The sequence below is a fragment of the Belnapia mucosa genome, from assembly GCF_016775475.1.
GTDB classification, from domain to species: domain Bacteria; phylum Pseudomonadota; class Alphaproteobacteria; order Acetobacterales; family Acetobacteraceae; genus Belnapia; species Belnapia mucosa.
Genome location: NZ_JAEUXJ010000001.1, coordinates 54,700 through 110,522, shown reverse-complemented (window position 1 = coordinate 110,522; position 55,823 = coordinate 54,700). Strand labels below are relative to the sequence as shown.

Here is a 55,823-nt window from a genome sequence, read left to right as displayed (position 1 = left end):
GCGCCCAGGAAGGCCGTGCGGAACGCCGCCTCCAGCCCGTCATGCAGCGCCAGCCGCGCCGCGGCCGGCAGCTCGGCCAGCAGCCCCGGCCCCTGCCGCACCAGCCGGGCGAACAGCCCAGCCACCTCGGCATCGCCCGCCGCCAGCGTCCCGAACAGCAGCGCGCCCAGCACCGCCGTCGCGGTCGCGGCGCCCAGCGTCCGGGCATATTGGACCGAGGCCGCGGCGGCGCCGAGCCGGGCCGGCCCGCCCGCCACCTGCACCATGATCTGCGTCACCGGATAGGAACAGCCGAAGCCAACCGATGCGAGGCCGAAGACCGCGGCCATCACCCCATCCCCCATATGCGCGCCGAGCAGCGCGATGGCCGACAGCGCCAGGGCGGCAATCGCCAGGCCCCAGCGGGCAAGCGGCATGGCGACGCCGGTGCGGGTCATCATCGCCCCCGCGAAGAGCCCGCCGATTGCCCCGCCGGCCGAAAGCGGCAGCATCAGCAGGCCGGACCCGGCCGGGGTGGCGCCGCGCACGCTCTGGAGGAAGACCGGCAGGAAGGTCAGCACCGAGACCAGCGCGCCATGGGCGCAGGCGGTCAGCAGGTTGCAGCGCAGGATGGTCGGCTCGGCCAGCAGGGCGAGCGGCAGCAGCGGGTCGCGCGCCCGCCTTTCCTGCCGCAGCAGCAGGCGCAGCGCCACCGCCGCGACCAGGGCCAGCCCCAGCGCCGCCGGGAGGGCCGCAACCGTCAGGCGCTGGGCGTAGGACAGCGCCAGCAGCGCCGGCCCGACAAAGGCGCCGAACAGCAGCAGGCCCGGCAGGTCGAAGCGGAAGCCGCCCGCCCGGCTGCCGGGCAAGGACGGGATGCGCAGCGCCAGCGGGAAGGCCAGGGCCGCCCAGGGCAGCAACGCGCCGAAGACGGCACGCCAGCCAAAATGTTCGGTCAGCCAGCCGCCGGCCAGCGGGCCGAGGCAGGAGGCGGTGGTGAAGCAGGCGACGATCCAGGCCTGGAAGCGGCCTCGCTCGCGGGGCGGCACCGCCTCCCCGATCAGGGCCATGGACAGGGTGGCGAGGCCGCCGCCGGCGAAGCCCTGCACCAGCCGCCCCAGGATCAGCACCCCGAAGCTCGGCGCCGTGGCGGAGATGGCGGCCCCGCAGGCCGCGAGGCCGAGCGCCGCCAGCAGCAGCCGCTGCCGCCCGAAGGCATCGCCCAGCCGGCCGAAGACCGGTGCGGCGATGGTGGCGGCGACCAGATAGGCGACGACCACCCAGGACAGGTTCTCAACCGCGCCCAGCGCCCCGGCGATGGCCGGCAGCGCCGTCGCGGTGATGGTCTGGTCGATGGCCGAGAGGATGATGGCCGGGGCGATGCCGGGGAAGCTGCGGAAGAAGGCCGCGCGCATCTCGGCCGGGGTCATCCGCGGTTCGGCCATGGGCTAGACCACGCTGTTCCGGCCCATCTCCAGGAATTTCTCCCGCCGCCGGGCGCGCAGCGTGGCGCCGTCCAGGGCCAGCAGCGGCTCCAGGCTGTCCCATACCCGGTCGCCGACCGCGGCGAGCGACGCCTGCGGGTCGCGATGCGCACCCCCCATCGGCTCCGGCACCACGGCATCGACCAGGTTGAGGCGGCGGAGATCCTCGGCCGTCAGCTTCAGCGCCTCGGCCGCGGTCGCGGCCTGGGCGGCGTCGCGCCAGAGGATGCTGGCGCAGCCCTCCGGGCTGATGACCGAATAGACCGAGTGCTCCAGCATCAGGATGCGGTCGGCGGCGGCGAGGGCGATGGCGCCGCCCGAGCCGCCCTCGCCGATGATGGTGGCGACGAAGGGGACGGGCGCCTCCAGGCAGGCCTCGATGGACCGCGCGATGGCCTCGGCCTGGCCGCGCGCCTCGGCCTCGATCCCCGGAAAGGCGCCGGCGGTATCGACGAAGGAGAGGATGGGCAGGCCGAAGCGGCTGGCGAGCTCGATGATCCGCCGCGCCTTGCGGTAGCCCTCCGGCCGGGCCATGCCGAAATTATGCAGCACCCGGCTTTCGGTATCGCTGCCCTTCTCGGTGCCCAGCACGGCGACAGCGCGGCCGCGGAAGCGGCCGAGGCCGCCGACCACCGCCGCATCATCGGCGAAGGCGCGGTCGCCGGCCAGCGGGGTCCATTCCTCGATATGGGCGCGGATATAGTCCAGGCATTTCGGCCGGTCGGGGTGGCGGGCGACCAGGGTCTTCTGCCAGGGCGAGAGCTTGGCATAGGTAGTCTTCAGCAGGGCCTGGGCCTTGTCGCGCATCCGCGCGACCTCCTCGGCCACGTCGATCCCACCGGCATCCGAGGTGCGCCGCAGCTCCTCGATCTTGCCTTCCAGCTCGGCGATGGGTTTCTCGAAATCCAGGAAGTGGCGCATGGCGCGCGGGGTTAGCGGAAAAGCTGCGCCGGCGGAAGCGGGGGCGGTGGCGGGCGGATGTTAGGGATGAATTCAACCCGGCCGGTCCATCCTGGCCCGCGAAGCCCCTCCCGCAACCCTCCGAGGATGCCGATGCCGCTGTTCCGACACCGCCACGATGACCGGGCCGACAAGGTCGAATGGCTGGAGACGCTGAGCCGCCATGCCGGCGTCGGCCTCTGGGATGCCGTCCTGCATGAGGGGGATGCGATGCATCCCAAGGCCCGCTGGACCTGGTCGGAGGAGTTCCGCCGGCTCTGCGGCTTCCAGACCGCCGCGGAATTCCCCGATGTGGTGCAGTCCTGGTCCGACCGGCTGCACCCGGAGGATGTGGCACCCACCTTCGCCGCCTTCACCACCTCGCTCCAGACCGGCCGCGGCTACGACACCACCTACCGGCTGCGCTGCAAGGATGGCCGCTATCGCTGGTTCCGGGCGACCGGCGGGGTGATCATGGACGCCAGGGGCAAGCCGCGGCGCGCCTGTGGCTCCCTGGTCGATATTCATGCCCAGGTCGAGGCGGAGGCGACCCACCGCGCCGCCATCCAGTCCATGGCCGAACGCTTCGAGCGGGAGATGCTGGAGGTGGTGACGGCGCTGGCCGGCGCGGCCGAGGCGCTGCGGACCGATGCGGCGGCGCTGCATGCGGCGGCCGAGCGCACCTCCGGCCAGTCGGCGGCGGCCGGAGCCGCCTCGGCCGAGACCACGGGCAATGTCGAGGCGGTCGCCGCCTCCACCGAGCAGGTCACCGCCTCGATCCAGGAGATCGGGCAGCAGGTGGTGCGCTCCACCCAGGCCACCGGCACCGCGACCGAGCAGGCGCGGAGCGCGACCGAGGTCGTCCGCAGCCTGATCGAGGATGTGCAGCGGATCGGCGATGTGGTGAAGCTCATCAGCGACATCGCCGGCCAGACCAACCTGCTGGCGCTGAACGCGACCATCGAGGCGGCGCGGGCCGGCGAGGCCGGCAAGGGCTTCGCCGTGGTGGCGAGCGAGGTGAAGACCCTGGCGGCGCAGACCGCCAAGGCGACCGGGGACATCACCCTCCGCATCGATGCCGTGCAGAGCGCGACCGACAGCGTGGCGGCGGCGATCGGCGGCGTGGCGGAGACGATCCAGCGGCTGAACGAGACGGCGGCCGCCATTGCCGCGGCGGTGGAGCAGCAGGGCGCCTCCACCCAGGAGATCGCCCGCAGCGTGCAGCAGGCGGCCGGGGGCACCCAGGCGGTCGCCGCCAATATCGTCCAGATGTCCGAGGCGGCGCGGGAGACCGGCGAGGGCTCCGGCCGCATCGCCCGGGCGGCGGACGGTCTCTCCACCCGGGTCGCCGAGCTGCGGCGGCATATGGGCAGCTTCCTGGAGGGGATGCGGGCCGCCTAATCCTCCTCGGCCAGCGGATGATGCGCCTCGACCAGGGCGCGCAGCCTCTCCTCCATGACCTTGGTGTAGATCTGGGTAGTGGCGATATCGGCATGGCCGAGCAGGAGCTGCAGGCTGCGCAGATCGGCGCCGCGCGCCAGCAGGTGGCTGGCGAAGGAATGGCGCAGCACGTGTGGGCTGACCCGCTCCGGCGGCAGTCCGGCGGCATCCGCCGCCTCCTTCAGCAGCAGGCCGAGGCCCTGGCGGGTCATATGGCCGGCGGCGCCGCGCGAGGGAAACAGCCAGCGCAGCCGCCGCGCCTCCGCCTGGCGGTCCTCGCCTGCCTCCGCCCTCTCCCGCATCGCCGCGGCGGCGGCGCGGGCGCCGGCCGAGATCGGCACCAGCCGCTCCCGCCCGCCCTTGCCGCGCACGGCAATCATCGGCTGGTCGGGGCGGAGCGCGGCGGCCGGCAGCGCCACCAGCTCGCTCGCCCGCAGCCCGGCGCCGTAGAGCAGCTCGATCGCCGCGACCGCCAGCGGGCCGCGGCCCTTGGGCAGGCGGGCGGCGCCTTCCAGCAGGCCAGCGACCTCCTCCTCGGCCAGCGGCTTCGGCAGCGGCGGGGTCGGGCGCGGCCCTTCCAGCAGCTCGGTCGGGTCGTCGGGCCGCAACCCCTCCCGCGCCAGGAAGCGGAAGAATTGCCGCAAGGCCGAAAGCCGCCGCGCCATGGTGCGGGGCTTCAGCCCGAGATCGGCCAGCGAGCGGAGATAGTCGCTCAACGCATCCGCCCCCGCCGCCTCGGGCGGCAGGCCGCGGCGGGCGCAGAAAGCGGCGAAATCCTCGAGATCCGTGCCGTAGGCCGCGAGGGTATTGCGGGCGGCCCCGCGCTCGGCCGCCAGCATCTCGAGGAAGGCCTCGCGCAGGGCGGCGGCCAAGCGCCGAATCCTAGCGAGTCTGGAAGCGGTCGTTCGGCAGGGTGCGCTCCACCGCGGTCGGGCTGACCGAGGGCGGGAAGGCGCCGATCGCAAGCAGCCCCGCCACGACCAGGGCAAGCAGGATCGCGGCCAGCAGCAGGATGGGGCGGCGGAACATAGGGAAAGCTCCTCAGGACTACGCGGCTTCCGCAACGAAGCCAGCCCCATCGCATCGGGGCCGCGGTGTGCTAGCCTCCCTCCATCGTGTCGCGCAACATCGCCAACGCCTTCGCATCAACGACGGAGGTCCCCGCCCTTCCCGCCTGGCCCGGCAGCAGCCCGCCCGCGGCGCATCGGCGCGCCATCGTCCTGGTCGGCATGCCCGGCGCGGGGAAGACCTCGATCGGCCGCCGCTTGGCCATGCGGCTGGGCCTGCCCTTCCTCGATGCCGATGCCGAGATCGAGGCGGCGGCGGGCCTGCCCATCACGGATATCTTCGCCCGCTATGGCGAGGCGCATTTCCGCGATGGCGAACGGCGGGTGATCGCCCGGCTGCTGGCCGGCCCGCCCATCGTGCTGGCGACCGGCGGCGGCGCCTTCGCCGATGCCCGGACCCGCGCCGCCATCCGTGCCTCCGGCGCCGTCTCCATCTGGCTGCATTGCCGGATGCCGACCCTGCTGCGCCGGGTCGCGGGGCGGGAACACCGGCCGATGTTCCTCAACGCCGATCCGGCCGAGGTGCTGGAGCGGCTGATGGCGGCGCGCCACCCCCTCTATGCCGAGGCCGATATCGTGATCGCCTGTTCCGACGAGAGTCCCGAGACCACCACCCGCCGGGTGCAGGAGGCGCTGGAGTCCTGGCAGCCCCCGGCCCGGCTGCCGGTGACGCTCGGCGAGCGCAGCTACGAGATCGTGGTGGGCGACGGGCTGCTGGCCCGGGCTGGGGCGCTGCTGGCGCCCGTGCTGCCGGCGCGGCACGCGGTGGTGGTGACGGATGAGACGGTCGGGCCGCTGCACCTGCCGACGCTGCGGGCGGGGTTGGAGGAGGCAGGCTTCGCCTTGCTGGCCGAGATCACCGTCCCGCCCGGCGAGGCGAGCAAGGACTTCTCCCGCTTGCAGCTGGTGCTGGAGCGGATGCTGGCCGCCGGCGCCGACCGGCGGACGGCGGTGATCGCCCTCGGCGGCGGCGTGGTGGGCGACCTGGCCGGCTTCGCCGCCGCCATCGCGCTGCGCGGCCTGCCCTTCGTGCAGGTGCCGACGACGCTGCTGGCCCAGGTGGACAGTTCGGTCGGCGGCAAGACCGGCGTCAATCTCGCCCTCGGCAAGAACCTGGTCGGCGCCTTCCACCAGCCGCGCATCGTGCTGGCCGATACCGCGACGCTCGCCACCCTGCCCGCGCGGGAGTTGCGCGCCGGCTATGCCGAGGTGGCGAAGCACGGGCTGCTCTCCGGCGAACGGCTCTGGCACTGGTGCGAGACCCAGGGCGAGGCGCTGGTGCGCGGCGAGAGCGAGGCGCTGGTGACCGCGGTGCTGGAGAGTTGCCGGCTGAAATCCGCCGTCGTCGCCGGCGATGAGCGGGAGGAAAGCGCCGAGGGCGGCCGGGCCCTACTCAATCTGGGCCATACCTTCGGCCATGCGCTGGAAGCCGAATGCGGCTATGGCGGCACCCTGCTGCATGGGGAGGCGGTGGCGGTCGGGCTTGGCCTCGCCGCCAGCCTCTCGGCTCGGCTCGGCCATTGCAGCCAGGAATTGCCGGGGCGGGTCATCGCCCATCTCCAGGCCTGCGGCCTGCCGGCGCGGATTGGCGACCTGCCGCGCGGCTTCTCGGTCGCGGCGTTGCTGGGGCGGATGCGCAAGGACAAGAAGGTGCGGGACGGGGCGCTGCGCTTCGTGTTGCTGCGCGGCCCGGGCGAGGCCTTCACTGCGGGCGATGTCCCGGCCGAAACTGTGGAGCGGCTGCTCAGGGATGAGGGCTGCGCGGCATAGAGCGTGATCGCCGAAGGCTGGAACAGCCGGAGGCGTGAATCATGCGACCCAACAACAGGCCGGACGATAACCCGCGGTCAATGATCGCGGGTCATCGGCCGGCGCCATCGGCCGCCAGCCGCAGCGCCATCCGCCGCCCGCCTTCCGGCGCCGCCTCGCTCACCAGCTCGGCGGCGATCTGCCGCGCCAGGGCGCGGATGACGGTGGAGCCGAGCCCTTCAGCCTGCGCCTCGGCGCCCGGCGGCTCGGTCACCTCGGCGAGGATCGCCTCGCCCTCCCGCCGGGCCGAGAGCAGGACCGGGCCGGCCTGGTGGAGCGCCTGGGTCACCAGCTCCGACAGGATCAGGGCCAGCGGGATGGCGCGCTCGGCATCGAGCTGCAGATCCTCCGGCGCGGCGATGCGGATATCGGCGCCCGGATGCTGCACCGTGGCACCGGCCGCCAGCTCCCGCAGCATGTCGGACAGGCGGATGGAGCGGTGGTCCGGGCTGCGTTGCAGGGCGCGATGCGCCTCGGCCACGGCCTGGACGCGGGCCGTCGCGGCATCCAGCGCCTCGCGCGCCGCCGGCTCGGCGACCCGCCCGGCCTGGAGGCGCAGCAGGGCGGCGACGAGCTGGAGGCTGTTCTTCATCCGGTGCTCGGCCTCGCGCGAGATCGTCTCGCGCGCCACCAGTGCCTCGCGGAGTTGGGCCTCGGCGCGGTGCCGCTCCTCGATATCGGTGCAGGTGCCGACCCAGTGGCGGATCGCGCCGGCGGGGTTGCGGACCGGGGCGGCGCGGATGCGGTGCCAGCGGTAGCAGCCCTCGCGGTCGCGGATGCGGGCATCGGCGTCATACTCGCCGCCCTCGGCGAGGGCCCGGGCCCAGGCAGCGGCCAGGGCCGGCCGGTCGTCCGGGTGCAAGGCCGAGGCCCAGCCGCCGCCGCGGAGCTGTTCCAGGCCGAGGCCCGTCGCCTCCTCCCAGCGGGAATTGAGGTAGCTCGGCACGCCATTCGGATCGGTCTGCCAGACCAGATGCGGCATGGCCTCGGCCAGGGTGCGGAAGCGGGCCTCGCTGTCGCGCAGCGCCCGTTCGGTGCGCTTGCGGGAATCGATATCGGTATTGACGCCGAGCCATTCGAGGATGCGCCCCTCGGCATCGCGCACCGGCGCGGCGCGGGCGGCGGTCCAGCGCCAGCGGCCATTCGGGGCACATAGCCGGTATTCGGCCTCGTAGATGCCGCCGGTGGCCAGCGCCCGGGTCCAGCGCTCGCGGGTCGCCTCGCGCTCCTCCGGGTGCACGGCATCGAGCCAGCCCCAGCCGGCGGAGCCGGCGGGAGTCTGGCCGGTCAGGGCGGCCCAGCCGCCCATGCCGATCACCGCGCCATCGGTCGTGGCGGTCCAGACGGCCAGCGCGCCGGCCTCGACCAGGGCGCGATAGCGGGCATCGAGTCCGAGGCCAGCCGGCCCGCAATTGCGCAGCCCCGCGGTCCGGCGCAGCCGCGCCTCCCGTCGGGTCGCGTCGCGGAGTTGCACCAGCACGCCGAGGATGGAGCCGTCGCGGCCACGCAACGGCGAGGCTTCGGCATCCCAGAGCCGGCTGCGGCCGAGCGGGATTGGCAGCGCCTCCGCATGGCGGCTGCGGCCGGTGGAGCGCACCTGGTCGAGCGGCAGCAGGAAGCCGGTTTCAGCAATATCCGGCAGGACTTCCGCCAGGCTGCGGCCGCACAGCATCTCCGCCGCCTGCCCGGCGGCGAGGGCGAAGGCGGGATTCACATAAAGCAGCCGATGCGCCGGCCCACTGAGCACCGCCACCGCGGCCGGAGATTCCTCGGCGAAGGCGCGAATGGGCTCCATATCCGGCGCCGGTTTGCGGCCTTCCTCGGGCACGATGCGTTCCTCGGCTTGGGGCCCAGCGTCCCGAGCACCCTAGCGGAACTCGCGACCGGGCGGGGGTTGTCGCCCGATCAAAGCAGCGGGAGGCAGTGCTTCCCGCGGGAACTGCTCGATCGCTAGACCGAAAAGTATTTCGCCCGCGGGTGATGCAGCACGATCGCACTTGTCGATTGCTCGGGATGCAACTGCCATTCGTCGCTGATGGAGACGCCGATGCGCTCGGCACCGAGCAGACGCAGCAACGGCACCTGATCCTCCAGCCGCGGACAGGCGGGATAACCGAAGCTGTAGCGGCCGCCGCGATAGCCTTGCTGCAGCATCTTGTCCATGTCGCGGTCGTCGTCGCCGGCGAAGCCCCATTCGGCGCGGATGCGCTTATGTACGTATTCGGCCATTGCCTCCGCCATCTCGACGCTGAGGCCGTGCAGGTAGAGATAGTCCTGGTAGCGGTTGTCCTCGAACCAGATGCGCGCCACATCACTCGCCTTCTGGCCGACGGTGACGACCTGCAGGCCGATGACGTCGCGCCGCTCCGGCCCATCGGCGATGTCGCGGACGAAATCGGCGATGCACTCGCCATCCTGCTTCGGCTGGCGCGGCAGGGTGAAGCGGCAGGCCTCCGTCACGCCATCCTCTTCGAAGAGAATGAGGTCATTGCCCGCGCCGGCGCATTTCCAATAGCCATAGATCGCCTGGGGCCGGAGGATGTCCTCGGCCTCGGTCAGCGCCAGCATGCGCTTCAGCACCGGCCGCAGCTCCTGCTTCGCCCAGCCGAGGAAGTCGTCCAGGCTGCGGCCCTGCTTCCGGAAGCCCCACTGGAATTGGTAGAGGCTGCGCTCGTTGATGAAGGGAATGATGGCCTTCGGCGCTGCCTCGATGACGCGGGCGCCCCAGAAGGGCGGCGCCGGCACCGGTTCCTCCGCGGTCAGGCGGCGGCGTCGGGCCTCGGCATAGGCGACATCGACAGGGGCGAAGCCGCGCGGATCGGCGGTGCCGAGGGTGCGGCTTTCGTTGCGCGACTTGCCCTTGCGCTTGGACTGGATGGCGGCGAGGTAGTCGTCGAAGCCATTGCCCGTCACCTTGTCCATCAGGTGCAGGCCGTCGAAGGCATCCCGCGCATAGGCGACGCGCCCGGTCGGCTCGCCATTGGCATAGGCGCGGACGCAGTCATCCTCGACATAGTTGCGGGTCAGCGCGGCGCCGCCGAGCAGCACCGGCACGTCGAGGCCGATGCGGCTCATCTCCTCCAGGTTCTCGCGCATCACCACGGTCGACTTCACCAGCAGGCCGGACATGCCGATGGCATGCGCCTTGTGCTCGCGGACGGCGGCGACCATGTCGGCCAGCGGCACCTTGATGCCGAGATTGACGACGCGGTAGCCGTTGTTGGTCAGGATGATATCGACCAGGTTCTTGCCGATGTCATGCACATCGCCCTTCACCGTGGCGAGGACGATGGTGCCCTTCTCCTGGCCCTCGACCTTCTCCATGAAGGGTTCGAGATAGGCGACGGCGGCCTTCATCGTCTCCGCGCTCTGGAGGACGAAGGGCAGCTGCATCTTGCCGGCACCGAACAGCTCGCCCACCACCTTCATGCCGTCGAGCAGCACGTCGTTGATGATGGCGAGCGGCGCGATGCCCTGGTCGAGCGCGTCCTGCAGCTCCTCGTTCAGCCCCTTGCGGTCGCCATCGACGATGCGGTCCTTGAGCCGGCCCTCGACCGTCTCGGCGCGGACCTTCTTCACGTTGTCCGCCGCCTTCCGGCCGGAGAAGATCTCGAGCAGCTTCTGCAGCGGGTCGTAGCCCTCGCGGCGGCGGTCGAAGATCAGGTCCTCGGCGACCTCCACCTCCTCCGGCGGGATCAGGTGCAGCGGCTTGATCTTCGAGACATGGACGATCGCCCCGGTCATGCCGGCCTTCACCGCATGGTCGAGGAAGACGCTGTTCAGCACATGCCGCGCCGCCGGGTTCAGGCCGAAGGAGATGTTCGACAAGCCGAGGATGATCTGGATGTCGGGGAATTCCTCCCGGATCATCTTGATGCCCTCCAGCGTCCACTGGCCGAGCTTGCGGTCGTCCTCGTTGCCGGTGGCGATGGTGAAGGTCAGCGGGTCGATCAGCAGGTCGGACTGCGGCAGGCCATAGGTGTTGCAGGCGAAATCGACCAGGCGGCGGGCGATGCGGAGCTTGTCCTCCGCCGTCTTCGCCATGCCGACCTCGTCGATGGTCAGCGCGATGACGGCGGCGCCGAATTTCTTCGCCAGCACCAGGCGGTCATGCGCTGCACCCTCGCCATCCTCGAAATTGATCGAGTTGATGATCGGCTTGCCGCCATGCCGCTTCAGCGCGGCCTCGATCACCGGCGTCTCGGTGCTGTCGATCACCAGCGGGGCGTTGACCGAGGAGGTGAAGCGGGTGACGACCTCGTTCATCTCCGCCATCTCGTCGCGGCCGACGAAGGCGGTGCAGATATCGAGGCTGTTGGACCCCTCGCCCACCTGCTCGCGGCCCATGGCGACGCAGCCATCCCAGTCATGCGCCGCCTGCCGCTCGCGCCAGGCCTTGGAGCCATTGGCGTTGCAGCGCTCGCCGATGGAGAAATAGGCATTCTCCTGCCGCAACGAGACGGCGCCGTAGAGCGAGGCGACGGAGGGGATCCAATGATACTTGCGGGCGACCGGCGCCGGGCGCCAGGCATCGTGCTTCCGCAGCATGGCATCAAGCGCGGCGATATGCGGGGTCGAGGTGCCGCAGCAGCCGCCGATGAGGTTGACGCCGTCCTCGCGGACGAAGCGCTCCATCCAGCTCGCCATCTCCTCGGCGCCGAGGGGGTAGTGGGTCTTGCCGTCCACAAGCTCCGGCAGGCCGGCATTGGGCTGCACGCTGATGAGGCCGGGCCAGTTCTGCGACAGCCAGCGGACGTGTTCCGCCATCTCCTGCGGGCCGGTCGCGCAGTTCAGCCCCATCAGCGGCACGTCGAGCGCATGGGTCACGGTCGCCGCCGCGGCGATATCGGGGCCGACCAGCAGCGTGCCCGTCGTCTCCACCGTCACCTGGACGAAGATCGGGATGTCGCTGCCGGCCCGCTTCAGCGCCGCCTTGGCCGCATTCACCGCGGCCTTGATGAAGAGCGTATCCTGGTTGGTCTCGGTCAGGATGGCATCGACGCCGCCGGCGATCAGCCCGCGGCACTGTTCCTCCAGCGCCGCCTGGAGATCGTCATAGGCGATATGGCCGAGGCTCGGCAGCTTCGTCCCCGGGCCGATATCGCCGATCACCCAGCGATCACGGCCATCGGCGAAGCTCTCGGCCGCCTCGCGCGCCAGCTCACCGGCCAGCTTGTTGACCTCGAAGGCACGCTCCGTCAGCTCGAATTCGCCGAGCGTCACGGGCGAGCCACCGAAGCTGTTGGTCAGCACCATATCGGCGCCGGCCTCGTAATAGCCGCGATGGATCTCGCGGACGAGGTCGGGGCGGGAGAGGTTCAGCACCTCGGTGCAGTTCTCCTTGCCCCAATAATCCTTGTCGATATCCAGGGTGAGGGCCTGCACGCGGCTGCCCATGCCGCCGTCGCAGAGCAGCACGCGGTCGCGAAGCGCCTGGAGCAGGTGGGGACGGGGCATCGGGGATTCCTAGAAAGAAAGGGCCGGCAGGGCGGCGACGGGCACGGCGAGGCGGCGGGCCGGCCAGAGACGGACGGCGAGCGGGCCGGGGATGGTGACGGAGGGCAGCGGTGCGCAGCCGGCGGGGCCGAGCCAGCCGGCGATCTCGGCATCGTCGAAGCCGGGCCAGCGATGGGCGTGGCGGTCCAGCAGCTCCGCCCGGCCATGCGGGGCGAGGTCGAGGATCAGCAGCAGCCCGTCCGGGCGCAGGATGCGGGCGGCCTCGGCCAGCGCCGCCGCCGGATCCTCGGCGTAATGCAGGACCATCTGCATCGTCACCAGGTCGAAGCCGGCATCGGTGAGCGGCAGCCGATACATATCGGCCTGGCGCACGGCGCAATGGGCGCCGAGGCCGCGTTCGGCCAGCCGCGCCCGGGCCAGGGCCAGCATGTCGCGGCTGGCATCGACGCCGATGGCGAAGTCCGCCCGGGGCGCCAGCAGTTCCAGCAGCCGGCCGGTGCCGGTGCCGATATCGAGCACCCGGCCGAGCCGCGGCGGCAGGGCGGCCATCAGCGCCCCCTCGATCGCCTCGGCGGCCAGGCCAAGGGCGCGCATCTCGTCCCAATCGGCGCCATGCCGGCGGAAGGCGTCGGAGGCGGTCCGCGCCCGCTCGGCGGCGAGTCGCGCGGCGCCGCGCCGGTCGGCGGCGAGCAGCGCATCCTCCTCCGGCAGGCGGGCGAGGAGCTGGTGGACCAGGCCAGCCGAGGCGGGGACCTGGAAATAGACATTGGCGCCCTCGGGCAGGCGTTCCAGCAGCCCGGCCTCGACCAACAGCTTGAGGTGGCGGGAGAGGCGGGGCTGGGATTGGCCGAGCACGGCGCAGAGATCGGAGACGCAGAAGGCGCCGCGGGCGCAGAGCGCCAGCAGTCTGAGCCGGGTCGGCTCGGCGGCGGCGCGCAGCTGGGTCAGGAGCTCGTCCATGGGCTGGCTATCACATAAACATATCCTTATGTCTAGGTGGAACGCGGGAGAGTGACATGGCCTGGACGGTGGATGCGCGGATCCCGCTGCGGCTGGTGGCGGATGCGGCCGGGTTGTCGGCGGCGCTGGCGGCCGGGCCGCCAGCCGCGGTGCTGGCCGAGGCCCCTGCCCCCGCCAGCCCGGGCGGTGTGGCGCTGATGGTTTTCGAGGGGGCCGAGGCGCATCCGGCGGCCTGCACCTGCTGCGCCGGCCGGCCGGCAGCGGCGGTTGCGCTCGACCGGCTGTTCCAGGCGCGGGTGCGCGGGCAAAGCCCCTGGTTCGACCGGGTGGTGGCACTCGCGGGCAGCGATGCGGGCCGGGCGCAGGTGCAGGCGGCACTGGCCGGCGATGCGGTGACGGCGGCGCGGTTTCGGGCGGGTTGAGCGCTTCCCGTCCCCGGAGAGCGGGCCTAGGCTCGACCCAGCCTCAAGGAGCTGATGCCATGGCCGATGAAATCCCCATCCTCGACCTCGCCCCGCTGCTGGCCGGCGAGCCCGGCGCGCTCGACCGGCTGGGAGCCGAGCTCCGCCGGGCCTTCACCGAGGTCGGCTTCTACTTCATCCGCCATCACGGCGTGCCGCAGGCCCTGATCGATTCCGCTTTCGAAGCCGCGGCGCGTTTCCACGCCCAGCCGCTCGAGGCCAAGATGGCCATGTCCTTCAATCGCGACAATATCGGCTACCTGCCGATGCGGGGGAACACAACCCGCATGAATGCGGTGGACGGCATCAAGAAGCCCAATGGCAATGAGGCCGTCTTCTTCAAGCGTGAGCTGCCCGCCGACCACCCCGACCGGGTTTCCGGCCGGCGCTTCCGCGGCCCGAACCAATGGCCCTCTGACCTGCCCGGCTTCCGCGAAACCGCCCTCGCCTATGCCGGCGCGATGGAGTCGCTGGGTCGCCGGCTGGTGCCGATCTATGCCGCGGCGCTCGGCCTGCCGCATGACTGGTTCGACGACAAATTCCGCGAGCCGATGTTCACCTTGCGGATGACCCATTACCCGCAGCAGGCCCCGACGGCGGAGGCGGATGAATGGGGCCTCGCGCCGCATGCCGATACCTCCTTCATGACCATCCTGGCGCAGAACAAGGTGCCGGGCCTTTCCATCCGGCTGCCGGATGGACGCTGGATCGATGCGCCGGCCATCGAGGGCACTTTCCTCGTCAATGGCGGCATGATGCTGCGGCGCTGGACCAACCATCTGTTCCTGGCGACGCCGCACCGCGTCACCAACCGTTCCGGCCAGGAACGTTACGCCATCCCCTTCTTCATGGATTGCGACTACGAGGCGGTGATGGCGCCGGTCCCGACCTGCGTCACGCCGGACAACCCGCCGCGCTACCCGCCCTTCACCTATCTGGACTTCATGAACGAGTATTCCGGCGCCAATTACGGCGACCGCCCGTCGGCCGGAGTGGCCCTGCAAGGCGCCTGATCGCTTCCTTCCGTGGCGGCGAGGTGCTTTGCTCAGCGGCAACGAAACCGCACGGGAGGATCATTTCATGCACCGCCGGGCCCTGCTCGCCGCACCCATCCTGCTGCCCGCGCTCCTGCCCAGCGGGGCGGGGGCGCAAGGCTTCGCCGAACGGCCGGTGACCCTCGTCACCGGCTATGCGCCCGGCGGGTCCACCGATATCGCGGCGCGGCTGCTGGCGGACCGGCTGCCGGCGCATCTCGGCGCCGGGACGCGGGTGGTGGTGGAGAACCGGCCCGGCGCCTCGGGCGCCGTCGCCAGCGAATGGCTGCGCCGGCAGCCGGCCGATGGCTTCACCATCATGGTGGTCGAGACCGGCTCCCATGCCATCGCGCCGAATGCGATGATCGGCTGGAACCGCTACGACCCGGTCGCCGACTTCACCCATCTCGGCGTGATCGGCATCCCGCCCCTCATCCTCATCGTGAACAACGACTTCCCCGGCCGCACGGCGCAGGAGGTGGTGGCGGCGCTGCGGCGGGCGCCGCCGGACAGCCTGACCTATGCCACCTCGGGCGTCGGCGGCGTGCTGCACTTCGCCTCGGAGATTCTCGGCCAGCATCTCGGCACCCGCTTCGTGCATGTGCCCTATCGCAGCGGAGCGCAGATGCTGCAGGCGATCCATACCGGGGAAGCGCAATTCGGCATCGCCGCCCTCGCCTCGGCCAATGCCATGGTGAAGGAGGGGCTGGTGCGCGGCATCGCCGTCACCGGCCAGCGCCGCTTCCCGACCTATCCGGACACCCCGACCCTGGCCGAGAGCGGGGTGCCGAATTTCGACTTCGACACCTGGTTCGCCCTGGTCGGCCCGCCGGGGATGCCGGAACCGGTCGCCGGCGCCATCAACCGCGCCCTGGTCGCCGCCCTGGCCGAGGATCCCCTGCGGGACCGGCTGATGGCGGCGGGCCACGATGCCTTCCGCGGGCCGAACGGGCTGCCGGAGGCGCGGGCCTTCATGGTCTCGGAGGTGGCGAAATACCGGGAGGTTGTGGCCCGTACCGGCATTCGCCTGTCGCCCTGACGGGCCGGATGCTCGAAAATCCTGCGGTCGGCGGGTAGAATGGATGGATGTAATCGAGTTATGCTAGATTAACTGGCAAGCAAAACAACTATGGATTGTGTGGCGCGGCGCGCGCTAAAGAGGTTGTGACGATGCAGTGCCGGCCCCTTCTGCCAAGCCGCCGATGGCTCTGGCGTGCCCTCGGTCTCCTGGCCCTGTGCCTTGGACTTTTCTCCGCCTATGCGGCTGCCGCCGAGGACAGAATCCAGATCAAGATCGTTGGCGGCCTGGCCGGGGTGACGCAATACAACCGCTTCGAGGCGCCGTTCTGGACCGAGGAAGTGCCGAGGCTGACCGGTGGCCGGGTGCATGCGGAGATCGCGCCCTTCGACCGCAGCGGCATCCGTGGCCCAGAGACGCTGCCGCTGATGCGGCTCGGCGTGGTGCCCTTCGGCACGATCCTTCTCGCCCTCGCCGCCTCCGACGAACCGGAGCTGAATGCGATCGACCTGCCGGTGCTGAACCCGGATATCGCTACGCTGCGGCAGACCGTGCGGCTGCTGCGACCGCGGCTGGAAAACCTGATGCGCGACCGCTACGGGGTGAAGGTGCTGGCCATCTATGTCTATCCGGCGCAGGTGGTATTCTGCCGTCAGGCCTTCGCCAGCTTCAGCGATCTGCGCGGCCGGCGGGTGCGGGTCTCCTCAGTCAGCCAGAGCGAGTTGTTCGAGGCGCTCGGCGCCACCCCGGTGGTGACGCCCTTCGCCGAGATTCCGGCAGCGCTGCGCAACGGCGTGGTGGAATGCGCGGTCACCGGCAGCATGTCGGGCAATGCGCTCGGCCTGCCTACGGTCACCACCCATGTCTCCCGCCAGGCGATCAGCTGGGGCATGTCGGTCTTCGCCGCCAATAACAGCGCCTGGGCGGCGCTGCCGCCCGATATCCGGGCGGTGCTGCAGCAGGGGCTCGGCACATTGCAGGAATCGATCTGGCAGGCCTCGGCGGAGGAGACCGAAGAGGGCTTCGCCTGCAATGGCGGCCGGCCGGACTGCGTGAACGGCACCCGCGGCACTATGGTGGTGCTGGATGACACGGCGCGCGACCGCGCCCGGCGGGACCAGTTGCTGCGCGATGCGGTATTGCCCGGATGGGTGCGCCGCTGCGGCACCGAATGCGCCGAGGTCTGGAACGCGACGGTCGGCCCGGTCCGCGGCATCATGGCACGCCCGGATTAGCCCATGCAGCCTCGCCGTATCCGCATCGCCGTCGTCCTCGTCACCGCCGCCCTTCTCCTCGGAACGGCCGCTGCCACCAGTCTCCTGCTGACCCGGATGCACAATTCCGCCGAGCTGGCGGCGCGGCAGGCGGTCCAGCGCGTCACCCGCCTCGCCGAGAGCACGGTGAACCGGCATTTCCTGTCGGTGGACGGGATGCTGGCCGGGCTGCCGGCGGTGCTCGGCCAGCTGGTCCAGAACGGCCGGGTGGAGGCAAGTGCGGCCAACCGCATGCTGCGGGAGCTGAATTTCCAGAATTTCAGCTTCCGCGACCTGGTGCTGGTGCGGCCGGATGGGCGCCCCTGGGCGGCGGCGCTCGCCGCCTCCCGCAACCGGGCGCTGCCGCTCGAGCCCGGGGCACTGGAAGCGGCGGCCGGGCTTGGCGCCGCCCTGCTCAGCGGCCCGGTGCGCAACCCCCTCACGGGCGAATGGTCGCTGATGTTCCTCCGCGCCCTCGAATTGCCGGGGGTCGGGCCGCTGATCGCGGTGGCCGAGGTGCCGGTGCCGCTGATCGCCACCTTGCTGCAGCCGATCGGCGAAATCCCCGGCATGCGGATCTCGGTCGAGCGGGGCGACGGCCGGTTGCTGGCGGCGCTGCCGCATGACGAGGCGCGCATGGGCCAGACCCTGCACCGCGCCGCGACCACCCTGCCGACCGACGGCACCGCCCTGACCATGCCCGGCCGCTTCACCGAGGAGCCGGTGATGGTGGCAGCGCGGCCGATCCTCTACCGCGACATCTTCGTGGTGGGGAGCTACGCCGAATCCGCCGCCTTCGCCGACTGGAAGCAGGACCGGCAGCGGCTGCTGATGGTCGCGGGCGGGCTCGGCGTGCTGCTGCTCGCCCTCGCCGTCGCGCTGCATCATGCGCTGCGGCTGCGCGAGCGGACCGAGGAGGAGCGGGCGCGGGCGCGGGCCGTGCTCGAGGGCGCGATCGAGACCATGCCGGACGGCTTCGTCATGTTCGATGCCGAGGACCGGCTGGTGATCTGCAACCAGCGCTACCGTGAGCTCTATGCGGTCAGCGCGCCCTTCATCCGCCCCGGCATCGCCTTCGAGGACCTGATCCGCGAGGGCGCGCTGCGAGGCCAGTATCCGCAGGCCGGCGCCGATATCGAGCGCTTCGTGGCCGAGACCACGGCCTGGCATCGCGGCAACCATCCCAGCATGGAAAGGCTGCTGCCGGATGGCCGCTGGCTGATGGTCTCCGAACGGCAGACGCCGGATGGCGGCACCGTCGGCATCCGCACCGACATCACTCAGCTGAAGCAGGCGATGGCCGAGCTGGCCCAGGCGCGCGACCAGGCGGCGGCGGCGACCGCGGCCAAGTCGCGCTTCCTGGCGCAGATGAGCCATGAGCTGCGCACCCCGCTGAATGGCGTGCTCGGCCTGGCCCAAGCCCTGGCGCGGGATCCCGCCCTTTCGGGGGAGCAGCAGGCCCGGGCCCGGACACTGGAGGAGGCCGGGCGCCACCTAGTGACGGTCGCCAATGACGTCCTCGACCTCGCCAAGGTGGAGGCCGGGCGGCTGGAGCTGCGGCTGGCGCCGGTGCGGCTGGTCGGGCTGCTGGAAAGCGCGGCGACGCTGGTGCGCCCCGCCGCCGAGCAGAAGAGCGTGCGGCTCGGCGTGTTGCCGGACCCGAACCTGCCGCTGATGGTGCAGGCGGATGCCACAAGGCTGCGCCAGCTGCTGCTGAACCTGCTCTCGAATGCGGTGAAATTCACCCCACGCGGCGGCTCGGTGGAGCTGGCGGCGCGGGCGGGCCTGACCCGGCCGGACGGGCGCGTGCCGCTGCGGATCGAGGTGCGGGATACCGGCCCCGGCGTGCCGCCGGAGATGCGGCGGGCGGTGTTCAGCGATTTCGTCCAGCTCAAGCGGGACGACAAGGCGGGTGGCACCGGGCTCGGCCTCGCCATCGCCGCCGGCATCGCGGAGCAGATGGAAGGCAGCATCGGCTGCACCGACAATGCCGCCTCCCCCACCGGCAGCGGCGCCGTGTTCTGGGTCGAATTGCCGCTGGCGCCGGCTGCGCCGGAACAGCCCGAGGCGGCCGAGGTCGAGGCGGAGGAGACCGGCCGGGCGCTCCGCGTGCTGGTGGCGGATGACGTGCCGGCCAATCTGGCGGTGGCGCGGGCGCTGCTGGAATCCGGTGGGCATCGGGTCGAATGCGTCTCCGATGGCGCGCTGGCGCTGGAGGCGCTGTCGCGCACCGCGCCGGAGCGGCGCTTCGACGTGGTACTGATGGATGTGATGATGCCCGGCATGGATGGGCTGGAGGCGACGCGCCGCATCCGCACCCTGCCCGGCGAGGCCGGCCAGGTGCCGATCCTGGCGGTGACGGCCAGCGCCTTCGCCGAGGACATCGCCGCCTGCAGCAAGGCCGGGATGAATGCCCATCTCGCCAAGCCGATCGAGCGGGACGCGCTGATGGCCGCGCTCGAGCGGCTGACCGGCGGGGCGGCAGAGCCCGCCAGGCCCGCTGCGCCGGCCGCGCCGGAGGCCCCGCCGCTGCTGGCGCGGCGCAATGGCGCTCTCGCCATCCCCGGCCTCGACGAGGCCTCGGCGCGGCGGCTGGCGCCGGTCTTCCTGCAGGAGATCACCGAGCAGACCCGCCTGTTGCGCGCCCTGGGCCCGGATATGGTGACCGAGGCGGTGGCTGCGGCGCATCGCCTGGCCGGCTCGGCGGCAACGCTCGGCGCCGCACGGCTGGCGGCGGCGGCCCGGCAATTCGAGGCCGAGGCGCGCCGCCTGCCGGCGAACGAGGCGATGCCACGGCGCGAGGCGGTGCTGGTGGTGGCGGATGAAACGCTGGAGGCGCTCGCCACGGCACTCGGTCCGACGAGCGACGCGGTCGTCTGACGCTCCTGCCCGTTGGGAGTAGGGTGGCATGCGCATTGCTTTCCCGAACCGGCCCAACGGAGCGCCGCATGACAGATCTTCCCGGTGGGATGCCGCCCGCCTCGCGCGACCTCGCCGGCTATGGCCGCACGCCGCCCGATCCGCGCTGGCCGGGGGGCGCCCGTCTCGCCTTGTCCTTCGTCGTGAATGTCGAGGAAGGCGCAGAGCTCTCCATCGCCAGCGGCGATGAGCACAATGAGCGCGTCCCGGAGAGCCACCAGCTGGTCGAGGGACATCCCGATCCTTGCATGGAGACGCATTTCGCCTATGGCTCCCGCGTCGGGCTGTGGCGAATCCTGGATCTCTTCGACCGCTTCGGCGTGAAGGCGACCTTTTCCTGCTGCGGCCGTGCGGTCGCCGCGACGCCGGCCCTGGCCGCCGCCCCCGCCGCCGCGGGCCATGAAATCAGCGCCCATGGCTGGCGCTGGGAACCGCTCGCCGGCATGCCGGAGGCGCAGGAGCGTGCCGTCATCGCCGCGACCGTGAAGGTGCTGGCCGAGACGGCCGGCGCCCGGCCCGTCGGCTGGCACACCAAATCGGCGCCCTCGGTGAACACCCGAAGGCTGCTGATGGAGGAAGGCGGCTTCCTCTATGATTCAGACGCCTATGACGACGACCTGCCGCGGCTGGTGGAGGTCGAGGGGCGGCCGCATGTCATCCTGCCCTATAGCTTCGATACCAACGACATGCGCTTCGCCCCCGGCCAGGGCTTCGTCCAGGCACGGGACTTCTCCGACTACTGCATCGGCGCCTTCGACTGGCTGATGCGGGAAGCCGCGACCCAGCCGCGGATGATGTCGGTCGGGCTGCATCTGCGGACCATCGGCAAGCCCGGGCGCATCCGCGGGCTGGAGATGCTGCTGGAGCACGTCACCCGGCAGCCCGGCGTCTGGATCGCCCGGCGGATGGATATCGCGCGGCACTGGCGGGCACGGATGGGGCTGCCGGCATGACGCGGGACAACCCCGTGGCGCGGCGGCTGGAGCCGGCGGTGCGCCTGGTCGCCATCATCGGCGGCTGGTGGCTGCTCGGCCTCGCCTTCCTCACCTGCGTCGAGATCCTCTGCCGCAAATTGCTGAATGTCTCGCTCCAGGGCGTGGATGAGATCGGCGCCTATACGCTGGCCGTCTTCTCGACGCTCAGCTTTGCCTATGCGCTGCTGGTGAAGTCCCATACCCGGGTGGACTTCCTGCTGGCGCATCTGCCGGGGCCGCTGCGGGCCTTGCTGAATGCCACCGCCTATGTGCTGCTCGCCGCACTCGCCGTCTTCGCCGCCTGGCGCGGCTGGTGGGTGCTGGAGGAGAGCATCGAGTTCCAGAGCCATGCCAATTCGCCGCTCGGGACGCCGATGTGGCTGCCGCAGGGGCTATGGCTGGTCGGTCTGGTCGCCTTCGCCATCAGCGCGACGGCGCTGGCACTCCATGCCGCCTGGTTGATGCTGACCGACTGGCGGCGGGTGAACCGGCTCTATGGCCCGATGACCATCGAGGACGAGGTGGAGACCGAGGCCGGCGCCATCCTCGCCCGCGGCCCGGTCGAGGAGTTCAGGGCATGATCGGCGTCGGCGAGGCGGCGATCGGCTTCGGCATCCTGGTGGCGCTGCTCTTCCTCGGCCTGCATGTGGCGACCGCGATGTTCCTCACCGCGGTGCTGGGCGCCTCGATCTACCTATCCCCGGCGCTGGTGGATTCGCTCGGCACCCAGCTCTGGGCCTCGATGGAGGATTACGTCCTTCTCTCCATCCCACTCTATATCCTGCTCGGCGAGATCCTGGTGCGCAGCGGCAGCACGGACCGGCTCTACCGCAGTCTCGCCGACTGGCTGAACATCCTCCCCGGCGGGCTGCTGCACACCAATATCGCGGCCTCGGCCATCTTCTCCGCCGTCTCCGGCTCCTCGGTCGCCACGGCGGCGACGGTCGCGACGGTCGCGCTGCCGAGCTTCCGCACCCGCAAATACGATGAGAGGCTGGTGCTCGGCTCCATCGCCGCCGGCGCCTCGCTCGGCAACCTGATCCCGCCGGGCATCGCACTGATCGTCTATGGGGCGATGACCAATACCTCGGTCGGGCAGCTCTATGCCGCGGCGGTGGTGCCGGGGATCGTCATGACGGTGCTGTTCATGGCGACGATCATCCTCATGGGGCTGCTGAAGCCGGACTGGATCCGCCAGCAGGAGGCACAGGACCGCCTCGCGGTGCGGCTGCGGCGGCTGGTCGATATCCTGCCGCCGCTCGTCATCTTCGCCATCATCATGGGCAGCATCTATAGCGGCTGGGCCACGGTGACGGAGAGCGCGGCCCTGGCCTGCGTCGCCGCCCTGCCGATCGCCGCGCTCTATGGCCGGCTCAGCATCGCCATGCTGCATGACTGCTTCATCGCGACCGCGACCCTGACGGCGATGAGCCTGCTGATCCTGGCGGTGGCCTTCTACCTCAATTTCGTCCTCGGCCTGCTCGGCGTGACGCCGGCCCTCGGCGCCTTCGTGACCGGGATCGGCGCGACGCCGCTCGGCCTGATCCTGGCGCTGACGGTCTTCTACCTGCTGCTCGGCATCTTCTTCGAAACGCTGCCGATGCTGGTCGGCACCGTGCCCGTCGTCTTCCCGGTGATCATGGCGGCGGGGATCGATCCGGTCTGGTTCGGCGTCTTCATCGTGCTGATGTGCGAGATCTCCCTCATCAGCCCGCCGGTCGGCATGACGCTCTATGTCATCCAGGCGGTGCGGAAGGAGGGTACGATCGCCCAGGTCTTCGAGGGCACCATTCCCTTCTTCCTCGCCATGGTGGTGATGACCGCGCTGCTCATCGCCTTCCCGCAGATGGCCACCTGGCTGCCGAAGCTGACCTATGGCTGACCACAACACCCCGAAGGGAGCACCCATGTTCCGCCGCCTCGCCCTGGCCGCCGCGCTGCTCTGCGCCGCCCTCCCCACCCACGCGCAGCAGATCCCGCTGCGCGCCGTCGGCCATTTCTCGCAGAACACCAAGCAGATCGAGATCGAGCGGGCCTTCTACGGCCGGCTCCCGCAGGCGACGGGGATGAACCTCGCCGTCAGCTTCAACCCGATGGACCAGATCGGCGTCCAGGCCGCCGACGCGCTGCGCCACCTCCGCAGCGGCGCCTTCGACGTGATGGCGGTGCTGGTCGGCCAGGTCGCCCGCGACGAGCCCTTCTTCGACGGGCTCGACCTGATCGGCGTCTCGACCAATGTCGAGGATTTGCAGAAGGCGGTCGAGGCCGGGCGGGAGGCCTTCGACAAGCGACTGCAGGAACGCTTCAACGCCCGCGTCATGGCGCTCTGGCCCTTCGGCCCGCAATACTTCTTCTGCAACAGCCCGGTCCGCAGCGTGGCCGATCTCCGCGGCCTCAAGGTCCGCAGCTACACGCCGAGCATGACGGCGCTGGTGCAGCATTTCGGCGCCATCCCGGTCACGCTGCAATTCTCCGAGGTCTATCCCTCCCTCCAGCGCGGCCTCGTCACCTGCGGCATCACCTCCGCCGTCTCGGCCTATGCCGGCAACTGGGGCGAGGTGACGACGCATGTCCTGCCCCTGTCGGTCGCCGGCGGGATCCAGGGCCATTTCATGAGCAATGCCGCCTGGCGCCGCTTCACGCCGGAGCAGCAGGCGAAGCTGACCGCCGCCTTCCGGGAGCTGGAGACGGAGCTCTGGACCTTCGCCCGCGTCAGCGATGCTCAGTCCCTCGCCTGCCTTGCCGGCAAGCCGGACTGCACGGAGCGGAAATTCACCAACACCGTCAGCGCCGTCCCGCCCGAGGACGATGCCCGGGTGCGCGAGGCGGTCAGCAGCGTGGTGCTGCCCACCTTCCGCGACAGCTGCAACCGCGTCTGGGCTGATTGCGCCGCCGTGTGGAACAGGACGGTGGGCGCCGCACGCGGGTATACCATTCCCTGACGCCAGAATTCACGGGAGGCCGTCCGATGCCCGATTTCGACCTCGTCATCCGCCATGGCACGGTTGCCACGGCGAGCGACGTCTTCGCCGCCGATATCGGCATCATTGGCGGCCAGGTGGCGGCCCTTGGCCGCAGCCTCGGCCCCGGCGCGCGGGAGATCGATGCCACCGGCAAGCTGGTCCTGCCCGGCGGCATCGACAGCCATGTCCATATCGAGGAACCCCGCCCCGGCCCGACCGTGAATGCCGACAGCTTCGCCAGCGGCACCGCCTCGGCGGCGGTCGGCGGCACCACCACCGTCATCGGCTTCGCCCGCCAGACCCGCGGCGGCTCCATGGCGGCCGGCGTCGCCGAGCACCGGGCCCGCGCCGAGCAGAGCCGGATCGACTACAGCTTCCACATGATCCTGACCGACCCGCGGCCGGAGATACTGACCGAGGAACTGCCGGCGCTGGTCGAGCAGGGTTATCGCAGCTTCAAGATCTTCCTGACCTATTCCGGCGCCCGCATCACCGATGGCGAGGCGCTGCGGGTGATGGCCGCCGCCCGTCGCCTCGGCGCCCTGGTCTGCATCCATGCCGAGCATCACGAGCTCATCGAGTTCTACACCGAGGCGCTGGTCGCCGCCGGCTATACCCGCCCCCACCATCATGCCTGGGCCAAGCCGATGGTGGTGGAGGCCGAATGCGTCCACCGCGTCTGGCGGATGGCCGAGGCGCTCGACGTGCCGATCCAGGTCTTCCATGTCAGCGGGGGCGAGAGCGCCGAGGAGATCGAGCGGGCGCAGCGCCGCGGCCTCAAGGTCTGGGGCGAGACCTGCACCCAGTATCTCGTTACCAGCGCCGAGGATCTCGACCGCCCCGGCCTCGAAGGTGCCAAATTCCTCTGCAGCCCGGCCCCGCGCTCGAAGCCCGACCAGGCCGCACTCTGGGAGATGATCCGCCGCGGCGTCATCGGCAATGTCACCTCCGATCATGCGCCGACGCGCTTCGGCGGGCCGGACGGCAAGACCGTCTTCGGCGAGGATGCGCCCTTCACCAAGCTGCCGAACGGCGTGCCGGGCCTCGCGGCGCGGATGCCGATCCTGTTCAGCGAGGGCGTGGCGAAGGGCCGGATCGACCTGCCGACCTTCGTCGCCATCACCGCGACCAATGCGGCGAAGCTCTTTGGCCTGCATCCGAAGAAGGGGACGATCGCGGTCGGCGCCGATGCCGACCTCGCCATCTGGGACCCGCAGCGCCGGGTCACCATCACCCAGTCGCTGATCCAGGACGCCAACGACCACACGCCCTATGAGGGCTTCGAGGTCACCGGCTGGCCGGAGACGACCCTGGTCCGCGGCACGCCGGTGGTGGAGGGCGGGCGCGTCGTCGGCGCGCCGGGCTTCGGGCAGTTCCTGCCGCGTGGGCCCTATGACCTGATCCGGCCGCGCGGCGTGTTTCCGGGGCCGTTCAATCCGGTGGATGGGGTGCCTGTTTGAGGAGGGCGCTGCGGGGTCCCCATCGCGCTGTGCGCGATGGGGTGCCCCTGCCCTCCTCAAGCTCCTCCCGCCAAGGGCCAAAGGGCCCTTGGAACCCTTGGGTCAGCGTCCCTTGAATTGCGGCGGGCGCCGTTCCCGGAAGGCGGCGACGCCTTCCTGGAAATCCTCGGAATTGCGGATGCCGTTCAGCCGCTGGCCCTGCAGCGCCCATTGCTCGGAGGGTCCGCGCGGCAGGATGTCGTCCAGCACCATCCGCTTGATGGCGCCGGTGACCATCGGCGCGAAGCCCGCCATCTCCTTCCCCCATTCAATCGCCTTGGCGAGCGCGCCGCCATCCGGCACCACCTCATTCACCAGCCCGACGCGCTCCGACTTCGCCGCATCGAAGGTGCGGCAGAGCAGCGTCAGCTCCATCGCAAACTTATGCGGAATGCGCGAGGGCAGCGCGGCGATCATCCCGCCCGTCAGCCCGAGCTTCGCCTCCGGATAGTAGAATTTCGCCGAAGTCCCGCAGACAGCAAGGTCGGCCATCATGGCCAGCACCAGCGCGCCGCCGATGCACCAGCCTTCCACGGCACAGATCAGCGGCTTGTCGGTCTGCCAGCCGACATTGGGCACGGCCCGCCAGAGCTCCGGCGGCTCCCCCACATCGGCGCCGAAGGAGAAGGCCTTGCTGCCCATCCCGGTCAGCACCGCGACGCGCTGGTCCGAGGCGGCGAAGTCCAGCATCGCCGCCTGGATTTCCTCGGCCATCAATTTGGTGATGGCATTGCCCTTGTCGGGCCGGTTGAGCGCGACGATGCGGACGGGCCCCTCGTCCCAGACCTTGATGTGTTCCTGGCTCATTCAACCCTTGCTCCCGTGCGGCGTACCGCCTCCGCGAAAATAGCCCGGTCCTTGACGATGCGGCTGGCGAAGGTCTCACCCGCTTGGAGATGCGGTCGCAGCCCGACCGGCGCCATGGCCCGCGCCACCTCCGGCAGGACCAGCACCCGCTCCAGCGCCGCGACGAGCCGCGCCACCAGCTCGGGCGGCATCCCGGCCGGCCCGGCCAGGCCGAAGAAGGCAAGGCCACCCTCGCCATAGAGGCCGAGCTCGCGCAGCGTCGGCAGCTCCGGCAGTTCCGGGCTGCGCGACTCGCCGGTGGTGGCGAGGCCGATCAGGCGGCCATCCTTCACCGCCGGGATGGCGACGGGATCGAATTGCAATTCCACATCCCCGGCCAGCACTGCCGTGAGGGCCGGGGCAGAGCCGCGGTACGGGACATGCTCCAGCCTGATGCCGGCGGCATGCGCGAAAATCTCGCCGGTCATCTGGGTGATGGTGCCGTTGCCGGCGGAGCTGAAGCGGAGCTTGCCAGGATTGGCCTTGGCATAGGCGACCAGCGCTTGGATGTCCCGCACCGGCACGGAGGGGTGCATCGCCACCGCCCCGTCCGAGGCGGCGAGCATGGCGATCGGGGTGAAGTCCCGCGCCGGGTCATAGGGCAGGCGCATCATATGCGGGCTGATGGTCAGCACCGCGGTCGGCCAGACCAGCAGCGTCAGCCCGTCCGGCTTGGCCTGGGCCACCATGGCGGCGCCGATCGAGCCCCCTGCCCCGCCGCGATTCTCGATCACGACCGGCTGGCCCAGAATCTCCGACAGCGGCTGCTGGATCGGCCGGGCGACATTGTCGGAACTGCCGCCGGGCGGATAGGGCACGATAAGGGTGATGGTCCTGCCACTCTGCGCCCATGTGGGTGGGGCGAGAGCCAGGGCCGGGGCGGCCAGCAGCAGGCGGCGGCCGACCGGCCGCGGGACGTTTCGATGGGCCATTCTCGGCTCCGTTCTCCTCCACGGGCAGCTTGGCATGGGGCGACGCCTTGCGGTAGCGGCCCTTTCCCCCGATCTTCGCGGGCAGAATGATGAAATTGGCATCCTCCGGGGCGGACCAGCCCCAATCCCTCGCCCCGCGCGGGAAACTCCATGGCAGCGTGCTGGATGTCGTCGGCGGCACCCCGCTGGTGCTGCTGCCGCGGCTGAAGGCGGCGGATGGGCTGGCTGCCGACCTCGCGCTCAAGCTGGAATTCTTCAACCCGCTCGGCTCGGTGAAGGACCGCATCGGCCTCGCCATGGTGGAGGCGGCGGAGCGCGAGGGGCTGATCGCCCCGGGCCGTTCCACCCTGGTGGAGCCGACCTCGGGCAATACTGGCATCGCGCTGGCCTTCGTCGCCGCGGCCAAGGGCTACCGGCTGATCGTCGTCATGCCGGATGGCGCCAGCATCGAGCGGCGCAAGATGATGCGGCTGATGGGCGCCGAGCTGGAGCTGACGCCGGCGCGGCGCGGCATGGCCGGCGCCATCGCCCGGGCCGAGGCGATCCTCGCCGCCACGCCCGATGCCTGGATGCCGCGGCAATTCGACAACCCGGCCAATCCCGATATCCACGAGGCCACCACGGCGGAGGAGATCTGGGCCGATACCGAGGGCCGGGTGGATGTGGTCATCGGCGGGCTCGGCACCGGCGGCACCCTGACCGGTATCGCCCGGGCCCTGAAGCCCCGCAAGCCCGGCCTCCGCGTCATCGGGGTGGAGCCGGCCGAGAGCGCGGTGCTCTCGGGCGACGAGCCGGGGCCGCATGGCATCCAGGGCATCGGCGCCGGCTTCAAGCCGGCGGTGCTGGAGCTGGAGCGGCTGGACGGGGTGATGCGGGTCGGCGAGCGGGAGGCGATCGCCGCCGCCCGCCGCTGCGCCCAGTTGGAGGGACTGCCGGTCGGCATTTCCTCCGGCGCGATGCTCCATGCGGCGCTGCAGGTGGCGCGGGAGCCGGGGCTGCGCGGGGGCCTGATCGTGGGCATCGCCCCCTCCTTCGCCGAGCGCTACCTGTCCACGGAGCTCTTCGCCGGGCTATAATCCCCTCGCTGGGCGGATCATTCCGCCAAACCACGAGGAGCGATCGCCATGCCGCATGACGGCCACCATAGCCATGATGTCCCGCCGGACGACGGCTGGAAGCACACGGGCGTCCGGGTGATCCCGGGCGACCAGCTCGACACCAACACCGCGCAGACGCCGGGCATGAACCGCGCCGCGGCGATCAATGCCGCCCGGGTCGGGGCGCAGAAGATCTGGGCCGGGACGGTCCATATCCACCCCAATGCCAAGACCGGCGCCCACCACCACGGTGCGCTGGAAAGCGTGATCTACATCGTCAGCGGCCGCGCCCGCATGCGCTGGGGCGAGCGGCTGGAATTCGTCGCCGAGGCGGGGCCGGGCGACTTCATCTTCGTGCCGCCCTATGTGCCGCACCAGGAGATCAATGCCAGCACCGACGAGACGCTGCGCTGCGTCCTGGTGCGTTCCGACAATGAGGCGGTGGTGGTCAATCTCGATATCGAGCCGGTCGAGAAGCCGGAGGAGGTCCTCTGGATCGACCCGATCCACAAGAATGGCGGCGTTTAGCGGCTAATCCCCGCCCCGCAGCGCGGCGAGGATGGCATTCACCATCGGCTTCATGTGGAAATTCTCCTCCGGCATGACCGCCACCTGCCCGCCTGCCGCGCGCACTGCCTCCGCCACCACGGGACCCACCGCGGCGATGCGGGTGCGGGACAGCGCCTCGGCCAGCATCGCCTGTCGGCCGCCGGCCTCGGCCAGGCTCACCAGCCGCCGCACCTGCGGCGTGCTGGTGAAGACCACCAGATCGACCCGTCCCGCCGCCATCTCCTCCAGCGTCGCCAGAACCCGGTCATCCTCGGCGCGGCTGGCATAGGCATAGGGCAGCACCGGATCGGCCTCCGCACCACCGGCCGCGATCGCCTCCAGCAACGGGGCATTCGGGTTGTCCGGATAGAGCTGCACCGCCACCCGCCTTCCGCGGAGGTCGAGCCCCGCGAGGGCGGCGATGATGCCGGGCGTCGTCGCCGGCTCCGGCGCCAGATCGGGGCCGAGGCCGATGCTGCGCAGCCGCTGGCTCGGCTTCGGGCCGCGGCAGATGCGCCGCACACCGGCCAGCGCGGCGCGGAATTCGCCGGCGATCCCGGCCCGTTCGGCGACGCCGAGCAGCCGGTTCAGCCCCTCCCCGGTCAGCAGGATCAGGTCGTCCGGCGGCGTGGCGATGAAGCGGCGCAGCCAAGCCTCGATCGGCGCCGGGTCGGGCGCGTCGATGATGGCGACCAGGGGGCAGCGGATCGCCTCCGCCCCCTGGCGTTCCAGCATGCGGGCCAGCACCTCCAGCTCCCGCGTCTCGGGCACCACGACGCGGAGGCCGGTGAGGCCGGGGGGGGATGTCTCGCTCATGCCGCCTGCTCCATGGCCGGGGGTGACACCCGCCGCTGCATCGTCCGCTCGCCCTGGCGGAAGACAACGAATTCGCCGGGCTGCATCACCGTCCAGGCCTCGTCCCGGGTCAAGGGCCGGGTTGCCACCACGGTCACCACGTCATGCGGCGTGGTCTCCTTGGCGAAATCGGCGCTCAGATCCTCGTCGATCAGGGTCGCGGGGCCGAAGGGCGCGCGCCGCGTCAGCCAGGCCAGGCGCTTGCCGCAGAAGCAGTAGAGCCAGCGCCCGTCGCTCAGCAGCATGTTGAACACGCCCTGGGCGGCGAGGCGCCCGGACAGCGCCTCGATCGCGGCCGAGAGCCGGTGGCCGGGCGGGACGGTGGTGAATTCCTCGCGCAGCCGGTCGAGCATCCAGCAAAAGGCGTGCTCGCTGTCGGTGGTGCCGACCGGGTGGTAGTGCCGCAGCGGCCAGCGCTTCACGCCGGCAAGCTGCCCGTTATGGCAGAAGGTCCAGAGCCGCCCCCAGAGCTCCCGCTGGAAGGGGTGGGTATTCTCCAGCGCCACCCGTCCCCGATTCGCCCGGCGGATATGGCAGAGCACGGTATGGCTCTTGATCGGGTGGGTGCGGACGAACCGCGCCACCTCGGAACTGGCCGAGGGGTGGGGGTCGTGGAAGGCCCGGGCGCCCTTGCCTTCGTAGAAGGCGATGCCCCAGCCATCCGCATGCGGCCCGGTCTTGCCGCCCCGCTGCATCAACCCGGCGAAGCTGAAGCAGATATCGGTCGGGACATTGGCGCTCATGCCGAGAAGTTCGCACATGGCGCCAGTCTAGACCCGGCCGCAGCCGCTGGGCAGGGATGCGCCCTGCCCGGACCGTTCCGCTCCCCCTCAGCCGATGGCGGCCAGCATCCGCGCCAGCTCGGCCGGCGCCGTCACCATCGCGTCATGGCCGGTGGCGATCTCCAGCCAGTTCCAGCCCTGCTGCCGCTTCACCCATTGCCGGGACGCCTCCAGCGCGGCGTAGGAGGGGTTGGTGCAATGGATATAGGTCCGTGGCTTGCCGTTGCCGAAGGGGTGTTCCAGTCGCAGCGCGCTTTCATAGGTGCCGACCGGGTGCGGGGTCAGGCGCCGGCGGACCCAGGCGGCCTGCGGGTGGCCCTCCGGGATGCCGAAGGCCGCGGGCGGCGGCGCCGGGATGAAGGTGCCGTTGCCCTGTTCCGCCACCAGCTTGCGCCGTGCCGCGACCACATCTGGCGGCAGGTTGCCGAAGGGGCTCTGTCCGCCTTCCAGGATCAGGCTGTCGAGATAGACCAGGTGGCGGATGCGCTCCGGCATGCGGTCGGCGGCGCCGGTGATGGCGATGCCGCCGAAGCTGTGGCCGACCAGGATGATGTCGGTCAGCTCCTCCGCCTCGATCTCGTTCACCAGGTCGGCGACGAAGGTGTCGAGGGTGATGTCGCGGGACATCAGGTGCTTCCGCGCGCCGAGCCCGGTCTGGGTCGGGCAATGCACGCGATGGCCGCCCGCCCGCAGAGCCGCCTCCACATCGCGCCAGCACCAGCCGCCATGCCAGGCGCCATGCAGCAGCACATAGGTCTTGCCGGCGCCTTGGGCGGCGGCGGGCAGCGCCGCGGCGGCCGGCAGGGCGGCGGTGGCGGCGAGCATGGCGCGGCGTTGCATCGGGCGGTCCTCCGGGTGCTGGCGCGGGTCTCGGCCGTGCCTTGGCCGGAAGCCTAGGCATCGGCCGATCCGTCCGGCAACCGTGACGAGGGCCCCCTATCCGCCGCCCTGCCCCATGCTGCTAGGCTCGGCGGATGCGGAGACGCCTCCTCCTCGCTGCGCTGGCCGCGCCCGCCCTTGCCCGGGCGGCGGCGGCGCTGCGCGTCGGGTCGAAGAATTTCACCGAGCAGTTGGTGGTCGCCGAGCTCTTCGCCCAGGCGCTGGAGGCGGCGGGGGCGCGGGTGGAGCGGCGGGTCAATCTCGGCGGCACCGCCATCGCGCATCAGGCGCTGCTGGCCGGGGAGATCGACCTCTATCCCGAATATACCGGCACCGGCCTCGGCGTGGTGCTCAAGGAGCCGCCGGAGGGCGATGCGGCCACGGTGCTGGCCAAGGTCCGCGCCGGCTATGCGCCGCTCGGCCTCGACTGGCTGGACCCGACGGGGATCGACAACGGCAATGCCCTGCTGGTCCTGCCGGAGACGGCGCGGCGGCTCGGCCTCTCGACCCTGTCGGACCTCGCCCGCGCGGCGCCGGGGCTGGTGCTGGCGGCCGGCAATGAATTCGCCGACCGGGCGGATGGGCTGCCCGGCCTGCGCCGGGTCTATGGCATGGAATTCCGCCGCTTCCGGCAATTCGCCGCGCTCGGCCTGCGCTATGCGGCGCTCCGGCATGGCCAGGCGGATGTGGTGAATGCCTATGCGACGGATTGGCAGATCGCCACTTATGGCTTCGCGGTCCTGGCCGATGACCGGCATCTCTGGCCGCCCTATCAGCTCGCGGCCGTGGTGCGGCATGGGGTGCTAGGCGACCTCGCCCCGGCCTTGCTCGCCCTCGGCCCGCGGCTCGACAATCCCACCATGCAGGAGCTGAACCGGCAGGTGGACCAGGATGGGGAGGAGCCGCGCGAGGTCGCCGCGCGCTTCCTCCGCGGCGCCGGCTGATGCGCTGGACGGTGCGGAACCTCGATACGGTCTGGGCGGCGCTGCTGGCGCATTGCGGGCTGGTCGCCGCCTCGCTGGCCCTGGCCCTGGTGGTGGCGCTGCCGCTCGGCCTGCTGGTCGCGCGCAGGCCGGGGGCACGGACGGCGGTGCTCGGCAGCGCCTCGGTGCTTTACTCGCTGCCGACCCTGGCGCTCTTTGCCCTGCTGGTGCCGGTGCTCGGCCTCGGCTTCGCCCCGGCGCTGCTGGCCCTCGTCACCTATGCGGTGCCGATCCTGCTGCGGGCGCTGGTCGCCGGGCTCGGCGCCGTGCCACCGGCCGTGCTCGATGCGGCGGAAGGGATGGGGCTGACGCGGCGCCAGCGGCTGTTCCAGGTGGAGCTGCCGCTGGCCCTGCCAGCCCTGCTGGGCGGGCTGCGCGTCGCCTCGGTTACCATCGTCTCGGCGGCGACGGTCGCGGCCTATATCAGCGCCGGCGGGCTCGGCAGCCTGATCCTCACCGGGCTCGACCAGGGCCATACCGAGAAGATCCTCGTCGGCGCCGGGCTCGTCGCGCTGCTCGCCCTGCTGCTCGATGCGGCGCTCGGCGCGGTGCAGCGCCGCCTGCCGGCGAGCGGCTGATGGAGTGGCTCAGCGCCCATCCCGGCCTCTTCCTCGAGGCGGTCGGTGACCACCTGCTGCTGTCGCTGACCGGCTTGGCCATCGGCGTCGCGCTCGCCCTGCCGCTCGGCATCCTCGTCGCGCATCGGCCGCGCCTGGCCGAGGCGGCGATCATCCTGGCCGGCGTGCTCCGGACCGTGCCGAGCCTCGCGGTGCTGGCCGCGCTGCTGCCGCTGCTCGGCGTCGGCTTCACGCCCTCGGTCATCGCCCTTGCCCTGCTGGCCCTGCCGCCGGTGCTGGTGAACACCGTCATCGGCATCCAGGGCGCCGACCGGGCGGCGCTGGATGCGGCGCGCGGCCTCGGCATGACCGGCTGGCAGCGGGCATTCCGGGTGGAGCTGCCGCTGGCGGCGCCGCTGATCTTCGCCGGGCTGCGCGTGGCGGCGGTGCAGGTGGTCTCGGCCGCGGCGCTCGCCACCTTCATCGGCGGCGGGGGGTTGGGCGACCTCGTCACCCAGGGGCTCGCCCTGCTGGATACCGGGCGGATGCTGGTGGGCGCCATCGCCATCGCCCTGCTCGCCCTCGGGACGGAGGCCCTGCTCGGCATGCTGGAACGCCACCTGGCCGCGCGGGTGCGCGGCGCATGATCGCCATCGAGGACCTTTCCAAGCGCTGGCCCGGCGCCGACCGTGCCGCGGTGGAGGGCGTCAGCCTCACCGTGCCGGAGGGGACGAGCTGCGCCCTGATCGGCCCCAGCGGCTCCGGCAAGACCACGGTGCTGCGCATGGTGAACCGGCTGGTCGAGCCGAGCAGCGGTGCCATCCGCATCGGCGGCGAGGATGCGCTGCGGATGGATGCGGTCACGCTGCGCCGGCGCATTGGCTATGTGATCCAGGAGGTCGGGCTCTTCCCGCATTGGAGCGTCGCCGACAATGTCGCCACCGTTCCCCGCCTGCTGCGCTGGGATGCGGCGCGGGTGACGCGGCGGGTGGAGGAGGTGCTGGCGCTAGTCGGGCTCGACCCCGCCCGCTTCGCCACGCGCCGGCCGCACCAGCTTTCGGGCGGGGAGAGGCAGCGGATCGGCGTCGCGCGCGCCCTGGCCGGTGATCCGCCGGTGCTGCTGATGGACGAGCCCTTCGGCGCCGTCGATCCCGTCCAGCGCGGCAAGCTGCAGGAGGAGGTGTTGCGGCTGCTGCGGCAGTTGCGGAAGACCGTGCTGCTCGTGACGCATGACGTGGCCGAGGCGGTGCGGCTCGGCGATGCGGTGGCGCTGCTGCGCGACGGGCGGCTGGTGCAGCACGCCCCGGCGGCCGAGGTCCTGGCGCGGCCGGCGGATGGCTTCGCCGCCGAATTCCTCGGTGCCGACCGGGTACTGCTGCGGCTCTCGCTCTTCCCGCTGGAGGCCGTGCCGGCGCGGCCGGAACCGGCGCCGGGCCCGCCCCTGCCGGAAGGGGCGACGCTGCGCGATGCGCTGGCGGCGCTGCTCGATACCGGCCGCAGCGCGGCGCCGCTGCCGGGCGGCGGGTCGCTGGCGCTGGCGGACCTGCTGGCCTTTGCCGGGACGCCTAACCCGCCCGCAGGGTAAACCCGAAGCGCTGCCAGGTGCCGGCGGCATCGGGCCCGGCGAGGAAGGCGAGCAGCGCGCGGGCCTGCGGATGCGGCGGCTGCCGCACGGTCAGCGCGAAGGGATAGGTGATCGGCACATGGCTCTCGGCCGGGAAGGTGCCGACCAGCTTCACGCCGCGGCTGGCCACCGCATCGGTCGCATAGACGATGCCGAGCGGTGCCTCGCCCCGCTCGACCAGCAGCAGGGCGGAGCGGACATTGTCGGCCCGTGCCAAGCGCGGCGCCAGGGCGCCCCATTGCCCCATCCAGTCCAGCGCCGCCTGGGCATAGCGCCCGGCCGGCACATGCGCCGGGTCGCCGGTGGCAATCCGCCCGCCCGGCCCGAGCAGCGCGGCAAGGTCGGTCCCCCGCCCGAGGGCGACCGGGCCTTGCCGGGCATCCGCCGGCGCCACCAGCACCAGCGCATTGCCGAGCGGGCTCACCCGCGTCTCCGGCAGGATCAGCCGGCGCTCGGCCAGGTAGTCCATCCAGGGCTCGTCCGCGCTCAGGAAGAGGTCGGCCGGCGCCCCCTGCTCGATCTGCCGGGCCAGCGCCGAGGAGGCGGCAAAGGACAGGCGGAGCGGCGCACCCTCCGCGGAGGCGGCGCGCCAGGCCGGCTCCAGTGCCCGCAGCGCATCCTGGAGCGAGGCGGCGGCGAAGACGGTCAGCGGCGGCTGGCCCTGCGCCCGGGCCAGACCAGGCATGGCGAGCAGTGTGGCGAGGAGCGGGCGGCGGCGCATCGACGTCTCCGGGGCTGAGGCCGGGCGACGTTATAGCCGGTCGTTTATAGCGGCAACCGCCCCGCCTGGCGCTGCGCTGCCGCCTCCACCGCCCGGTAGCGGGCGATCAGCGCCCGCCCCGCTTCGGTCAGCGCCGCGCCGCCGCCGCGCTGGCCGCCCGGCGCGCGGGTGACGGCCGGGGTGCCAAGCGCCGCATCCAGCGCCTCCACCAGCCCCCAGGCCCGCGGATAGGACATCCCCAGCGCCCGCGCCGCCGCGGCGATGGAGCCGGCCTCGGCGATCGCCTCCAGCAGCGCGATCTTGCCTGGCCCCACCCGCCCGCCGCCGGGCAGGTCCAGCCGGATGCTGACGCGGAGCGGCAGGGTCTGGGGCTCGTCCATGCCGCATTGAAGCGCGCCCCGCCCACCCTGTCAGCCGGCGCGGCGGGGGTGTACGATCCGCCCGACATCCATGGGAGAGAAACGATGGCCTTGGAGACCGACGGTTTCGCCATTCCGGAGCTGGCCGAGGAGCACCGCATGGTGCGCGACCTGGTGGCGCGCTTCGTCGAGCGGGACCTGATGCCGCTGGAGCCGGCGGTGCTGAAGCGCGAGTCGGAAGGCGGCCGCTACGGGCTGACGCCGGAGGAGGAGGCGCCGTTGCTCGCCCGCGCGAAGGAGCTCGGCCTCTACGGCCTCGACGTGCCGGAGGAGTTCGGCGGCGCCGACCTGCCGGTCTCGGCGCTGATGGCGATCGAGGAGGAGATGGGCCGCACCGTCACCCCCTTCATCTTCCCGCCCGACAGTCCGAACCTGCACATGCTGCTGGCGGTCGCCAATGCGGAGCAGCGGACCAAATATCTCGATCCTTATGCGCGGGGCGAGATGCGCTCCTCCATCGCCATCTCCGAGCCCGGCGCGGGCGGCGACCCGGCCGGGATGACCACCCGCGCGGTGAAGGATGGCGACCATTGGGTCATCAACGGCCGAAAGATCTGGGTCAGCGGCGTGCCGCGGGCCGATTTCATCATCCTCATGGCCCGCACCGGCGAGGGCAAGCGGCAGGAGGGCGTGACCGCCTTCATCGTCGAGCGCGGCACGCCCGGCTTCGTCATCGAGCGCGAGATCCCGATGATCGGCGGCCGCCGCACCTATGAGCTGGTCTTCGAGGATTGCCGCGTCCACGAGCGGCAGATCCTGGGCCAGCTCGGCGCCGGCTACGCGCCGATGCAGCTCCGCCTCAATGTCCGCCGCCTGCAGATGGGCGCCCGCTGCACCGGCATGGCCCGCCGCGCCCTCGAGATGCTCTGCGAGCAGGCGAAGAACCGCACGACCTTCGGCGTGCGGCTGGCCGACCGGCAGGCGATCCAATGGTGGATCGCCGAGGCGGCGACGAAGATCCACATCACCCGGCTGATGGTGCGCGACGCCGCGGCGAAGATGTCGGCCGGGCAGGATGTCCGCACCGAGGCCTCCATGCTGAAGGTCCATGCGACCGAGATGGCGCAGGAGGTGCTGGACAATGCCATGCAGACCTTCGGCGCCATGGGCATGACCAAGGAGCTGCCGCTGCAATTGATGGCGGCCCAGGTCCGGGTGCAGCGCATCTATGAGGGGCCGAGCGAGGTCCATCGGATGGCCATCGCCCGGCGTTTTCTGAAGGAACGCGGCTAGCCCTTTCGCACCAGCGCGCACTCCCCCTCGGCGAGCGGGCGATAGGCCTGCTCGCCGGGGATGGTCTGCACCACCTCCAGCAGGTCCCATTCGCCGCGCGAGTCCTCCGGCCGCTTGGCGCGCATGAGATACATGTCGCGGATGACGCGTCCGTCCTCGCGGATGCGGCCATCCCGGGTCATGAAGTCGTTGATCGGCATCTCGGCCATCTTCGCCCGCACCGGCTCCGCCGCATCGGTGCCGGCGGCCTGCACCGCCTTCAGGTAATGGGTGACGGCACCCCACATGCTGGCCTGGAACATGGTCGGCGGCCGGCCATGCAGGCGCTGGAAGCGCTGGGCGAAGGCGCGCGTCGGATCGGTCTGGTCCCAGTAATAGGCCTCGGTGAAGATCAGGCCCTGCGCCGTCTGCAACCCGATCGCCTTCACATTGGTCAGCAGGCAGAGCATCGCCGCCGGCTGGATGCCGCGCTTCATGAGCCCGAATTCGCCCATCTGCTTCACGACATTGATCAGGTCGTTACCCGCCACCGCGAGCCCCACCACCTGCGCGCCCGATTGCGCCGCGCGCAGGATATAGGAGGAGTAGTCGGTCTCCCCCAGCGGCGCCCGGACGGTGCCGGTCACCTCCCCGCCCAGCTTGCGCAGGATGTCGGTGGCGTTCTGCTCCAGCGAATGGCCGAAGGCATAGTCGGAGGTAATGAAGAACCAACGCCGCCGGTTCTCGCCCATCATCGCATTCACCGTGGCGCGGGCGAGCGCGTAGTTGTCATAGGTCCAGGCGACGCCGAGCGGCGAGCAGGCCTTGCCGGTGAGGTCGGTGGTGCCGGCGGCGACCGTGACGTTCAGCCGCCCCTTCTCCCGCGTCATCTGCTGCACCGCCAGCGCGACGGCGGAATTGCCCAGCCCGAAGATCGCATCCACCCGTTCCTGGTCGTACCAGCGGCGGGCGATCTGGGTGCCGATATCGGGCCGGTTCTGCAGGTCGCCGAAGACCAGCTCGACCGGGGTGCCGAGGACCTTGCCGCCGAAATCCTCGATCGCCATGCGGGCCGAGACGACATCGCCCATGCCCTGCTGGTCGGCGAAGGTGCCCGACATGTCGTCGAGCACGCCGATCCTCACCACCCCGTCCGAGGCCTGGGCCAGCGCCCGGCTCGCCGGCCAGACGGCCGCGGCGGCGAGGCCGCCGGCCGCGGCGCCCAGCAGGTGCCGGCGGCTCGCGGCAGGTTGCTTGGTCATTCTTGTTTCCTCCCTTGGTGTGCTGTGGCGCCGGCCGGGGCTACAGCCCCAGCAGCGCCTTGGCCGTGCCGCCGGCCAGGGCGGCCCGCGTCGCGGCGTCGAAGCTCTCGACCGAGCAGATATGGCCGATGGGATCGCTCTCGGCCATGTCGAAGGGAAAATCGGTGCCCATCATCACCCGGTCGGCCCCATAGAGCCGCACCAGGTATTCGAGCTGGTGCGGGGTGAAGACGATGGTGTCGAACCAGACGCGGCGCAGGTAGTGGGTCGGCGGGTTGGGCAGCGTCCCACGGGTGTCGGACCGGGCGCCCCAGGCATGGTCGATCCGCCCGGCATAGGCCGGCAGGAAGCCGCCGCCATGCACGGCGAGGATCTTCAACGCGGGATAGCGTTCCAGCACGCCGTCGAAGATCAGGTAGTGCAGCGCGACGGTGGTATCGAGCGGATTGCCGAGGACGTTGTTGAGGTAGAAGCGGGTGAAACGCTGCCCCTCGCTGAAGCCGTTCGGATGGATTATCACCAGCGCGCCCAGCCGCTCCGCCGCCGCCCAGAAGGGCTCGAAGGCGGGGTCGGAAAGCTCGCGGTCGCCGACCGTCGTCAGCAGCTGCACGCCCTTGAAGCCGAGCGGGCCCATGCAGCGCTCCAGCTCCCGCACCGCCTCGCCGGCATCCTGCATGGGCACGCTGCCGAGGCCGAGGAAGCGGTCCGGGCGCACCGCGCAGAAGGCGGCGATGCCGTCATTCACCATCCGCGTCGCCGGCACCGCGATCTCGAGCGGCAGGGTGTAGTAGCATTGCGGCGGTGGCGGCGCGCAGACCTGGATGTCGATCCCCATGGCGTCGAGCTCCGCCAGGCGCGGCCCGTGCTGGGTGAAGACCATGCGCCGGTCGGCATTCTGCTTCGCGTTCAGCGCCGATGTCTCCGGCGTGGCGAAGCGGGCGAGCGGGATGGTGGCGGGGTCGAGATGCGGCGCGGCGAAGGCGCCGGCTTCGGGCACCAGCACATGGGCATGGATGTCGATGGTGAGGCTCGCCGGCCGCACCTCCCGCCCCGGCCGGCCATGGACGCGGGCGGCGGTGGCGCCGTAGTGGTTGCTGGGCTCGGGCATGCCTGTCTCCCTTCGGGTGGGAGAGGCTAGACCGGCGGCGGAAGCCCGGCCATCCGCTCCAGCACCGCATGGACCGCGGCGGTATCCGCCCCGGCGAGGCCCTGGGCCATGGCCGCGGCATAATAGGGCTGGCTTGCCTGGAACAGCGGCACGGGGCAGCCGAGTGCGGCCGCGAATTCGCCGATCACCGCCATGTCCTTCTGCCACATGGAGACGCGCATGGTCGGCGGTTCGTAGACGCCTTCAGCCATCATCGGCGCCCGCAGCTCGAAGACCCGGGAATTGCCGGCGCCGCCCTGAACCAGACCTACCACCTGATGCGGGTCGAGCCCCGCCTTGCGCGCCAGCACCATCGCCTCGGCCGAGGCGAGGTTGTGGATCGCGACCAGCAGGTTGGCGACGTATTTCATCCGCGTGCCATTGCCATAGGCGCCGAGGTCATGCGCCGCCTTGGCGAAGCCGGCGAAGAAGGGACCGAGCCCGGCGATCGCCGCACTGTCGCCGCTGGCATAGACGATGAGGTCGCGCTCCACCGCCTGCGCCCCGGTGCCGGAGAGCGGGCAGTCCAGCGCGACATGCCCGGCGCCGCGCAGCACTGCCTCGGCGGCGAGCTTGTCGGCGAGGGCGAAGGTGCTGGTCTCGACCAGGGTGCGGGGCGGCAGGCCGGCGCCGGCCAGGGCGGCGGCGGTCGCGTGCAGCGCCTCCGGCTTCGGCAGGCTGGTGAGCAGCACCGGTGCCTCCCGCGCCAGGGCCACCGCATCGGCGCCGATCTCGATGCCATCCGCGGCCAGCGCCGCGCAGCGCCCGGGATCGGTATCGAAGCCCAGCACGCGCCAGCCGGCCGCCCGCAAGTTGCGCGCCATGGCGCCGCCCATGATGCCGAGGCCGATCACGCCGACGACCTGTTCCATGGCCTCTCCTCCCCCTTCGACCTTGCCGCCAGTCTCGCCCGGCCTTGGCGGGGCGCGCAACGCGGGCCACCTTGGGCAGAGTGGGAGGGCCGGGATGCCGATAGACCAGGCGCTGGAATGGATCAGCCAGCACAGGACGGGGATGGTCATCCTCATTGTCGTGATGGTGGTGACGATGGCGGCGCGGAACCGCAAATAGGGTTCGCTTGCCTTTGGCCGAGGCCGTATCGGACACTCGGGGCGCGTCCATAAGAAAGGCAGCCCCGATGCGCCCCACCCTCCTCCATGCCGGATTTGCCGGCGCCTTCCTGGCCGGCCTGCTCGCTGCGCGGCTGGTGCCGCAGGCCGAGGCCCAGTCCGGCCCGCCGCCGATGACGCCGCGGATCGTCAATGTCATGACCATGACGGATGAGGAGATCGGGCCGCTGGTGCCGAACACGGATCTCCGCAGCCGCCTGCTGGTGGCGACGCCCGAGGGCACCATCGCGGTGCAGAGCGGCAATGTCTTTCGCCACTACCATGCGGATGCGAACGAGATTCAGCTCATCCTCGATGGTGCCGGCTCCTTCTGGCTCGGCGACCGGGAGGTGCAGATCAAGGCGGGCGACCTGATCGTCATCCCCAAGGGCACCATCCATGCCGGCAGCCGCGCCACCACTGGGCGGTTCCGCGCCATCGCCATCAAGCTGCCGCCGCAGCGGCCGGACGATACCCATGCGGCACCGTGACCCAGCCGCCTGACGGGATTCCTTGACGGGGCGGCGCGCCGCTCCGCAAGCTTCGCGCCGAGGGCCGCGGCAGACCGGCCCCCTGGGATAGGGAAACGCCATGCGGGCCACGCGCCGCCTGGTCCTCGGGCTTGCCGCCGCGCCCTTCGCGGCGCGGGCCCAGAGCGACCGCTACCCCGACCGGCCGATCCGCCTCGTCGTGCCCTTCGCGCCCGGCGGGCCGACCGATGTGATGGCGCGGGTGATCTCCAGCGGCCTCACCGCCGCGCTCGGCCAGCCGGTGGTGGTGGAGAACCGGGGCGGCGGCGGCGGCAATATCGGCGCCGCCCATGTCGCCCGCAGCGCGCCGGATGGCTATTCTCTGCTGGTCTGCTCCACCGGCTTCGTCGTGAACCCGAGCCTGTTCCGCAACCCGGGCTACGACCCCGTCCGCGACTTCGCCCCGGTCACCGAGCTCGGCGCCTCGCCCAATGTCATCCTGGCCGGGGCGCGGTCCGGCATCGGCTCCATCGCCGAGCTGATCGCCCGCGCCAAGACGACGGCGGGCGGGCTGGACATGGCCAATCCCGGCACCGGCTCCACCCCGCATCTGACGGCGGAGCTGCTGCGGCTGCGCGCGGGGATCGAATTCGTGCAGATCACGCATGCCAGCGCGGCGCTGGCGGTGCAGGCGGTGCTTGGCGGGGTGACGCCGGTCGGGGTCGCGGCGCTGCCGGCGGCCCAGCCGCATATCCTCTCCGGCGCGCTCAAGGCGCTGGCGATCACCAGCGCCGAGCGCTGGCCGGACCTGCCGGATGTGCCGACCATGCAGGAGCTGGGCTTCGGGGGCTTCGTCTCGGAGACCTTCCAGGCGCTGCTGGCCCCGGCTGGCACGCCAGCTCCGGTCATCCTCCGCCTGGCGCGGGAAAGCCTGGCGGCGCTCGGCGATGCGGGGACCGCCGCGAAGCTGCGCGCGGCCGGCTTCGGGATCCAGGCGCGGGGGCCGGAGGCGCTGGCGACGCGCATCGCGCGGGAGGTGCCGATGTGGCGCGACCTGATTCGCCAGGCCGGGATCCCGCAGGAATAGCGTCGCGCTTGACGCGGGCGCCGAGGACGGCTTCGCTTCGGTTGGAGAAGAGTGCTGCACGATGGCACCACCCGGCGCGTCACGCCGGGACCCAGGGAGAGAAACAGCGCATGACCACCTTCGCGACCACGCGTCGCGGCCTGTTGCAGGCCGGTGCCGCCCTCACCATCCCCGCCACCGTCGCCCGCGCCCAGGGGCCGGCCCGCGGCGGCGATCCGCTCCGCGTCGGGGTGATGACCGACCTCTCAGGCCCCTTCGCCGGCGCCGGCAGCCAGCCACTGTTCTGGGGCGCCGAGGTGGCGATCGAGCTGTTCAACGAGCGCGGCGGCGTGGATGGCCGCCCCGTCCAGGCCGTCACCGCCGACAGCCAGAGCAAGGCCGATGTCGCCATCAACGAGATGGAGCGGCTGCTCGGGCAGGAGAAGCTGGAGGTGGTGACGGGGATCTACTCCTCTGCCCATGCCGTGCCGCTCTCGGGCCGGTTCGAGCAGGCGAAGAAGATGATGTGGATCACCTCGGCCATCGCAACCGCGGTGCTGAAGGAAAAGAATTTCCGCTACGTCTTCCGCCCCACCGTGCATTCCGACCAGTATGGTGAGGGCTCGATCTCCGCGATCGCCGAGAACACCCAGGCCAAGCTCGGCCTGGCGCCGGACAAGGTGAAGCTCGGCGTCATCTATGAGGACGGCCCCTACGGCACCGGCGTCGCCGCGGCGATCGAGGCGAATGCCAAGCAGCGCAACATGCCGATCGTCCTTAAGGAAGCCTATTCGGCGACCGCGCCCGACCTCTCGACCCTCGTCACCAAGCTGCGGCGCGAGCGGCCGGATATCGTCCTCCAGGTCGGCTACAACCCGGATATCACGCTCTTCCTGCGCCAGGCGAAGTCGGGCGGGCTGCGCTTCAAGATGCTGATCGGCCATGGCGCCGGCTGGTCGCAGATCGACCGCCTGACCGAGACCTTCGGCCAGGATGTGAACTTCATGTGCAACGTCGACCCAGCGGCGACGCAGATGCTCGACTGGAGCAAGCTGCAGCCCGGCGTCGGCGACCTGGCCAAGACCTTCATGGATCGCTTCCAGGCCAAGCATAAGCTGAGCGACCCGCCGACCCATGCCTCCATGGGTTTCAACAACACCTGGATCTTCCTCGAACATGTCCTCAAGCCCGCGGTCCGCAAGAGCGGCGGGATGACCGCGGAGGCGCTGCGGGAGGCTGCGCTCGCGGTCGATGTGCCGACCGGCGGCACCATCCAGGGCTATGGCGTGAAATTCGTGCCCCCTGGCAACCCCATGTCCGGGCAGAATGAGCGCAGCATCGCGGTCGTCATGCAGTTCGAGAACGGCAAGTCCAAGGTGGTCTGGCCCGGCTCGCTCGGCCAGCCGATCGTCATGCCGCTGCCGGCCAGCAACGCCTACGCCGCACGATGAGCGAGGCACCGCTGCTGGAGGTTGCGGGGCTGACCAAGCGTTTCGGCGGCTTCACGGCCGTCGACAACGTCTCCTTCGCCGTCGCCAAGGGTGAGATCCTGGGCCTGCTCGGACCCAATGGCTCGGGCAAGAGCACGACCTTCAACTGCATCGCCGGCATGCTGCGGCCGAGCGCCGGTTCGGTGACGCTGGCCGGCGAGGAGATCGGCGGGCTGACGGCGGATGAGACCTGCCGGCGGGGCATCGGGCGGACCTTCCAGATCCCCCGCCCCTTCCGCGGCCTCTCGCTGCTGGAGAATGCCGTGCTCGCCGCGCATTACGGCGCCGGCGGGCATATCACGCGGGAGGAAGCGGAGGCGCGGGCGCGCGACGCGCTGCGGCTGGCGCAGCTGCCGGACGACCCGGAGGCCACCACCCATGGCCTCGGCGCCGCCGGGCTGAAGAAGCTGGAACTGGCCCGGGCGCTCGCCACCCAGCCGCGGCTGCTGCTGGCGGATGAAAGCCTGGGCGGCCTCGATACCGCCGAGATGCACCAGGCGGCCGCCATGCTGAAGCGCATCCGCGACGAGCGAGGCATCACCATCGTCTGGGTTGAGCACATCATGGGCGTGCTGCTGTCGGTCGTCGATCGCGTCGTGGTGCTGGACCATGGCGCCGTCATCTTCCAGGGCACGCCCGAGGCGGCTCAGGCCGATGAGCGCGTCGCCGAGGTCTATCTCGGGCCGCCGGAGAGCCGCGCGGCATGAACGGGACGCTCGAACTCAACGGCATCCATGCCGGCTATGGCGACTTCCAGGCGCTCTTCGGCATCGGCCTCCGCGTCGAGCCGGGCGAGGCGGTGGGCGTCGTCGGGCCCAATGGCGCGGGGAAGACCACCTTGCTCCGGGTCATCTCCGGCCTGATCCGTCCCACCTCCGGTAACCTCCACTTCGGCGGGCAGGATCTGGCGACGACGCCGGCGCATCTGCTGCCCTCGCTCGGCATCGCCCATGTGCCGGAGAACCGCCGCCTCTTCCCGCACCTCACGGTCGAGGAGAATTTGAAGGTCGGCGCCTACTCGCCCTCGGCCCGGGCGCATTTCGCCGAGAGGCGGGACCGGGTCTACGACCTCTTCCCCAAGATGAAGCAGCGCCGGCACCAGCTGGCCGGCACCATGTCGGGCGGCGAGCAGCAGATGTGCGCCATCGGCCGCGCCCTGATGTGCGCCCCGCGCATCCTGCTGCTGGATGAGCCCTCGGCCGGCCTCGCCCCGATCGTCGTGCAGCAGGTCTTCGACCTGGTCCGCCGCATCCGCGAGGAGGGGCTGACGGTGCTGATCGTCGAGCAGAATGTGGCGCAGGTGCTGCGCGTCGTGGACCGCGCCTATGTGCTGGAAACCGGCCGCGTTGCCGCCGAGGGGCGCTCGGCGGAGCTCGTCGCCGACCCGGCCATCCGCCGCAGCTATCTCGGGGGGCATTGAGCCATGGATCCCTTCCTGCTGGAGGCGCTGGTCAACGGCATCCTCCTCGGCGGCGTCTTCGCCCTGCCGGCGCTCGGGCTGAACCTTGTCTTCGGCGTCGTGGACGTGGTCTGGCTCTGCTACGCCGAGCTGGTGATGGTCGGCATGTATGCCGTCTGGTTCCTCTATACCCAGCTCGGCTGGCCGCTCTGGCTGGCCTTCGCGGCCTGCCTGCCGGTGGTCTCGCTGCTTGGCATCCTGCTGCACCAGCTCGTGGTCCGGCCGCTGCTCTCGGCGCCGCCGATCAACCAGGTGCTGGCGACGGGCGGGGTGCTGTTCCTGCTCCAGGGCGCGATGACGCTGATCTTCCGCACCGATTTCCGCAGCCTCGGCGTCGACATGCCGCCGATGGAGGTGGGGGAAATCTTCGTCAGCGGCACCAAGCTGGCGGCCTTCTGCGCAGCGCTGGTCGGCGCCGGCATCCTCTGGGCCTTCCTGAAATACACCTATGTCGGCACCGCCATCCGCGCCATCGCCCGCGACCGGGAGGTGATGCCGCTGATGGGCGTCAATCCCCTGCGGATCTACCTGATCGCCTCGGCGGTCGGCGGCGCGCTGGCCGGCCTCGCCGCCTGCTTGCTGGTGGTGCAGCTCGACGTGCATCCCTTCGTCGGCCTGTCCTTCGGGCCGATCACCTTCATGATCTGCGTCATGGGGGGCCTCGGGAATATGCTGGGCGGGTTCCTCGCGGCCTTCATCATGGGGATCATCGTCTCGGTCGGCGGCTTCTGGGGCTCGACCGAATTCTCCTATGTCGTCGCCTTCGCCTTCTTCATCGTCACCATCTTCGCCAGGCCGCGGGGGCTGTTCGCCCGATGAAATATCTCATTCCCCTGCTGCTGGCGCTGGCCTGCGTCCCGCTGCTCTCGCCGCCGGACTACTTCATCCATCTCGGCGTCACGGTGCTGCTGACCGCCGTCGCCGGCACCGGCTGGGCGATGATGGGGCGCTACGGCCTCGTCTCCTTCGGCCATGGCGCCTTCCTCGGCATCGGCGCCTATACCATGGCGCTGCTCTGGAACATGGCCGGGCTGACGCCCTGGATCGGCATCCCCATCGCGGTGGCGCTGGCGGCGCTGGTCGGCGTCATGCTCGGCTATCCCTGCTTCCGGCTGAAGGTCGTCGGCCACTATTTCGCGCTGGTGACGCTGGCCGCCGGCGAGATCGTCCGCATCCTCATCACCGCGCTCCGCGACTATACCGGCGGCTCGCTCGGCATGACGCCGGACCGCGTCCCGCCGGAGCAGGGCCTGCTGGCGATGCAATTCGACAAGGCGGGCTTCTGGTGGCTGGCCCTGCTCGCCTGGGCGGGCGGGCTGCTGGCCTGGTGGCTGCTCGACCGCTCCATGGCCTCGAAGGCGCTGGCGGCGATTTCCGAGGATGAGGATGCGGCGGCCTCCATCGGCATCCGCGTCACGCGGGAAAAGCTGCGGGTCACGCTGATCTCGACCGCCCTCGCGGCACTCGCCGGCACGCTGATGGCGCAGTACCGGATGTATCTGAACCCGGAGTCGCTCGCCGGCCTCGGCATCTCGCTGCAGATCGTCTTCGGCGCCATTGCGGGCGGGATGTATGCGCCGCTCGGCCCAACCGTCGGCGCCATCATCACCATCGGGCTGGAGGAGGTGCTGCGCATCGCCTTCGGGACGGAGTTCACCGGCGGCGCGCCCTTCATCTACGGCATCCTGCTCGTGCTGTTCATGATCTACCTGCCGCGCGGCATCGTCGGCATCGTGGAGCGCAAGCGGCGGAGTGCCGCAGCCCCGCTCGGCCTGCCGGCGGTCGCCAAGTGATCACGATCGGCCGGCTTCTGTCCGAGGATCGGCCAGCCTGGGAGGTGCTGTTCCGCGCCTATATCCGCTTCTACGAACGGGAGCTGCCGCAGGCGGCCTATGACCGCGCCTGGGCCGAGTTCGGGGCTGATACGCGCATGCATGCGCTGGGGGCGAAGCTCGAGGGCAGGCTGGTCGGCATCACCCATTTCCTGGTGCATGCCAACACCTCCTCGGATGATGTCTGCTACCTGCAGGATCTCTTCACGGCGGAGGAGGTGCGCGGCCGTGGCGTGGCGCGGGCGCTGATCCTGGCGGTGGCGGATTGGGCCCGGGCCCGCGGCTGCCCACGCCTTTACTGGCAGACGCAGGAGGGCAATGCGCGGGCCCGCCGCCTCTATGACCAATTAGCGGTGAACCGGGGCTTCATCCGCTACGACATCATGCTGGATAGGCCCGCTCCGCCAGCAGCCTGAGGCTGCGCGGGGCGAGATTGCCCACCGCCCCGGCGCTGTCGGCCAGGACCGCCCAGGCGAAGCCCGGCCGCGCCGCGGGCAGGGCCAGCGGGACCGGGGACTCCCCGCCATTCAGCGCCACCGCCACGCGGTCCCCCTCGGCATGGAGGAGGACCAGCAGGCTGCGGCCCGCGCCCCAGTCCGGCTCACCGCCCTCGGGGCGGAGCCATTCGACGTCGGGGAGGCCGCCCTCCTCCGCCGGCGCCCCGGTCAGCCAGCGCCCGGCATGCAGCGCCGGATGCGCCAGCCGCGCCCGCACCAGCGCCGCGGTGAAGGCGACCAGCCCCTGATCCATCCCCTCCCAGTCGAACCAGGAGAGCGGGGTGTCCTGCGCATAGGCATTGTTGTTGCCGCCCTGGCTGCGCCCGGCCTCATCGCCCATGGAGAGCATCGGCGTCCCGCGCGCCGTCAGCAGCAGCGCCAGCAGCGCCCGCACATCGCCGGCCCGGCGGGCGAGCACCGCCGCATCCTCGGTCGGCCCCTCAATCCCATGGTTCCAGGAATGGTTGTCCCCGGTGCCGTCCCGGTTCTCCTCGCCATTGGCCCAGTTGCGGCGCTGCGTATAGGCAGTGAGGTCGGCCAGGGTGAAGCCGTCATGTGCGGTGATGAAATTGACGCTGTCCGTGACCGGCCGGTCGGCGCCGAAGATATCCGCCGAGCCGGCGAAGCGGGTGGCGAGATCGCCGAGCAACCCGCCATCGCCGCGCCAGAAGCGCCGCGCCGTGTCGCGGAAGCGGTCGTTCCACTCGCCCCAGCCGGCGGGGAAGCGGCCGAGCTCATAGGTGCCGATATCCCAGGGCTCGGCGATGATGAGGAGGTCGCGCAGGACCGGATCCTGCCGCATGGCCGAAAGCAGCGGCGCCTGCGGATCGAACCCCTCCTCGCGCCGGCCGAGCGTCGCCGCCAGGTCGAGCCGGAAGCCGGCGACGCCTGCCTGCAATGCCCAATGCCGCAGCGCATCCATCACCAGCCGCAGCGGCCAGGGCCGGTCGAGGGCCAGGGTATTGCCGCAGCCCGCGTCATTGGCATAGCCGGCGCCGCGGGTCCGGTAGAAGGCGGCATTGCCGAGGCCGCGCAGCGAGAGGGTCGGCCCCTCCGCATCGCCCTCGCCGCTATGGTTGAAGACCACGTCGAGGATGGTGCCGATCCCCGCCGCCCGCAGAGCCGCGACCGCCGCCCGCACCTCCGCCATCCCGCCCGGCGCCAGGCGCGGACATGGCACGAGGAAGGCGACAGGATTGTAGTTCCAGTAATTGGTCAGGCCGAGCGGCGGCAGGTGCCGCTCATCGATCCCGGCCGCGACTGGCAGCAGCTCGAGATGCGTGACGCCGAGCGCCTGGAGATGCGCGATGGCCGCCGGATGCGCCAGCGCCGCGAAGGTGCCGCGGATCGCTTCGGGGATCCCGGGATGCAGCATGGTGAGGCCGCGGACATGCGCCTCATAGATCACCCGCGGCCCATCGGGCAGCGGCGGCAGCGGCGCGGGCGGCGGCAGGGGCGTGGCGACGATCCCCTTCGGCAGGAAGGGCGCGCTATCCGTCCCGTCCGGGCTCGCGCCGGTATCGAACAGCGCCGGATGCAGGCGGAAGCCGCGGTCGAGCGCGGTGGCCCAGGGATCGACCAGCAGCTTCGCCGGGTTGAACCGATGCCCCTCCCAGGGCGCCCAGGGCCCATGCGCCCGGAAGCCGTACCGCGCCCCTGCCCCGACGCCCGCGATATGGCCATGCCACACCGCTCCCTGGCGCTCGGTCAGCGGGTACCGCGCCACCTCCCGCTCGCCCTCGAAGAGGCAGAATTCCACCGCCGTGGCATCCGGCGCCACCACGCCGACCCGCACGCCATCAGCATCGGCGACGGCCCCCAGCCCCCGTTCAGCCACGCACCAGCTCCCGGAACAGCGCCGCGTAGCGCCCGGCCGAGCGCGCCCAGGAGACATCGGCAGCCAGCGCGTTCCGCCGCATCCGCTCCCACCCCACCGCGTCTCTATGGAGCACGGCAAGGCGCCTGAGCGCCGCGGCCAGCGCCTCCGCGACCGGCGGGGCGAATTCCACCCCCGTCGCCACGCCGGCCGAGAGCGCCGCCTCATTGGCGTCGATCACCGTATCGGCCAGTCCGCCGACCCGCGCCACCACCGGCGGCGCGCCGTAGCGCAGGGCGCAAAGCTGGGCGAGGCCGCAGGGCTCGAAGCGCGAGGGCACCAGCACCGCATCCGCCCCGCCATAGCCGAGCCGCGCCAGCGCCTCATCGAAGCCGATCACCGTGCCGACCTGGCCGGGATGCTCGGCCGCCGCCGCACGGCAGCGCGCCTCCAGCGCCCGGTCGCCGGTGCCGAGGATGGCGAGCTGCCCGTCCTCCGCCAGCAGCGCCGGCAGGGCGTCCAGCACCAGGTCGATCCCCTTCTGCCAGGCCAGCCTGCCGACGAAGAGGCAGAGCGGCCCCACCGCCCCCTCCGCCAGGCCGAAGCGGGTCCGCAACGCCGCCGTGTTCGCCGCCCGCGGCGCCGGATCGCCGGCGGAGAAGGGGGCGGCGAGGTGCCGGTCCGTCGCCGGATTCCATTCCGCGGTGTCGAGCCCGTTGAGGATGCCGCTGACCACGGCCGCACGGCTGCGCAGCAGCCCGTCCAGCCCCATCCCGCCCTCGGCCGTGCGGATCTCCGCCGCATAGGTCGGCGAGACGGTGGTGATCCGGTCGGCATACCAGAGCCCGGCCTTGAGGAATCCGACCTCGCCAAAATACTCCAGCCCCTCGATCGAGAAGGCTTCCGGCGGCAGGCCGAGCCGGGAGAAGAGCTCGGCGGGATACTGGCCCTGGAAGGCCAGGTTGTGGATGGTGAAGACCAGCGGAGTCGCACGGCGCAGGTTCAGCCGCAGATAGGCCCCGACCAGCCCCGCCTGCCAGTCATGGGCATGGACGAGATCGAACCTCTCCGCCGCCATGGCCGCGGCGACGCCGAGGGCGGCGAAGCGGATCGGGTTGTCCGGCCAGTCCCGCCCCTCCGGGCCGAGATAGGGATTGCCCGGCCGGTCGAAGAGATGCGGCGCCTCGAGCGCCAGCAGGTCGAGCCCCGCCGCCCGTCCGCGCAGCAGCCGCGCCGGCCCGCCAAACAGGTCGGGCCAAGCCCGCGCCTCCTCGGCCCCGCCGAGCGCCGCCAGCACCGCCGGATAGCCGGGGATCAGAGTGGTGACGCCGATCCCCTGCCCCGCCAGCGCCGCGGGCAGGGCGCCCACCACATCCGCAAGCCCGCCCGTCTTGACGAGTGGAAAGCATTCCGAGGCAACCGCCAGAAGCTGCAAGCCCATGCCTAGATGCGGTCCAGCATGGCCTGGGTGATGAGGCAGATGCCTTTCTCGGTTCGGCGGAAGCGCCGGGCATCCTCCTCCGGATCCTCGCCGACCACGAGGCCGGGCGGAATCCGCACGCCGCGATCCACCACCACATTGGTCAGCCGCGCATGCTGCCCGACATCCACCTGCGGCAGCACCACCGCACCGTCCAGCCGCGACCAGGAATGCAGATGGACGCCGGTGAAGAGCAGCGAGCGACGTGCCGAGGCGCCGGAGATGATGCAGCCGCCCGAAACCAGGGAGGAGATCGCCTCGCCCCGCCGCCCCACCACGTCATGGACGAATTTGGCGGGCGGGTTGATCTCGGCATAGGTCCAGATCGGCCAGTCGCGGTCGAAGAGGTCGAGCGGCGGGACGATATCGGTGAGGTCGATATTGGCTTCCCAATAGGCATCGACGGTGCCGACATCTCGCCAATAAGGCTGCAATTCCGAGGAGGAGCGGACGCAAGAGCGTTCGAACCGGTGCGCCACCGCTTTCCCGTTCTTCACCAGATAAGGAATGATGTCCTTGCCGAAGTCATGTTCGGAATTCGGGTCTTCCGAATCGCGCTTCAGCAGGTCGAGCAAGAACTTCGTCTCGAAGACATAGATGCCCATGCTGGCAAGAGCGAGTTCGGGCCGGTCCGGGATGCCGGGCGGATCGGCCGGCTTCTCGATAAAATCGACGATCTGGGCGGTGGCATCCACCTTCATGACGCCGAAGCCACGCGCTTCCATCCGCGGGACGGCCATGCAGCAGACGGTGACATCGGCACCGCTCTCGTCGTGCTGCTGGAGCATCCGCTCGTAGTCCATTTTGTATACGTGGTCGCCGGCCAGCAGCACGATATGGCGCGGCGCCATATCGGCGATGATATCGGCGTTCTGGAACACCGCATCCGCCGTTCCGAGATACCAATTCTGCTCCGAGACCCGCTGGCTCGCCGGCAGGATGTCGAAGCTCTCATTCCGTTCGGGGCGCAGGAAGGTCCAGCCGCGCTGCAGGTGGCGGATCAGGCTATGCGCCTTGTACTGGGTCGCCACCGCGACCCGGCGGATGCCGGAATTGATGGCGTTGGACAGTGCGAAATCGATGATGCGGGACTTGCCGCCGAAATAGACCGCCGGCTTGGCGCGGCGGTCCGTCAGTTCCATCAACCGGCTGCCACGGCCGCCGGCCAGGACGAAGGCCATGGCCGTGCGCGCCAGCGGCCCCTTGGCCAGCTCCGGCCTGTACTCACGGCTACTCGGCATGCAACCTCCCCCACGGATCACGGGCGCAGATTGCAAGGATTCGATCCGCCACACACCTGCGAATCAGCATCCCCGCGATCACGCACCCGCGTCCAGGTTGGAAGTCAGCGGCGAACCGGCACCTGCCAGATCTCCTCCGCATACTCTCGGATGGTCCGGTCGGAGGAGAACCAGCCCATGCGGGCCGTGTTCAGGATCGCCGAGCGCTGCCAGGCCGGCCCGTCCACCCAATGCGTCGCCACCTGCCGCTGCGCCTCGAAATAGGCGTCGAAGTCGGCGGCGCACATGAAGTAGTCGCTGCCATGCAGCGCATCGACCAGTTCGCGGTAGCGGTGGCGGTCATCCGGGGAGAAGACGCCGGAGCCGATCGCCTCCAGCACCTCCGCCAGGCGCGGCGAGGCTTCGACGGCGGCCGAGCCCTGGATGCCGTCGCGGCGGCGGTCCGCCACCTCCTCGGTCGTCATGCCGAAGATGAAGATGTTCTCCGCCCCGACATGCTCCAGCATCTCGACATTGGCGCCGTCCAGCGTGCCGATGGTCAGCGCGCCGTTCAGGCCAAGCTTCATGTTGCCGGTGCCGGAAGCCTCCATACCGGCGGTCGAGATCTGCTCGGAGAGGTCGGCCGCCGGCACGATCATCTCGGCCAGAGAGACGTTGTAATTCGGCAGGAAGGCGACCTTCAGCAGGTTGCGCACCGTCGGGTCGCTGTTCACCACCCGAGCCACGTCATGCGCCAGCTTGATGATGAGCTTGGCGCGGTGGTAGCTGGCCGCCGCCTTGCCGGCGAAGATCTTCACCCGCGGCACCCAGTTGCGGGTCGGCTGGGACCGGATCGCGTCATAGAGCGCGACCGTCTCCAGCAGGTTCAGCAGCTGCCGCTTGTATTCATGGATGCGCTTGATCTGCACGTCGAACAGCGCGTGCGGATCGACCTTGACGTCCAGCTGGTTGCGGATCAGCGCCGCCAGGGCTTCCTTGTTCCGCCGCTTGACGGCGAGGAAGTCCTGCTGGAACCCGGCATCCCCGGCGAGCGGGGTGAGCGCCACCAGCGCCTCCGGGTCGTCGAGGAAGCGGGGCCCGATCGCCTCCCGCACCAGGCCGGTCAGGCCCGGATTGCACTGCTGCAGCCAGCGCCGGAAGGTGATGCCGTTGGTCTTGTTCACCACCTTGCCCGGCTCGAGCTGGTGGAAATCTTTGAAGACGGTCTTCTTCAACAGGTCGCTGTGCAGGGCGGAGACGCCATTCACCTTGTGCGAGCCGACGAAGGCCAGATGCCCCATGCGGACGCGGCGGCCATGGTCTTCCTCGATCAGCGAGACCGAGGAGAGCAGCCGGTGGTCGTCCGGATTCGCCGCGCGCACGCGGTCCAGATGGAATGCATTGATCAGGTAGATGATCTGCATGTGGCGCGGCAGCAGCCGCTCCATCAGCGGCACCGACCAGCTCTCCAGCGCCTCGGGCAGCAGGGTATGGTTGGTGTAGCTGACCGTGCCCTGGGTGATCTCCCAAGCTTCGTCCCAGGCGATGCCGTGCAGGTCGACGCAGATGCGCATCAGCTCGGCGACGGCGATCGCCGGATGGGTGTCGTTGAGCTGGATCGAGACCTTGTTCGGCAGCGACTTCAGGTCGCCATAGACACGCAGGTGCCGCCGCACCAGGTCCTGCAGCGCGGCCGAGGCGAAGAAGTATTCCTGGCGCAGCCGCAGCTCCTGCCCCGCCGGCGTCTCATCCGACGGGTAGAGCACCTTGCAGATGCTCTCCTGCCGCACCCGGTCGGCCAGCGCGCCGACATGGTCGCCCCAGTTGAAGGCATCGAGCTTCAGCGGATCGGCGGCGCGGGCGGACCAGAGGCGCAGCGTGTTCACATGCTCGCCGCGCCAGCCGACCACCGGCGTGTCATAGGCGACGGCCTGCACCGTCTCGCCCGGATGCCAGACATGCCGCACCCGCGCCTCGGAGACGGCGACCGCCTCCACCGTGCCGCCGAAGCCGATGTCATGCGCGATCTCGGGCCGGGCATATTCCCAGGGATTGCCGAAATTCAGCCAGTCCTCGGGGTATTCCTGCTGCCAGCCCTCGCGGATGATCTGGCGGAACAGCCCGTGCTCGTAGCGGATGCCGTAGCCGAAGGCGGGGATGCCGAGGCTGGCCAGGCTTTCCATGAAGCAGGCGGCGAGGCGGCCGAGGCCGCCATTGCCGAGCGCCGCATCCGGCTCCGCCTGGCGAACCTGCTCGAAATCGATGCCGAAGGGCGCCAGCGCCTCGTTCACCTGCTCGGCCAGGCCGAGATTGGTGACGCCGTCGCGCAGCAGCCGGCCGATCAGGAATTCGAGCGAGAGGTAATAGACCTGCTTCTGCCCGCCCTCATAGGCGGCGCGGGTCACGCTCAGCCATCGCTCGACGATCCGGTCGCGCACCGCCAGCGCCGTCGCCATGAACCAGTCGCGGTCCCGGGCGCCGGCCTGGCTCTTGCCGAGGTCATAGGTGAGCTTGCGCAGGATGGCGGCGCGGAGCGCCGGCACATCCATCGGCTCGGGCGGCAGAGGCTCGAAGGAATTGGCCAAGGTGTCCACGAAACCATAACCTTTCAGGGGCGCCGGCGGCGATGCCGCACTGCTCACGAAATAGTGCCAGAGGCTTGCCCAAAACTAAACCGTCATCGGCAAAGCTGGCGGAACCCTTCAACCATCCGTTGCATTGGGGAAGAAGAGAGGCTCGCCGCCGATCCGGTACCCGGCGATGGCAGCCTGGCCCTCCGGACCGATCAGCCATTCTACGAAACTGGCGGCCTCGGCTGCCTTCACATGCGGGTGGCGCTGCGGGCTCACCGGGATGACGCCATACTGGTTCAGCAGCCGGGCATCCCCCTCCACAAGAACCTTCAGGCCCTGTCGGTTGCGGAAGGCCAGCCAGGTGCCGCGATCCGAGAGCAGATAGGCATCCTGCGCCGCCGCGGTGTTCAGCGCCGGGCCCATCCCCTGCCCCACCTCCCGGTACCACTGGCCGCGGCCCGCGACTGGATCGACCCCCGCCTCCTGCCAGAGGCGGAGTTCGGCCGCATGGGTGCCGCTGCGGTCGCCGCGGGAGACGAAAGGCGCGCGGGCGCCGGCGATGCGGCGCAGCGCCTCGCCCACATCGCGGGTCATGGCGATCCCGGCCGGGTCGGCGCCGGGGCCGATCAGGACGAAGTCATTGTACATCACCTGCCGGCGCGGGCCGCCGAAGCCGCCCTCGACGAAGCGGTCCTCGGCCGCGCGGTCATGCACCAGCAGCACATCCGCATCGCCCCGCCGGCCGACATCCAGCGCCTGGCCGGTGCCGAGCGCCACCACCCGCACCGCGATCCCCGTCGCCCGGGTGAAGAGCGGCAGGATATGCCCGAACAGCCCCGACTGCTCCGTGCTGGTGGTGGAGGCAAGGGTGATGAAACGATCCTGCGCCAAGGCAGGAGTGGCCAGACAAGACAGCAACAGGACACGGCGCGTCACCATAGCAATTCCCCCCGGAGAAAGGCCGCCGCTTCCGCGCTCGCGGGGCCGGCGAAGAAGGCGGCGGCAGGCGATTGCTCGACCACCCGCCCGCGATTCAGGAACACCACCTCTCCCGCCAGGCGCCGCGCCTGGCCGAGGTCATGGGTGGTCATGACGATCTTGCAGCCCTCGGCCGCGATGCCGGCGATGATCGCCTCCACCGCCCGGGTCGCCGCCGGGTCGAGGCTGGCGCAGGGCTCATCGAGGAAGAGCACATCCGGCGCCAGGGCAGCGGCGCGGGCGAGCGCCAGCCGCTGCTGCTCCCCGCCCGACAGACGCCGGGCCGGCCGATGGGCCAGTGCGGCAAGCCCGACACGATCCAGCGCCGCCGCGGCCCGCCGCGCCTGCTCCTCCCGCCCGAGCCCGGCCAGGGCCAGCGGGTAGCGCAGATTGCCCAGCACCGAGCGGCGCAGCAGCACCGGGCGCTGGAAGACCATGGCGCCGCGGATCGCCGCCGCCGGGGTGATCCGCCCGGCGGCGGGGCGCAGCAGCCCATGCAGCAGCCGCAGCAGCACCGACTTCCCGGCACCATTCGGGCCGATGATGAGGCAGGGCGGGCCGGCTTCCAGCGTGAGGGTAACGCCGCGGAGGATCGGGACGCCGCCCGCGGCATAGTCCACCGCCTCGGCCCGGATCGGCAGCATCAGGCGCCGCCGCGCCCCGCCGCCTCGCGCAGCGCCTGGGCGAGCATGTTCACCCCGAGCACGATCGC

At 70.9% G+C, this 55,823-nt stretch carries 51 protein-coding genes (2 of these 51 only partly in view); 27 read left to right on the top strand and 24 right to left on the bottom strand.

All coding sequences use genetic code 11. The features are described from left to right. Positions 1 to 1,424, bottom strand: the 5' portion of a protein-coding gene (locus JMJ55_RS00525) for an MFS transporter (RefSeq protein WP_202823534.1). 64 nt of this gene lie to the left of the window's left edge; 1,424 of the gene's 1,488 nt are visible here — the first part of the coding sequence; its start codon is at positions 1,422 to 1,424; its stop codon lies off the left edge, out of view. Positions 1,425 to 1,427: 3 nt separating this feature from the next. Beyond that, complete coding sequence (locus JMJ55_RS00520; protein WP_202823533.1) at positions 1,428 to 2,384, bottom strand: acetyl-CoA carboxylase carboxyltransferase subunit alpha; 957 nt, start codon at positions 2,382 to 2,384, stop codon at positions 1,428 to 1,430. Positions 2,385 to 2,516: 132 nt separating this feature from the next. Between JMJ55_RS00520 and JMJ55_RS00515 the strand changes: the two genes are divergently transcribed. Then, positions 2,517 to 3,803 carry a methyl-accepting chemotaxis protein gene (locus tag JMJ55_RS00515; RefSeq protein ID WP_202823532.1) on the top strand — a complete coding sequence of 429 codons (1,287 nt, stop codon included), beginning with the start codon at positions 2,517 to 2,519 and terminating at the stop codon, positions 3,801 to 3,803. Here JMJ55_RS00515 and JMJ55_RS00510 read toward each other — a convergent pair. Further along, positions 3,800 to 4,681 (bottom strand): tyrosine recombinase, encoded by an 882-nt coding sequence (locus JMJ55_RS00510; RefSeq protein ID WP_202824301.1) that lies wholly within the window; start codon positions 4,679 to 4,681, stop codon positions 3,800 to 3,802. The two genes, JMJ55_RS00515 and JMJ55_RS00510, sit on opposite strands and share 4 nt — an antisense overlap. 43 nt (positions 4,682 to 4,724) lie before the next feature. Further along, complete coding sequence (locus JMJ55_RS00505; protein ID WP_202823531.1) at positions 4,725 to 4,871, bottom strand: hypothetical protein; 147 nt, start codon at positions 4,869 to 4,871, stop codon at positions 4,725 to 4,727. Positions 4,872 to 4,957: 86 nt separating this feature from the next. Here JMJ55_RS00505 and aroB point away from each other — a divergent pair, with 86 nt between their 5' ends. Continuing rightward, positions 4,958 to 6,679, top strand: a complete 1,722-nt coding sequence (gene aroB / locus JMJ55_RS00500) for a 3-dehydroquinate synthase (RefSeq protein WP_202823530.1) — start codon at positions 4,958 to 4,960, stop codon at positions 6,677 to 6,679. Positions 6,680 to 6,770: 91 nt separating this feature from the next. Here aroB and JMJ55_RS00495 read toward each other — a convergent pair whose 3' ends face one another. The 3 genes from JMJ55_RS00495 to JMJ55_RS00485 all read right to left on the bottom strand — a co-directional run bounded on the left by JMJ55_RS00495 (position 6,771) and on the right by JMJ55_RS00485 (position 13,135). Then, complete coding sequence (locus JMJ55_RS00495; RefSeq protein WP_202823529.1) at positions 6,771 to 8,546, bottom strand: PAS domain S-box protein; 1,776 nt, start codon at positions 8,544 to 8,546, stop codon at positions 6,771 to 6,773. 122 nt (positions 8,547 to 8,668) lie between these two features. After that, positions 8,669 to 12,175: a methionine synthase gene (metH, locus tag JMJ55_RS00490; protein ID WP_202823528.1), complete on the bottom strand. Its 3,507-nt coding sequence runs from the start codon at positions 12,173 to 12,175 to the stop codon at positions 8,669 to 8,671. 9 nt (positions 12,176 to 12,184) lie between these two features. Further along, complete coding sequence (locus JMJ55_RS00485) at positions 12,185 to 13,135, bottom strand: ArsR/SmtB family transcription factor (protein WP_202823527.1); 951 nt, start codon at positions 13,133 to 13,135, stop codon at positions 12,185 to 12,187. Positions 13,136 to 13,191: 56 nt separating this feature from the next. Here JMJ55_RS00485 and JMJ55_RS00480 point away from each other — a divergent pair, with 56 nt between their 5' ends. The 10 genes from JMJ55_RS00480 (at position 13,192) to hydA (ending at position 25,217) form a co-directional block, all read left to right on the top strand. Beyond that, the gene (locus JMJ55_RS00480) at positions 13,192 to 13,557 is read left to right on the top strand and encodes a hypothetical protein (RefSeq protein WP_202823526.1); all 366 of its coding nucleotides are present in this window, start codon (positions 13,192 to 13,194) and stop codon (positions 13,555 to 13,557) included. Positions 13,558 to 13,616: 59 nt separating this feature from the next. Then, a complete protein-coding gene (locus tag JMJ55_RS00475; protein ID WP_202823525.1) occupies positions 13,617 to 14,609 on the top strand; it encodes an isopenicillin N synthase family dioxygenase in 993 nt (330 codons plus the stop codon). Positions 14,610 to 14,676: 67 nt separating this feature from the next. Continuing rightward, on the top strand, positions 14,677 to 15,669 hold the full coding sequence (locus tag JMJ55_RS00470) for a Bug family tripartite tricarboxylate transporter substrate binding protein (protein WP_202823524.1): 993 nt from the start codon (positions 14,677 to 14,679) through the stop codon (positions 15,667 to 15,669). A gap of 131 nt (positions 15,670 to 15,800) precedes the next feature. After that, positions 15,801 to 16,883, top strand: coding sequence for a TRAP transporter substrate-binding protein (locus JMJ55_RS00465; RefSeq protein WP_202823523.1), 1,083 nt, complete (start codon positions 15,801 to 15,803; stop codon positions 16,881 to 16,883). 3 nt (positions 16,884 to 16,886) lie between these two features. Further along, on the top strand, positions 16,887 to 19,781 hold the full coding sequence (locus JMJ55_RS00460) for a hybrid sensor histidine kinase/response regulator (RefSeq protein ID WP_202823522.1): 2,895 nt from the start codon (positions 16,887 to 16,889) through the stop codon (positions 19,779 to 19,781). Between the two features lie 68 nt (positions 19,782 to 19,849). Then, entirely contained in the window at positions 19,850 to 20,773 is a 924-nt protein-coding gene (locus tag JMJ55_RS00455) for a polysaccharide deacetylase family protein (RefSeq protein ID WP_202823521.1), read from the top strand. Beyond that, positions 20,770 to 21,375, top strand: a complete 606-nt coding sequence (locus JMJ55_RS00450; protein ID WP_202823520.1) for a TRAP transporter small permease subunit — start codon at positions 20,770 to 20,772, stop codon at positions 21,373 to 21,375. Before JMJ55_RS00455 ends, JMJ55_RS00450 begins: the two co-directional genes overlap by 4 nt. After that, entirely contained in the window at positions 21,372 to 22,676 is a 1,305-nt protein-coding gene (locus JMJ55_RS00445) for a TRAP transporter large permease (protein WP_202823519.1), read from the top strand. The genes JMJ55_RS00450 and JMJ55_RS00445 overlap by 4 nt, the downstream gene beginning before the upstream one ends. Before the next feature lie 25 nt (positions 22,677 to 22,701). Then, entirely contained in the window at positions 22,702 to 23,736 is a 1,035-nt protein-coding gene (locus JMJ55_RS00440) for a TRAP transporter substrate-binding protein (RefSeq protein WP_202823518.1), read from the top strand. A gap of 26 nt (positions 23,737 to 23,762) precedes the next feature. Further along, entirely contained in the window at positions 23,763 to 25,217 is a 1,455-nt protein-coding gene (hydA, locus tag JMJ55_RS00435; protein WP_202823517.1) for a dihydropyrimidinase, read from the top strand. Between the two features lie 102 nt (positions 25,218 to 25,319). Here hydA and JMJ55_RS00430 read toward each other — a convergent pair whose 3' ends face one another. Next, positions 25,320 to 26,063, bottom strand: coding sequence for an enoyl-CoA hydratase/isomerase family protein (locus tag JMJ55_RS00430; RefSeq protein ID WP_202823516.1), 744 nt, complete (start codon positions 26,061 to 26,063; stop codon positions 25,320 to 25,322). After that, complete coding sequence (locus tag JMJ55_RS00425; RefSeq protein ID WP_202823515.1) at positions 26,060 to 27,034, bottom strand: tripartite tricarboxylate transporter substrate binding protein; 975 nt, start codon at positions 27,032 to 27,034, stop codon at positions 26,060 to 26,062. The genes JMJ55_RS00430 and JMJ55_RS00425 overlap by 4 nt, the downstream gene beginning before the upstream one ends. A gap of 95 nt (positions 27,035 to 27,129) precedes the next feature. Here JMJ55_RS00425 and cysK point away from each other — a divergent pair, with 95 nt between their 5' ends. Both cysK and JMJ55_RS00415 read left to right on the top strand, forming a co-directional pair. Continuing rightward, the gene (cysK, locus tag JMJ55_RS00420) at positions 27,130 to 28,110 is read left to right on the top strand and encodes a cysteine synthase A (protein ID WP_328702548.1); all 981 of its coding nucleotides are present in this window, start codon (positions 27,130 to 27,132) and stop codon (positions 28,108 to 28,110) included. A gap of 48 nt (positions 28,111 to 28,158) precedes the next feature. Then, positions 28,159 to 28,659, top strand: coding sequence for a cupin domain-containing protein (locus JMJ55_RS00415; RefSeq protein ID WP_202823514.1), 501 nt, complete (start codon positions 28,159 to 28,161; stop codon positions 28,657 to 28,659). 3 nt (positions 28,660 to 28,662) lie between these two features. Here the strand turns inward: JMJ55_RS00415 and JMJ55_RS00410 are convergent, their stop codons facing one another. The 3 genes from JMJ55_RS00410 to JMJ55_RS00400 all read right to left on the bottom strand — a co-directional run bounded on the left by JMJ55_RS00410 (position 28,663) and on the right by JMJ55_RS00400 (position 31,157). Beyond that, entirely contained in the window at positions 28,663 to 29,496 is an 834-nt protein-coding gene (locus tag JMJ55_RS00410; RefSeq protein WP_202823513.1) for a uroporphyrinogen-III synthase, read from the bottom strand. After that, entirely contained in the window at positions 29,493 to 30,296 is an 804-nt protein-coding gene (locus JMJ55_RS00405; protein WP_202823512.1) for a class II glutamine amidotransferase, read from the bottom strand. Before JMJ55_RS00405 ends, JMJ55_RS00410 begins: the two co-directional genes overlap by 4 nt. 69 nt (positions 30,297 to 30,365) lie before the next feature. Next, positions 30,366 to 31,157 carry an alpha/beta fold hydrolase gene (locus JMJ55_RS00400; protein ID WP_202823511.1) on the bottom strand — a complete coding sequence of 264 codons (792 nt, stop codon included), beginning with the start codon at positions 31,155 to 31,157 and terminating at the stop codon, positions 30,366 to 30,368. Between the two features lie 134 nt (positions 31,158 to 31,291). On the opposite strand from JMJ55_RS00400, the gene JMJ55_RS00395 reads away from it, so the two are divergent. The 4 genes from JMJ55_RS00395 to JMJ55_RS00380 are packed head-to-tail and all read left to right on the top strand — an operon-like array spanning position 31,292 to position 34,321. Next, positions 31,292 to 32,140, top strand: a complete 849-nt coding sequence (locus tag JMJ55_RS00395; protein WP_202823510.1) for a glycine betaine ABC transporter substrate-binding protein — start codon at positions 31,292 to 31,294, stop codon at positions 32,138 to 32,140. Further along, positions 32,140 to 32,757, top strand: a complete 618-nt coding sequence (locus JMJ55_RS00390) for an ABC transporter permease (protein ID WP_202823509.1) — start codon at positions 32,140 to 32,142, stop codon at positions 32,755 to 32,757. Before JMJ55_RS00395 ends, JMJ55_RS00390 begins: the two co-directional genes overlap by 1 nt. Continuing rightward, complete coding sequence (locus JMJ55_RS00385) at positions 32,757 to 33,383, top strand: ABC transporter permease (RefSeq protein ID WP_202823508.1); 627 nt, start codon at positions 32,757 to 32,759, stop codon at positions 33,381 to 33,383. Before JMJ55_RS00390 ends, JMJ55_RS00385 begins: the two co-directional genes overlap by 1 nt. Continuing rightward, the gene (locus tag JMJ55_RS00380; RefSeq protein ID WP_202823507.1) at positions 33,380 to 34,321 is read left to right on the top strand and encodes an ABC transporter ATP-binding protein; all 942 of its coding nucleotides are present in this window, start codon (positions 33,380 to 33,382) and stop codon (positions 34,319 to 34,321) included. The genes JMJ55_RS00385 and JMJ55_RS00380 overlap by 4 nt, the downstream gene beginning before the upstream one ends. On the opposite strand, the gene modA is transcribed toward JMJ55_RS00380, so the two are convergent. Further along, positions 34,302 to 35,081, bottom strand: a complete 780-nt coding sequence (modA, locus tag JMJ55_RS00375; RefSeq protein WP_202823506.1) for a molybdate ABC transporter substrate-binding protein — start codon at positions 35,079 to 35,081, stop codon at positions 34,302 to 34,304. The genes JMJ55_RS00380 and modA overlap by 20 nt on opposite strands. A gap of 44 nt (positions 35,082 to 35,125) precedes the next feature. Next, positions 35,126 to 35,461, bottom strand: a complete 336-nt coding sequence (locus tag JMJ55_RS00370) for a winged helix-turn-helix domain-containing protein (protein ID WP_202823505.1) — start codon at positions 35,459 to 35,461, stop codon at positions 35,126 to 35,128. A gap of 84 nt (positions 35,462 to 35,545) precedes the next feature. Between JMJ55_RS00370 and JMJ55_RS00365 the strand changes: the two genes are divergently transcribed. Next, positions 35,546 to 36,733 (top strand): acyl-CoA dehydrogenase family protein, encoded by a 1,188-nt coding sequence (locus JMJ55_RS00365; protein WP_202823504.1) that lies wholly within the window; start codon positions 35,546 to 35,548, stop codon positions 36,731 to 36,733. On the opposite strand, the gene JMJ55_RS00360 is transcribed toward JMJ55_RS00365, so the two are convergent. Genes JMJ55_RS00360 through JMJ55_RS00350 form a run of 3 tightly spaced genes read right to left on the bottom strand, consistent with a single transcriptional unit; the run spans position 36,730 to position 39,993 of the window. Next, positions 36,730 to 37,974, bottom strand: coding sequence for an ABC transporter substrate-binding protein (locus tag JMJ55_RS00360; protein ID WP_202823503.1), 1,245 nt, complete (start codon positions 37,972 to 37,974; stop codon positions 36,730 to 36,732). The two genes, JMJ55_RS00365 and JMJ55_RS00360, sit on opposite strands and share 4 nt — an antisense overlap. Before the next feature lie 40 nt (positions 37,975 to 38,014). Continuing rightward, complete coding sequence (locus tag JMJ55_RS00355; RefSeq protein WP_202823502.1) at positions 38,015 to 39,082, bottom strand: amidohydrolase family protein; 1,068 nt, start codon at positions 39,080 to 39,082, stop codon at positions 38,015 to 38,017. A gap of 26 nt (positions 39,083 to 39,108) precedes the next feature. Further along, the gene (locus JMJ55_RS00350; protein ID WP_202823501.1) at positions 39,109 to 39,993 is read right to left on the bottom strand and encodes an NAD(P)-dependent oxidoreductase; all 885 of its coding nucleotides are present in this window, start codon (positions 39,991 to 39,993) and stop codon (positions 39,109 to 39,111) included. 266 nt (positions 39,994 to 40,259) lie between these two features. Here JMJ55_RS00350 and JMJ55_RS00345 point away from each other — a divergent pair, with 266 nt between their 5' ends. The 8 genes from JMJ55_RS00345 to JMJ55_RS00310 all read left to right on the top strand — a co-directional run bounded on the left by JMJ55_RS00345 (position 40,260) and on the right by JMJ55_RS00310 (position 46,963). Next, positions 40,260 to 40,721, top strand: a complete 462-nt coding sequence (locus tag JMJ55_RS00345; RefSeq protein WP_202823500.1) for a cupin domain-containing protein — start codon at positions 40,260 to 40,262, stop codon at positions 40,719 to 40,721. Between the two features lie 100 nt (positions 40,722 to 40,821). Beyond that, positions 40,822 to 41,787: a tripartite tricarboxylate transporter substrate-binding protein gene (locus tag JMJ55_RS00340; protein ID WP_202823499.1), complete on the top strand. Its 966-nt coding sequence runs from the start codon at positions 40,822 to 40,824 to the stop codon at positions 41,785 to 41,787. A 110-nt stretch (positions 41,788 to 41,897) separates the two neighbouring features. Then, positions 41,898 to 43,217, top strand: a complete 1,320-nt coding sequence (locus JMJ55_RS00335) for an ABC transporter substrate-binding protein (RefSeq protein ID WP_236033301.1) — start codon at positions 41,898 to 41,900, stop codon at positions 43,215 to 43,217. Continuing rightward, the gene (locus tag JMJ55_RS00330; RefSeq protein WP_236033300.1) at positions 43,214 to 43,963 is read left to right on the top strand and encodes an ABC transporter ATP-binding protein; all 750 of its coding nucleotides are present in this window, start codon (positions 43,214 to 43,216) and stop codon (positions 43,961 to 43,963) included. Before JMJ55_RS00335 ends, JMJ55_RS00330 begins: the two co-directional genes overlap by 4 nt. Next, positions 43,960 to 44,676 (top strand): ABC transporter ATP-binding protein, encoded by a 717-nt coding sequence (locus JMJ55_RS00325; protein ID WP_202823498.1) that lies wholly within the window; start codon positions 43,960 to 43,962, stop codon positions 44,674 to 44,676. Before JMJ55_RS00330 ends, JMJ55_RS00325 begins: the two co-directional genes overlap by 4 nt. Before the next feature lie 3 nt (positions 44,677 to 44,679). Next, positions 44,680 to 45,534, top strand: coding sequence for a branched-chain amino acid ABC transporter permease (locus tag JMJ55_RS00320; RefSeq protein ID WP_202823497.1), 855 nt, complete (start codon positions 44,680 to 44,682; stop codon positions 45,532 to 45,534). Beyond that, complete coding sequence (locus tag JMJ55_RS00315; protein WP_202823496.1) at positions 45,531 to 46,508, top strand: branched-chain amino acid ABC transporter permease; 978 nt, start codon at positions 45,531 to 45,533, stop codon at positions 46,506 to 46,508. Before JMJ55_RS00320 ends, JMJ55_RS00315 begins: the two co-directional genes overlap by 4 nt. Continuing rightward, complete coding sequence (locus JMJ55_RS00310; protein ID WP_328702547.1) at positions 46,505 to 46,963, top strand: GNAT family N-acetyltransferase; 459 nt, start codon at positions 46,505 to 46,507, stop codon at positions 46,961 to 46,963. Before JMJ55_RS00315 ends, JMJ55_RS00310 begins: the two co-directional genes overlap by 4 nt. On the opposite strand, the gene glgX is transcribed toward JMJ55_RS00310, so the two are convergent. From glgX to JMJ55_RS00275, 7 genes are all read right to left on the bottom strand, one after another. Beyond that, positions 46,929 to 48,881, bottom strand: a complete 1,953-nt coding sequence (gene glgX, locus JMJ55_RS00305) for a glycogen debranching protein GlgX (RefSeq protein ID WP_202823495.1) — start codon at positions 48,879 to 48,881, stop codon at positions 46,929 to 46,931. The genes JMJ55_RS00310 and glgX overlap by 35 nt on opposite strands. Beyond that, positions 48,874 to 50,295 (bottom strand): glycogen synthase GlgA, encoded by a 1,422-nt coding sequence (gene glgA, locus JMJ55_RS00300; protein WP_202824296.1) that lies wholly within the window; start codon positions 50,293 to 50,295, stop codon positions 48,874 to 48,876. The genes glgX and glgA overlap by 8 nt, the downstream gene beginning before the upstream one ends. A gap of 8 nt (positions 50,296 to 50,303) precedes the next feature. Continuing rightward, the gene (gene glgC, locus JMJ55_RS00295) at positions 50,304 to 51,581 is read right to left on the bottom strand and encodes a glucose-1-phosphate adenylyltransferase (protein ID WP_202823494.1); all 1,278 of its coding nucleotides are present in this window, start codon (positions 51,579 to 51,581) and stop codon (positions 50,304 to 50,306) included. A gap of 104 nt (positions 51,582 to 51,685) precedes the next feature. Continuing rightward, complete coding sequence (locus tag JMJ55_RS00290) at positions 51,686 to 54,154, bottom strand: glycogen/starch/alpha-glucan phosphorylase (RefSeq protein ID WP_456237061.1); 2,469 nt, start codon at positions 54,152 to 54,154, stop codon at positions 51,686 to 51,688. A gap of 108 nt (positions 54,155 to 54,262) precedes the next feature. Then, a complete protein-coding gene (locus JMJ55_RS00285; protein ID WP_328702546.1) occupies positions 54,263 to 55,024 on the bottom strand; it encodes a substrate-binding domain-containing protein in 762 nt (253 codons plus the stop codon). A 41-nt stretch (positions 55,025 to 55,065) separates the two neighbouring features. Further along, positions 55,066 to 55,755 carry an ATP-binding cassette domain-containing protein gene (locus JMJ55_RS00280; RefSeq protein ID WP_202823492.1) on the bottom strand — a complete coding sequence of 230 codons (690 nt, stop codon included), beginning with the start codon at positions 55,753 to 55,755 and terminating at the stop codon, positions 55,066 to 55,068. Beyond that, positions 55,755 to 55,823 carry the final stretch of an ABC transporter permease gene (locus tag JMJ55_RS00275; protein ID WP_328702545.1) on the bottom strand. 612 nt of this gene lie beyond the right edge of the window, so only the last 69 of its 681 coding nucleotides appear in the window; its start codon lies off the right edge, out of view; its stop codon occupies positions 55,755 to 55,757. Before JMJ55_RS00275 ends, JMJ55_RS00280 begins: the two co-directional genes overlap by 1 nt.

Bases quoted from the DNA above. Each gene is read 5' to 3' on its own strand.
- JMJ55_RS00520 (WP_202823533.1), bottom strand. From the start codon at position 2,384: ATGCGCCACTTCCTGGATTTCGAGAAACCCATCGCCGAGCTGGAAGGC.
- JMJ55_RS00515 (WP_202823532.1), top strand. From the start codon at position 2,517: ATGCCGCTGTTCCGACACCGCCACGATGACCGGGCCGACAAGGTCGAA.
- JMJ55_RS00510 (WP_202824301.1), bottom strand. From the start codon at position 4,681: ATGCTGGCGGCCGAGCGCGGGGCCGCCCGCAATACCCTCGCGGCCTAC.
- JMJ55_RS00505 (WP_202823531.1), bottom strand. From the start codon at position 4,871: ATGTTCCGCCGCCCCATCCTGCTGCTGGCCGCGATCCTGCTTGCCCTG.
- metH (WP_202823528.1), bottom strand. From the start codon at position 12,175: ATGCCCCGTCCCCACCTGCTCCAGGCGCTTCGCGACCGCGTGCTGCTC.
- JMJ55_RS00485 (WP_202823527.1), bottom strand. From the start codon at position 13,135: ATGGACGAGCTCCTGACCCAGCTGCGCGCCGCCGCCGAGCCGACCCGG.
- JMJ55_RS00480 (WP_202823526.1), top strand. From the start codon at position 13,192: ATGGCCTGGACGGTGGATGCGCGGATCCCGCTGCGGCTGGTGGCGGAT.
- JMJ55_RS00475 (WP_202823525.1), top strand. From the start codon at position 13,617: ATGGCCGATGAAATCCCCATCCTCGACCTCGCCCCGCTGCTGGCCGGC.
- JMJ55_RS00470 (WP_202823524.1), top strand. From the start codon at position 14,677: ATGCACCGCCGGGCCCTGCTCGCCGCACCCATCCTGCTGCCCGCGCTC.
- JMJ55_RS00465 (WP_202823523.1), top strand. From the start codon at position 15,801: ATGCAGTGCCGGCCCCTTCTGCCAAGCCGCCGATGGCTCTGGCGTGCC.
- JMJ55_RS00460 (WP_202823522.1), top strand. From the start codon at position 16,887: ATGCAGCCTCGCCGTATCCGCATCGCCGTCGTCCTCGTCACCGCCGCC.
- JMJ55_RS00455 (WP_202823521.1), top strand. From the start codon at position 19,850: ATGACAGATCTTCCCGGTGGGATGCCGCCCGCCTCGCGCGACCTCGCC.
- JMJ55_RS00450 (WP_202823520.1), top strand. From the start codon at position 20,770: ATGACGCGGGACAACCCCGTGGCGCGGCGGCTGGAGCCGGCGGTGCGC.
- JMJ55_RS00445 (WP_202823519.1), top strand. From the start codon at position 21,372: ATGATCGGCGTCGGCGAGGCGGCGATCGGCTTCGGCATCCTGGTGGCG.
- JMJ55_RS00440 (WP_202823518.1), top strand. From the start codon at position 22,702: ATGTTCCGCCGCCTCGCCCTGGCCGCCGCGCTGCTCTGCGCCGCCCTC.
- hydA (WP_202823517.1), top strand. From the start codon at position 23,763: ATGCCCGATTTCGACCTCGTCATCCGCCATGGCACGGTTGCCACGGCG.
- JMJ55_RS00430 (WP_202823516.1), bottom strand. From the start codon at position 26,063: ATGAGCCAGGAACACATCAAGGTCTGGGACGAGGGGCCCGTCCGCATC.
- JMJ55_RS00425 (WP_202823515.1), bottom strand. From the start codon at position 27,034: ATGGCCCATCGAAACGTCCCGCGGCCGGTCGGCCGCCGCCTGCTGCTG.
- JMJ55_RS00415 (WP_202823514.1), top strand. From the start codon at position 28,159: ATGCCGCATGACGGCCACCATAGCCATGATGTCCCGCCGGACGACGGC.
- JMJ55_RS00410 (WP_202823513.1), bottom strand. From the start codon at position 29,496: ATGAGCGAGACATCCCCCCCCGGCCTCACCGGCCTCCGCGTCGTGGTG.
- JMJ55_RS00405 (WP_202823512.1), bottom strand. From the start codon at position 30,296: ATGTGCGAACTTCTCGGCATGAGCGCCAATGTCCCGACCGATATCTGC.
- JMJ55_RS00400 (WP_202823511.1), bottom strand. From the start codon at position 31,157: ATGCAACGCCGCGCCATGCTCGCCGCCACCGCCGCCCTGCCGGCCGCC.
- JMJ55_RS00395 (WP_202823510.1), top strand. From the start codon at position 31,292: ATGCGGAGACGCCTCCTCCTCGCTGCGCTGGCCGCGCCCGCCCTTGCC.
- JMJ55_RS00390 (WP_202823509.1), top strand. From the start codon at position 32,140: ATGCGCTGGACGGTGCGGAACCTCGATACGGTCTGGGCGGCGCTGCTG.
- JMJ55_RS00385 (WP_202823508.1), top strand. From the start codon at position 32,757: ATGGAGTGGCTCAGCGCCCATCCCGGCCTCTTCCTCGAGGCGGTCGGT.
- JMJ55_RS00380 (WP_202823507.1), top strand. From the start codon at position 33,380: ATGATCGCCATCGAGGACCTTTCCAAGCGCTGGCCCGGCGCCGACCGT.
- modA (WP_202823506.1), bottom strand. From the start codon at position 35,081: ATGCGCCGCCGCCCGCTCCTCGCCACACTGCTCGCCATGCCTGGTCTG.
- JMJ55_RS00370 (WP_202823505.1), bottom strand. From the start codon at position 35,461: ATGGACGAGCCCCAGACCCTGCCGCTCCGCGTCAGCATCCGGCTGGAC.
- JMJ55_RS00365 (WP_202823504.1), top strand. From the start codon at position 35,546: ATGGCCTTGGAGACCGACGGTTTCGCCATTCCGGAGCTGGCCGAGGAG.
- JMJ55_RS00360 (WP_202823503.1), bottom strand. From the start codon at position 37,974: ATGACCAAGCAACCTGCCGCGAGCCGCCGGCACCTGCTGGGCGCCGCG.
- JMJ55_RS00355 (WP_202823502.1), bottom strand. From the start codon at position 39,082: ATGCCCGAGCCCAGCAACCACTACGGCGCCACCGCCGCCCGCGTCCAT.
- JMJ55_RS00350 (WP_202823501.1), bottom strand. From the start codon at position 39,993: ATGGAACAGGTCGTCGGCGTGATCGGCCTCGGCATCATGGGCGGCGCC.
- JMJ55_RS00345 (WP_202823500.1), top strand. From the start codon at position 40,260: ATGCGCCCCACCCTCCTCCATGCCGGATTTGCCGGCGCCTTCCTGGCC.
- JMJ55_RS00340 (WP_202823499.1), top strand. From the start codon at position 40,822: ATGCGGGCCACGCGCCGCCTGGTCCTCGGGCTTGCCGCCGCGCCCTTC.
- JMJ55_RS00335 (WP_236033301.1), top strand. From the start codon at position 41,898: ATGACCACCTTCGCGACCACGCGTCGCGGCCTGTTGCAGGCCGGTGCC.
- JMJ55_RS00330 (WP_236033300.1), top strand. From the start codon at position 43,214: ATGAGCGAGGCACCGCTGCTGGAGGTTGCGGGGCTGACCAAGCGTTTC.
- JMJ55_RS00325 (WP_202823498.1), top strand. From the start codon at position 43,960: ATGAACGGGACGCTCGAACTCAACGGCATCCATGCCGGCTATGGCGAC.
- JMJ55_RS00320 (WP_202823497.1), top strand. From the start codon at position 44,680: ATGGATCCCTTCCTGCTGGAGGCGCTGGTCAACGGCATCCTCCTCGGC.
- JMJ55_RS00315 (WP_202823496.1), top strand. From the start codon at position 45,531: ATGAAATATCTCATTCCCCTGCTGCTGGCGCTGGCCTGCGTCCCGCTG.
- glgC (WP_202823494.1), bottom strand. From the start codon at position 51,581: ATGCCGAGTAGCCGTGAGTACAGGCCGGAGCTGGCCAAGGGGCCGCTG.
- JMJ55_RS00280 (WP_202823492.1), bottom strand. From the start codon at position 55,755: ATGCTGCCGATCCGGGCCGAGGCGGTGGACTATGCCGCGGGCGGCGTC.